The sequence below is a fragment of the Amorphus sp. 3PC139-8 genome (assembly GCF_040750475.1).
In the GTDB taxonomy this organism is placed as follows: Bacteria; Pseudomonadota; Alphaproteobacteria; order Rhizobiales; family Amorphaceae; genus Amorphus.
Map to the genome: position 1 here is coordinate 1 of NZ_JABJVY010000033.1, position 49,427 is coordinate 49,427.

Here is a 49,427-nt window from a genome sequence, read left to right on the forward strand (position 1 = left end):
CACATGGCGTCACGTCGGGCATCTCGTCCAGACCATCCCATCCGACGAATGCGCCAACTACTTCCAAAACGCAGGATACGCTTCCGTCACAAAATGACACGCTCTAGAGGCGGTTTTGCGCCGGGAGGACTATCGGGCTCGGGCCCAATCGCCTAAAAGCGGAAGCCAACGTCTCGGCTTGGAGGATCGGCAGCGATGACCATCTGGATCGTGCTCGGCGTGATCGTCCTGATCGCGATCTTCGCCATCCTGCTCTACAACCGACTGGTCGCCGCCCGGGCGCAAGTCGACGAGGCCTGGTCCGATATCCAGGTGCAGATGAAGCGCCGCTACGACCTGATCCCCAACCTGGTGGAGACGGTGAAGGGTTATGCGAGCCACGAGCGCGAGACCCTGGAAGCGGTAATCGAGGCACGCAACCGGGCCGCCACCAACACCGGCTCGCCCAACAGCCAGGCCCAAAGCGAAAACATGCTGTCGGGTGCGCTCAGCCGGCTGTTTGCGCTGGCAGAGGCCTATCCGAACCTGAAGGCCGACCAGAACTTCCGCCAGCTCCAGGACGAACTTGCGGCCACGGAGAACCAGATCGCGCGCTCGCGCCGCTTCTATAACGGCTCGGTCAAAGCCTTCAACGTGATGATCCAGTCGTTCCCGGCGAACCTCTTCTCCCGCTCGCTCGGCTTCTCCGAACGCGAGTTCCTGGAGTTCGAGGACCCGAAGATCGCCGAGCCGGTGAAGGTCGACTTCGGAAAATCCTGAAGCCGGGCCCTTGTCGGGCCGACCTTGAAACCGCAAACGAGACCCTGCGAGGCCCCTGGTGCCGTTTCGCCGCTTCGTGTTCCCGATCATCGCGATCGTTGTCATTCTGGCAGCGGCCGTTCCGAACGGGGACGCGCTGTTTTCCGGCCTCTGGAATGTGTTCGGCCAGGGCGAGACCACACCGGCCGCACAAGGGCGCAGCGGCGCCGACCAATCGGTCACCGTCAGCCAGGCGTCCGAACCGACGCTGCCGACGCCTCCGGCCGCCGGCTCCATCAGCGGCTCGGAACGCATCCGCTTCTTCCAGAGCGAGATCACGGTCCAGAAGACCGGCGCGATCGACGTCGTCGAAACGATCCAGGTCGTGGCTCGTGGCAACCAGATCCGCCGCGGCATCTACCGTGTAATCCCGCTGACCCGAGTGATGGGACTTGGCCGCGTCCGCGCCGATTTCCATCTCAATTCCGTCTCACGCGGAGGGCACGACGCGCCCTACCGGCTCACGATCGAGAACGGACAGGCCGAGATCCGGATCGGACAGGCGGACGTCATCCTGCAGCCGGGCGTCTACACCTACCGCATCGCCTACACCATGAGCAGGCAGGTCGGCTTCTTCTCCGATTATGACGAGATCTACTGGAACGTCACCGGCACCGAATGGGCATTTCCCATCGAACGTGCGCAAGCGTCGATCGTGCTGCCCGCCGGCGCGCAGGTTCTCGATGCTTCGGTCTACACCGGCCGTTTCGGCCAAAGCGGCCACGACGCCACGATCACGAGGGGTCTGAATTGGGCCACTTTCGTCGCCCCCAGCCCGCTGCAACCGCACGAAGGCCTAACGGTCGACGTGGCGTTTCAGAAAGGCGTGATCCCCGAGCCGTCGCTGCTGACCCGCGTGCTCGGCAATCCGCTCGAGGCGGGACTGACCGTGCTCGGCGCGGTTCTCACGCTGGTCTATTTCGTCATCGTCTGGCGCCGGGTCGGGCGCGATCCGTCCCTCGGCCCGATCATCCCGGTCTATCGGCCCGAATTGCCGCCGCACGCCATGCGCTATCTCGATCGCATGGCCTACGACACCAAATGCCTGGTGGCCGCGATCCTAGATCTGGCCGTGAAAGGCCATGTGCAAATCGACGAAGCCGACAACAAGACGCTGACGCTCACCCGGGTCGGACCGCCGAAACGCGAACCCAGCCCGGGCGAAGCGAAGGTGCTCGCCAAACTCTTCTATGACGAAGGCGATCAGGTCCGGCTCTCCAAGGCCGATTCCGTCATTCTGGCGAAGGCCAACACGAGCCTGAAGACATTTCTGTCGGGCCGCTTCCTGCGCAAACACATCGAGAAGAATTTCGGCTGGTGGTTGGCTGGCTTCGCCATCGCCGCCGTGACCTGGATCCTGGGCGATCTCTTCAGCGCGGCTCCGCTTTCCGGCGCGGGCTATCGCATCGCCGCTTTCGCGGCCATCGTCGCCTTTTTTGTGGCGGGAACCTTGGCGCTGAAGAGTTGGTGGCTGGTGTTTCGCCGCAACTGGACCAGCCTGCCTACAGCACTCGTGTTCACGCTCTTCACCGTGGTGGCCGCGGCATTCGCACTCGGCACTTCGGTCCTACTCATCGGGGAAGCGGGCCTGGTCTCCGGCCTGGCGTTGATCGCTGCAGCCGGCATTCCTCCGATCTTCTTCAAGCCGATGGCACGGCCGACCAGCGCAGGCCTTGAGGCCATCCGCGAAATCGAAGGTACGCGGCTCTATCTCACCGTCGCCGAGGCCGACCGGCTAAAGTTCGCCAATCCGCCGGACCGCACGTTCGAGCACTTCGAAGAGCTGTTGCCCTACGCGGTCGCGCTCGGGGTGGAGACCGCCTGGACCAACCAATTCGCCCATCTGGTCGCCGCCGGCGCGATGGTCGCGCCTGTCTGGTATCACGGCCACCACGGCGGAATGTGGACGCCGGCCGCGCTCAACTCGGTATCAGACGGCATCGGCTCCGGCATCTCCCAGACGGTCAACCAGGGCCTCGCCTCCATCAAAGCCGCAAGCGGCGGCTCGTCCGGTTCGTTCGGGGGCGGTTTCTCCGGCGGTGGTGGCGGCGGCGGCGGCGGTGGCGGCTGGTAGTCTTCTCCACCCCTCCGCTCGGCGCATCGCCAAGGCGACAGCAAAAACGACCGTGCTCCGTCCCCACTCCACTAATGCTCACTTTGAGAATAACCCTTTGCGCCGGCAGGCCAGCCGCGCTACGACGGATACCGGAGCAGCATGAGGCCAAGCGGGATGCACGAGCTGAGCTTCCACAATCTCTATCGGCACGGCTTCGTTCGCGTCGCCGCCGCAACGCCGCGCGTGGCGCTCGCCAACCCGGAAGAAAACGCCGCGCGCATCATCGAAATGGCCAAGGAGGCCGACGCCGAACGAGTCGCGCTCGTTCTGTTTCCCGAGCTCTGCATCTCCGGCTACGCGATCGACGACCTCCTGCAGCAGGACGCGCTCCTGGGTGCGGTTCGAACCGCGATTGCGCGCATCGTGGACGCCTCGGCGTCACTTCGCCCTTTGCTCCTCGTCGGCGCCCCGTTGATGCTGAACGACCGGCTCTACAATGCCGCGCTCGCAATCCAGGGCGGCCGCATTCTCGGCATCGTTCCCAAGAGCTACCTGCCGAACTACCGAGAGTTCTATGAGGGTCGGCACTTCACGCCTGCAAGCGGCGCTTCGGCCGACTGCGTGCGCCTGCTCGGCGATGACATCCCCTTCGGCTCCGACCTAATCTTCGAGGCACCGAAGCTGCCTGGCTTCGCCGTCCATGCGGAGATCTGCGAGGATGTCTGGGTGCCGGTTCCGCCGAGCACGGCGGCCGCCTTTGCCGGCGCGACGATCCTGGCCAACCTGTCGGCCAGCAATGTCACGATCGGCAAATCGGACTATCGCCATGCGCTCTGCCGGGTCCATTCCGGGCGCTGCTTTGCCGCCTATCTCTATTCCGCCGCAGGGATCGGCGAATCCACGACCGATCTCGCCTGGGACGGTCACGCGATGATCTACGAGAACGGCACGCTGCTTGCCGAGGCCGAGCGCTTCGCCCGGACGCCCCAGCTCACGATCGCCGACGTCGATGTCGGACTGTTGCAGCAGGAGCGGCTGCGCCACGGCACCTTCGGCGACTGCGCCACCGCGCACTCCCGCGACATGCGGCGCATTTCGTTCGACTTCGCGCCCCCCGACGATGCGGTTCTTCCGCTCAACCGCACCGTCCCGCGCTTTCCTTACGTGCCTGCGGACACGGCCCGGCTCGACGAGCTTTGCTTCGAGGCCTACAACATTCAGGTCAGCGGGCTTGCCCAGCGTCTGGAGGCGGCGCACATCCAGCGCATTGTGATCGGGGTTTCCGGCGGCCTCGATTCCACCCAAGCACTGCTGGTCGCCTGCCAAGCCTTCGACGAGTTGCGGCTACCGCGCGAGAACATCCTCGCCTATACCCTGCCCGCCTTCGCCACCAGCGCCTCGACCCGCTCGAACGCCTGGGACCTGATGCGCGCGCTCGGCGTCACCGCCCACGAGATCGACATGTCGCCGGTTTGCCGGCAGACGCTGGAAGACATCGGCCACCCGTTTGCCCGCGGCGAACCGGTCTACGACATCACGTTCGAGAACGTTCAGGCCGGCGCGCGTACGGCGACGCTTTTCCGGCTCGCCAATTTCCACGACGCCATCGTGCTTGGCACCGGCGACCTGAGCGAGCTCGCGCTCGGCTGGTGCACCTATGGCGTCGGCGATCACATGTCCCACTACAACGTCAACGCCTCGGTGCCGAAAACGCTGATCCAGCACCTGATCCGCTGGGTCGCGCAGACCCATCGCTTCGACGAGGCGGCCAGCGAAGTCGCCTTGCGGGTGCTCGATACGGAAATTTCGCCGGAGCTCGTACCGGGCGAGGCCGATGGCGATGCACCGGCCCAGCGCACCGAGGACTTCGTCGGCCCTTACGAGCTGCAGGACTTCAACCTCTACTACACAACCCGCCACGGTTTCGCGCCGAGCAAGGTCGCCTTCCTCTCGCTCCATGCCTGGCGCGATGTCGCGGCCGGCGCCTGGCCGCCGAATTTTCCCGACACCAAGCGCAACGCCTATGAGCTTGCCGACATCCGCAAATGGCTCGGCGTGTTCCTGAAGCGCTTTTTCCAGACCAGCCAGTTCAAACGGTCGGCGGTGCCGAACGGACCGAAGGTCGGCTCCGGCGGCTCGCTGTCGCCGCGCGGCGACTGGCGCGCGCCCAGCGATGCCTCGGCCCAAGTCTGGATCAAAGAGCTTGAGCGTTCGGTTCCCCTGCGATAGGTCCTCAATCGCTTTTAAGAGTTCGAATTTAACATGTGCGGTCCGTCTGCCGCGCGTCCCGACCCAAATGTGGAATTCAAAAGATCCCCACCTCGGCACTGCTGAAAATGACAGCACGTAGAGAAGAAAGTCGGGCACATCCGCGGATGAAAGATGCGAAAATATTGGAGCCCGAAAGTAAGATTTACGATCGCCTATTCTATGTTTCGCTCTCCCTAATAATTCTTATATACTTTCTCATCCCCCGACAAGCTGTAAGCGGCGACGAGCCGCGCTATTTACTCTACGCCACGTCTTTATGGCGATTTGGTACCTTTTCCATGCCTCTCACCGACTGGCAGGCGATTTCGCCGGACCTCCTCGGCTTTCGTATGGAAACGCTGCCCTATCTCGGCACCAATCCTCCGACCGTTCTCGGTCATCCGGTCTATGTGTCGTTCCTCTTGGCGCCGCTTTCCGTATTCTCATTGTTCGGCTTGCGAGCGGCCGCTCTCCTGATCGGCGTATTGGGCCTCGTCCTGCTGCATCGCCTCCTGCGCCGCGCCTATGGCCCGCTTCCAGCACTATTGGCGATGCTATCCGCCGTGCTTTACTATCCGCTGAACGCTTATTTTCATACATTCTACAGCGAGGTGTTCATTTTCGCGGCGCTATCAGCCGGTCTTCTGCGGTTGACGTCCGCTGGCAAGAGCGTCCGCTCCGATGCGATTTCCTCGGTGATCATTCTGATCATCCCCTTTATACATCTCCGTGCCTCCGTTGTCGGTGCGACCGTCTTTTGCCTCTTCCTGCTGCGCATCTTTCAAGCCACGAACTTCAACTGGAAACGACTGGTCCTCCCGGTCGTTCTGGCCGGCACGGCACTTCTCCTGCTGATCAGCCTTAACTTCCTGATTTATGGTACGATCACAGGATCGGTGAACACTGCCCGCCCGCCCGCGCCTTGGGACACCTTGAGCGTGCTCGCCATGCAGACGCTGAGCATCAAGGGCTTCCTGCCCTATGCGCCCATCTGGCTGCTCGGCTACGCGGGGCTGCTTGCGGGCGCCATAAGGAAAAACCGTCTGGCGCTCGAATGTGCGGTACTCATCCTGGTCGCCTTTTTCACCTCGATCGGCATCAATCCCGGCGAGGGCTGGCCTGGACGCTTCTTCGTCACGTCCGTTCCGATGTTGGCCGTGGGCTTTGCCTGGTGGCTGGCAAACGCGACGTCGCTGGTTCAGCGGGTGCTCACCGTCGCACTCGCCCTACCGTCGATCGCCTGCGCCGCCGTCTTTTTCGCCGATCCGAATTTCGTGATGGAGGGACGCCAGGCGGACGTCATCTACCAGCGTCTCTATGACATTTTCGGCGGCTTCAATCCCGGCTTGTTCCTGCCCGTGGAAGGCATAAGCCCCGGGCTCGCCGACCTGCTGGGGATCGTGGCCCTCATCTTCGTCGTGCTCGCCGCCGCTTCGGCGCTGGTCCGCCACGCCAACCTCGTCGCCGCCGTTCCCTTACTCGCCGTCATCGCATTCGGCACAATGACGGCGGTCAGACCGGTCAACGCGCACGTCACCCCGACGGACAACGGCGCAACGGCCACGCTAGACCGACCGGCGCGCGTCCTCCTCGTCGAATACGGGCCGTACTGGAAAGTCGCCTATGCGCCTCCGACCTATGCAAGGATTGATGCCGGTTTCGGTCCGGAGGCCGCACCGTTCGGATCCTACAGCGTCCCCGCTTCGCCGGTTTTCCATCTACAGTGCGCCGACGCTTTCGAAATCGTCCGGTTGGCATCGGACGACCTGGACCTGGCTCAAGCGATCAAGGAGCGCTTGGTCTTCTACGAGCCGACCTCGCCCCTGCTAACGCAGCTGATCCGCCCGGTTACTTGCACCGGCTCACAATGATCACTAAAGCCGATTGCAGGTTCGCGATCGTTCCACGATTCCTCTCCGGGAAGGTCAGGTTGACCGTCTCGACCATTCTGAAGCGCACATAAGCTCCTCATGGCCAAGATCTGCATTGTCATTCCCGCCTACAACGAAGAGCACGCGATCGCGGACACGATCGACGACTATGCGGCGCATTTTCCCGATGCGACTCTCGTCGTCGTCGACAACAACTCCAAGGATCGCACCTCGGAGATCGCGGCCGAGCGGTTTCGCGGAACCCACCATCTGCTTTTGCAGGAGACCGCCCAGGGCAAGGGGCGCGCTGTGAAGAAAGGCCTCTCGCGCCTTGAGGCCGACGTCTACATCATGGTCGATGCCGACCACACCTACCCGGCCGATGACGCCCGCCGGCTGTGCGACATGCTGCTTGCCGAGCGGGTCGATATGGTGGTTGGCGACCGCGTCAGCGAAGGCGCCTACGACCGGCAGAACACCCGAAGCCTGCATGGCTTCGGCAATCGGGTGCTGACCCAGCTCATCTCATTCCTGTCCAATAAGCGCTACAGCGACGTGCTGTCGGGCATGCGCATCATGTCCGGTCCGTTCGTGGACCTGTTGGACGTCCAGAGCCACGGCTTCCAGCTCGAAACCGAACTCAACGTGATCGCGGCCTATGTGAAAGCGGACGTGCGCGAGGTGCCGATCCACTACCGCGCCCGCAAGGAAGATTCCGAATCGAAGCTCGACACCTTCCGCGACGGCGCACGCATCGTGGCGTTCGCCGTCCTGAATGCGATCGTGTTCTATCCGTTCGTGATCTTCGGCCTGATTGGCGCCCTCTGCCTACTGATCTCGCTCGCCTGGGGCGCTTTCGTGATCTCCACCTTCCTACAGCTCGGAACGGTGCCGTATGTGGCAAGCACGATCGGGGCGGCGACCTTCGGCCTCGTCGGCCTACAGTCGGTGGTAACCGGATTGATTCTCGGCATCATTGGCGGCGATCGCCGCCGCGCGACCATCGCCTCGTTCCTGAAGTCGCGCCGCATCTGGAACGCCAGGCTAGATCGGCTGATCCCAGAAAAGCGGTAGGCCGTTCCCGCCTGCCCTTCGCTTTGACGCGCTTCCGAACGGAAAACCGGTCTCCACTTTTCCTGGAAGCATCGCGTTTCTCCAGACGCACTTCCGGACGGAAAACCGGTCTCCACTTTTCCTGGAAGCATCGCGTTTCTCCAGACGCGCTTCCGAACGGAAAACCGGTCTCCACTTTTCCTGGAAGCATCGCGTTTCTCCAGACGCGCTTCCGAACGGAAAACCGGTCTCCACTTTTCCTGGAAGCATCGCGTTTCTCCAGACGCGCTTCCGAACGGAAAACCGGTCTCCACTTTTCCTGGAAGCATCGCGTTTCTCCAGACGCGCTTCCGAACGGAAAACCGGTCTCCACTTTTCCTGGAAGCGCTTTATCGGCTCTGGCCGTAGAGCCGTGCGTTCATCAGCACGAACGTCACGAAGGCCGAGGTGCCCGAGCCCAGGAACAGTGCCGCGAGCGGCGGCAAGGTAAGGCCGATCCAACCCGCGATGAGCACAACATAGATTCCCGAGTTCACCAGAAAACCAATCACCTGAATGCCGACATAGCCAGCCAACTCCGCGCCGAAGCGGGGGCGCTGGCGGTCTCCGAACGACCACGACCGGTTCATCAGCCAGGTGACCAGCAGCGCGACCGGAAACGACACACACCGCGCCCAGATCGGGCCGACGGATGTCAGCCACATGACCAGGCTCAAGACGCCGGCATCCACGACAAAGCCGGTGCCGCCCGTCACCAGAAATCGAAAGATCCGGCGCAGTCCCCCGAAGGCAGACCCGACAGTCTGCGACGCATGCTCGGCCGATGGTGTGGGCATTCAATGGGGCTCCAAATCGCGATCAAATGCTGTCGTTTAGAGCGCTTTCGGGCAAAGCGGAACGGCTTTAGAGCCTGCCCATCTCAACGAGCTCACGAATAGTCTTTTCGAGACAGAAGCCCAAATGGTGGCAACTCTACGCCGAGATCGCGGGCGATCGCATAGACCCGGCAGCGGCTGGCCGGTTCATCCGCGACAAAGACAACAGGACGGTTGTCTGCACGTTCGGTGGCCTCTGTGATCAGGCGCGTCCAGGCCTCGGTTTTCCCGATCTGCCCGTCTCCTTCCAGGCGATGGGCGGATGACAGCGCTTCCGCTGGCGGTTCCGGTTGCCAATCGACATCTCGGAAGACCGGCATCGTGCTCGGCTCCAGAAGCCGCCGGGCCAGATAGTCGCCCCAGCGTGCGGCGAATTTTTTCTGGTTGGCTTGCACCGTTTGGGTCAGTGCCGCCGCATCCCATTGCTCGTTAGAGCTCCGGCTTTCCAGATGAACGATGGCGCTGTCACCACAGTAATAGGTAAAGTGGCCTGCCGATCTCAGCCTCAGACAGAGATCGGCATCCTCGAAATAGGCCGGATCATAGAGTGGATCGAAACCGGCGGCCTTCAAAAAAGCACCCCGCTCGATCAACAGACACGCAGCCGAGCAATAGTCGACGATGTAGAGGCCCGGACCGGTGATCAGTCCGTTGGCCTGCTCGCGCTTGCCATGCTGAATGCTCCAGCTTTCCGGCGTCAGGTAGGCGCCGGCCTCCTGGAGCGTTCCGTCCTCGTAGAGCAGGCGCGCGCCCACGGCCTTCGCCCTCGGCGCCGTGTCCAGTGCGACGACCATAGGCTCCAGGAACCCCGGCTCGACCAGTGTGTCGTTGTTCAAAAGCAGGAGATAGCGCCCACGCGCCACCTCCGCCCCGATATTGTTGGCTTCGCCGAAATAGAGGTTGGTCGGAAGCTCAATCAGCCGAACCGGGCGCGTGGCAAGGGCTGCGCGCAGCTCGTCGCGCTCACCTGCCTCGCTGCCATTGTCGACGACGATGACTTCGCAGCCGATGGCGCCGACATGCTCCAACAGCCGATCGACGCAAGCGACAGTCAGCGCCGCCTTGTTCCAATTGGCGATGACGACCGAAACGGTGATCGTTCCGTCCGAAGACGTCGTCGTTGCGGACTCGCGAACCATACTCACCCTTCGCGACGCTCGAGGCCGAACATGAGGCGAAAGCCCCGCTTCAAAAGCCGGGATCGCGAGTTCCACAAGCGCGCATACTCGGCCTGAAGACGGGCGCGTTCGGCCGCCAATTCGCCTTCGAGAGCCTCACAGCGCCTTTGCAGATGGAGAATTTCCCGGTCTTTCACCGCCACATCGCTTCGGAGATTGGTCCAAAGCGCCGTCGCGAGATTGGCCCGCGCCTCAAGCTCGAGCTCCCGATCCAGGTGATCGGCCTCGGTATCGCGTTCGCTGGAGGGGTGATCCATCGACGAGGTCCGCACGGCGTGAAGAGGAAATCGGACGCTATCCATCAAACGACCTTGGCGATCCCACGAAGGTACTTGCCGTAATCTCCCTTTCCGACCTTCTCGGCCTGCTCAATCAGCTCGTCCCGGCTGATCCAGCCGGCGTGATACGAGATTTCTTCCAGGCAGGCGATCTTCAGAGCCTGGCGGTGTTCAAGCGCGCGCACGAACTCCGCCGCCTCCATCAACGATTCCGGAGTGCCCGTATCGAGCCAAGCAAAGCCGCGCCCCAACGTTTCCACGTTGAGCGACCCCATCTCCAGATAGGCCCTGTTGACGTCGGTGATCTCGTATTCGCCGCGGGCCGAGGGTTCGAGCTTGGAGGCGATTTCGACGGCCTGGGCATCGTAGAAATAGAGCCCCGTCATCGCCCAATTCGAGCGCGGTTTGGCCGGCTTTTCCTCCAGCGAAAGCGCCACATTGTTTTCGTCGAGTTCCACGACGCCGTAACGCTCCGGATCGCGCACGTAGTAGGCGAACACGGTCGCACCGCTGGTCCGCGCGGCCGCATTCTGCAGAAGCTCCGACAGGCCATGTCCATAGAAGATGTTGTCGCCGAGGATCAGGCAGCAGCCTTCCCCATCCAGGAACGCTTCGCCGATCGTCAGGGCACAAGCGAGCCCATCGGGGCTTGCCTGCTCTGCATAGGACAGGGACACGCCCCATTGCGCACCGGTGCCCAAAAGATCACGGAACCGAGGCAGATCGCGCGGCGTGGAGATGATCAGAATATCCCGGATCCCCGCCAGCATAAGGGTGGAGAGCGGATAGTAGATCATCGGCTTGTCGTAGACGGGAAGCAGCTGCTTCGATGTGACATAGGTCATCGGATAAAGTCGCGTGCCGCTCCCGCCAGCCAGAATGATCCCCTTCACGACGACTTTCCTTTCTCTGCGAGAAGCCGCTCCAGACAATCGGCCAGCGCCTCGCGCCAGGGTTGGAGCTGGACATGGTGAACGCGCGCGATCTTGCCTGTATCAAGACGGGAATTGGCCGGGCGGCGCGCCGGCGTTGGATAGGCGTCCGTTGTAATGCGTTCAACACGCGCCGACGGGCCGCCAAGCCGATCGGAAATATCGAAGGTCGCCTCGGCGACGTCCGCCCAGGACGCTTCGCCCAGCGCCGCCAGATGGAAGACTCCGCGCAGACTGCGATCGTCCGGGTTTGCGCACAGATTTTCGCAGACCCTCAGCACACCGTCCGCGAGATCGAGCGCCGAGCTTGGCGAACCGACCTGATCGGCGACCACACGCACCACATCGCGATCGGCCGCGAGCCGCAGCATGGTGCGCACAAAATTCGAACCGAACGGGCTATAGACCCAGGCCGTGCGCAAAATCGCATGATTGGGAACACGCGCGACCAAATGCTCGCCGGCGAGCTTGCTCCGGCCGTAGGCGCTCATGGGTGCCGGCGCATCTGATTCCGTGTAGGGGACCTTCCCCGTTCCGTCGAAGACATAGTCGGTGGAGATCTGGATGACGGGAACACCGATTTGACCGGCAGCCTCCGCAACCCGCCCCGCCCCGGTGGCGTTAACGGCATGGGCCGCGGCGTCTTCGCTCTCCGCCTTGTCGACCGCCGTGTACGCCGCCGCATTCACAATCGCATCGGGGCGAAGGACGCGAAACTGGTCGACCATCGATACGTCGGTCGAAAGATCGATCTCCGGCCGACCAACCGGCACAATCTCGATTCCCCGCACGGGCCCGCGTTCGGCCATCGACCGCGCAAGCTGTCCCGCTCGCCCTGTCACGACAACGCGCATTACTAGATCCCTATTCGAAGATGGTCCCGAGATCGGCGAGGTGGGGATGCGTCCGATCGCGCCCGGACAGCGTGTCCGGATCGCAAACGCCCGGCCAATCGATCCCGATCGTCGGATCGTCCCAGGCAATCCCGAAGTCGTGATCGGGCGCGTAGAAGTCCGTCACCTTGTACAGCACCTCGGTGTCGGGCTCGAGCGTGCAGAACCCGTGCGCAAACCCTTTCGGCACGAAGAACTGGCACCAGTTTTCGGCCGAGATCTCCTCGGCGACATACTGGCCATAGGTATCGGAGGAACGACGCAGATCTACGGCCACATCGAAGATCCGACCGCGCACCACACGCACGAGTTTGTCCTGTGCGAACGGAGGGGTCTGGTAGTGCAGGCCGCGGACCGTGCCGACCTGGCGCGACAGGGAATGATTGTCTTGCACCCAGCCGGTCGGAAGGCCGGCTTGTTCGATCAGCCGGGCATTGAACGTCTCGGAAAAGAACCCTCGTTCATCGCCGTGGCGTTTTGGGCGGAGCACCTTCACATCGGAAATCGCGAGCTCGGTAATCTCCAAGTGTCCGTTCCTTCCTCAAAACCGCCGGGCTGCAACGGCTTTCGTTTGGGATGTGCGGGCAGAACCACCCGGTCGGAATTCGTCGCGAGGTCGTATTTCCGGACTGCGGGACGGTGCCACCTCGCCCGGAAACGCTTTAGCTCGCAAGTCCCAGGCGTTCGCCGCGGTACACGCCGCTGCGGACTCGCTGCCACCAATCGCGATTGTCCAAATACCAGCGCACCGTCTTTTCAAGACCGCTGTCGAACGTCTCGGCAGGCTCCCATCCCAGCTCCGCCTTGATCTTCGAGGCATCGATCGCATAGCGCAGATCATGGCCGGGACGATCGGCAACGAACTCGATCAGCCGATCGCGTGCACCGATCGCCGGGTCGGGAACGATCTCGTCCAAAATCGCGCAGATGCGCCGCACGACATCGATATTCGTGCGCTCGCTGTTGCCGCCGATATTGTAGCTTTCTCCAATGACGCCTTGCTCGGCCGCCAGGATCAACGCCGCAGCATGATCGTCGACGAACAGCCAGTCCCGGACGTTCTCGCCCTTGCCGTAGACAGGAAGCGGCTTCCCTTCCAGCGCATTCAGGATGATCAGAGGAATGAGCTTTTCGGGGAAATGATAGGGGCCATAGTTGTTGGAGCAGTTCGTCACGATGGATGGCAGGCCATAGGTCTCCGCCCAGGCGCGGACGAAATGGTCCGACGCCGCCTTGGAGGCCGAATAGGGCGAGCGCGGCGCATAGGGCGTTGCTTCGGTGAAATGCCCGTCCGCGCCCAACGAGCCGAACACCTCGTCGGTGGAAATGTGATGGAAGCGGAACGTCTCCTGACGGGCCGAGGGTAAGCTCCGCCAATATTTCAACGCCTCGTCGAGCATCACGAACGTGCCGACCACATTGGTCTGAACGAACTCGCCCGGCCCGTCGATCGAGCGATCGACATGGCTCTCCGCCGCCAAATTCATGACGATGTCGGGCTGAAACTCCGCCAGGATCGACCGCACCCGAGGCGCATCCGCGATATCGGCCTGAACGAAGGAAAAGCGCGGATTGTCGGCGACGGGCGTAAGCGACTCCAGGTTGCCTGCATAGGTGAGCTTGTCCAGCACCAACACCTGATGCCCCGTCGCCTGAACCAGGCGCCGCACCACAGCCGATCCGATAAAGCCGGCCCCGCCGGTAACCAGGAAGCGTTTCGTCATCCCAGATGATCCCGCTCTGCGTACCCCAAGCCTGTCCCCGAAAGGACAGCGTCAATCGCCCGGTCGGGCCTGCCCGACAATGATTTTTCGCCGGAACGCAGCTCAAGCGCTCACCGATTGCCGTAAGCCGCGTTTGCGATATCAGAGGCCGAAGACCCAGGCAATTCGCACAGGCCGCCTCTTCGGCGTTGGCTACACGCGCAGCACTCGGCCTTCCAGCGAAATTTAAACGCCGACGAACTCGTGAGCGTCAGAGCAAATCGACCGATGGTGCGAATGCCATTACACGTGAGCAGCAAGCACAGGGCGGCGATTGGGCCGGCCCCACGGCCATTGACATCGCCCTGGTAAGGCAAGACTAAGGGGCGCTAATTTGGGCCCTGAAGAGGTTTTGAGGAATGGTGGTTCCAGTCATCCTGTGCGGCGGTTCCGGCACGCGGCTTTGGCCGCTTTCCCGCGCCGATCTGCCGAAGCAGCTTGCGCCGTTGTTCGGCGAGGAATCGCTGTTTCAGCACACCGTCCGCCGGGTCCAGGGACAGCCACTGTTCGAAGCGCCGCTGGTGCTTGCCTCGGCCGAAGGCCGCTTCATCATCCGCGAACAACTTCAGGATATCAGGAGCGAAGCCGCCATTGTCCTGGAGCCGGAACGCCGGGACACCCTCGCCGCCATCACGGCTTCTGCCGTAATCGCCCATCGGCAAAATCCCGACGCGGTGTTGCTGGTGATGCCGTCCGATCATCTGATCCCCGATCGCGCCGCCTTCGCCGAGGCTGCGCAGACTGCCGCGAACGCCGCCGCAAGCGGCGGAATCGTGACGCTCGGCATCAAGCCGACCTACCCCGCCTCCGCCTATGGCTATATCGCCCCGGACGGGGCCGGTCCGGAAGGGGCCCTGAAGATCGACCGCTTCCTGGAGAAGCCGACCGAAGAGGCCGCCGCCACGCTGATCGACGAAGGCTGTCTCTGGAATGCCGGCATGTTCTGCTTCGCCGCCAGCTATCTCCTGGACGAAGTCAAGCGCCTGGAGCCGGAGACCTTCGAGGCGGTGGTGGATGCCGTGGAAGGCGCCGAGGCCGACCTCGGCTTCACCATCCTGGGCAAGGACTTCGCGCGCGCCCGTGCCATCTCCTTCGACTATGCCGTCATGGAGCGGACCAAGACCGCCTATGTGGTGCCGGTCTCCTTCGACTGGTCCGATGTCGGCGACTGGAAAGCATTCTGGGAGGCCACCGACCAGGGCGAGCACGGCGTGACCACCGAGGGCGACGTGTTCGTCATGGATGCGAAGAACTCGATCGTTCGCGCGTCCGGCCGCTTGGTGTGCGCCGTCGGCGTGGAAAATCTCGCCATCATCGACACGCCGGACGCGGTGTTGGTGGCCGACCTGGAGCAGGCTCAGAAGGTCAAGCAGGTGGTCGGCACCCTGACCGCGCAGGGGCGCAGGGAAGCTTCCGAGCATGCCCGCGTCTACCGCCCCTGGGGCTGGTACCAGACCATGGACATCGGCGACCGCTTTCGGGTGAAGCGCATTGCCGTGAAGCCGGGCGCGAAGCTCTCGTTGCAAAAGCACTTCCACCGCGCCGAGCACTGGGTGGTCGTGCGCGGCACGGCGGAGGTTACCGTCGGCGAGGCGACCTCGATCCTGCGCGAAAACGAAAGCGTCTTCATCCCGATGGGCGAGGTCCACCGGCTGGCCAACCCAGGCAAGATCCCGGTGGAGATCATCGAGGTCCAGACCGGCGCGTACCTGGAAGAGGACGACATCGTCCGCATCCAGGACGATTTCGGACGGCAATGAAGCCGCTCTTTGTCGACGTTACCGAAGTCTGCCTGCTCAACCGCAAATCGGAAGAGCTGACCGGGGTTCAGCGGACCAGCCTGGAGCTCGCCTTTGAGCTTGTCACGGCCGGACGGGCGACCGTCGTCGTCCTGAACCCGTTGAACGGTCGCTTCCGCACGGTTGCTCCCTGGGCGTTCGAGCTCGCCCATCTCTACGCCACCGAAACCGCCAAGGAACGCCTGGGCGAGCTGCCGAAGCTGCGCACGCTCGGCAAATATACCGGACTGAAGCGAACGCTCTACAGCGTCGAACAAGCCATCTTGGAGACGATCCACGGACTCTCGCCGAACTTTGGTTCGGCGGTGGGCGATCCGATGGATCTTAGCGGCGGAGCCCTCCTGACCGCCGCCAATTTCGAGACCGCCCGCCGGGTGGGGCTTAGGGCCAAGGCGCTACATCCGAGCGTGACGGTCACCGCCGTGCTCCACGATGTCATTCCGCTGGTCGGCCTGGCGGGCGAGGCGACCGGCTTCACCCGCGCTTTTCAGGAGGCCTATCGCGCCCTCGGACAGGCCGGCATCCGCTTCGTGGCAAACTCAGAGCACACCCGCCAGGACGCGCTTGCTCAGATCGAAGCCGGCCGGCTCGACCCGAGCGCACGCCCGGAGCAAGCCGTCCTGCTCGCCCACGAGTTCCGGACCGCGAGCTCCACCGCCATCCCCGAAGCCCAAGCCGAGGCCCCCTACTTTCTGCTGGTGGGCACGCCCGCCGGCCGCAAGAACGCCAAGCTGGTATTGGAAGCCTACGCGCGCTTGATCGAGCGCGGCCTCGCTGACCGGCTGCCCGCCCTCCTCTTTGCCGGCCGGGTCGGCTCGGACCCCGATCGCCTCGTCGCAAATCTGGGCGGGGCGGCCACGGTCGCGCCGTTCGTCCGCCTGGTCGATCAGCCGCGCCACGGTGCGCTCGAAATGCTCTACCGAAACGCCGAGGCGCTGCTGTTTCCCAGCCTCTACGAAGGCTTCGGGCTGCCGGTCGGCGAAGCCCTCTGGCTCGGCACGCCGGTGCTCGCCTCCAACGCCACCTCGATCCCCGAGGTTGGCGGCGATCTGGCGCTCTATTTCGACCCCAAAGATGCCGAAACGCTCGCCGACTTGATCGAGGCGATGGTGAGCGATCCCGGCCGCCTTGCCGAGCGGCGTGCCGCAATCGCCACAGGCCACGACCGGCTGCGAAGCTGGCGGCAAGTGGCTGACGAGCTCGCCGACGTCGCCCTGGCTTGACCTCCCGACAGCCGCTCTGCTTTTCACGGTTAGAGCCATTTTCGCTCGCAAACGAAAAGAGGCGCGAGACGGCTTCTGCCGGCTCACGCCTCCAACAGAGTTCGCGGCAATGAAGGGAAAGCCCGCTCCCTCCCTCGCGGAGACGCCCTATTCGGCCGCCTCGCCCATCTCGAACTGCAGCGTCACGATGCGCTTGTAGTAGTCGTTGCGGGCGACGAGCTCCTCGTGTCGGCCAAGATCGGTGACGTGGCCGCCGTCGACCAGCGCGATCCGATCGGCCTCCTTCACGGTGGAGAGCCGATGCGCGATCACGATGATCGTTTTCTTGCTCGCCTGCGACCGGACATAGTCCTTGATGAGCTGCTCGTTGTCGGCGTCGAGCGCCGAAGTCACCTCGTCCAGCAGCAAAATCGGCGCGTCGCGAATGATCGCGCGGGCCATGTTGAGGCGCTGAGCCTGGCCGCCTGAGATCAGCGTGCCGAGCTCGCCGACATCGGTGTCATAGCCATCCTGCAGACCGGAGATGAAGTCGTGAAGGCCGACCAGACGGCAGGCTTCCTCGATCCGCTCCTGGGGAATGCCCGGCGTTTTGAGTGCGAGGTTGTCGCGCACCGTGCCGGAGAAAATGAAGTTCGACTGACCGACGAAGGCGATCGCGTCGCGCAGTTCGCCGGTATTGATCTCGTTGATGTCCTGACCGAACACGCGAACCGTGCCCGACTCCGGCGGGTAGAACTTCAACAACAGCTTGAAGAGTGTGGACTTGCCGGCACCCGAGGGACCGACCAGCGCCAGCATCTCACCGCGCTTGATATCCAGATTGAGGCCATCGAGCACCAAGCCACCGTCGCCGTAGCGGAATCGGACGTCGTCGAACGAGATCGCCGGGGCCGGTGCGGGAAGGCCTTCCACCTGCTCCTCCGTTTCGGGCGACGGAGGCGGCAGCATCTTCTGGCTGCCGGTATTTTCGAACTCGTGGTCGTTCAGGAGGTTGTAGACCATCTCGACAGCCATCAGGGCCGTACGGATCTGCACCCGAAGCTGGCTCAGCCGCCGCGCCGGATCGGCCGCGAGCAGAAGCGCCGTCAGGAACGACATGAAGGTGCCGGGGTCGTAGGCGCCGATCGACAGGCGATAACCGGCATAGAGGATCGCAACACCGACGGCGATACCGCCCACCGTATCGAGCAGCGGCAAAGGCGCGGCATTGAGCGCGGCGATCTTGTCTTTGCGGAAGCGGAGCCCCTCGATGATATCGGCCGTCTCCTCCTGGAGCGGCTTTTCGAGCCGGAACGCCTTGATGACGGTGATGCCCTGAACCGTCTCGCGGATCTGCCGGTTGAGGAACTGGTAGCCCGCCAGCTCCTGCCCGACGAGCGTGCGGATTTGCTTGAGCAGATGGCTTACGCCATAGAACACGATCGGCGCGACGATGAAGGAGCTGATCGTCAGGTACGGATCCTGAAACAGCATCACGCCAAGCAGAGCGATCAGCGTGGCGACGTCGCGAAGGCCGTTCACCAGCACCCGGTTCAGGATCGAGTTGAAGCCGTCGGCGCCCTGGTTGAAGCGCATGATCAGATCGTCGGTGCCATAGCGCGAGAAGAAGGAAACTTTCTGGCGCATGATGTGGTCGAACATCCGGTTCTGAATGTCCGCCACCATGGCGTTCGAGATCTGATTGGAGAGCACGTTCTGTCCGTAGAGCGCCGCGCCGCGCGCCAGGAAGATGATCACGATCGCAAAAAACAGCGGCAGGATCAGCGGCGTGCTCTGCTTCACGAACACCGCCTGCACCACGTCCTTCACCATCCAGGCGATGCCGGCCGTCGTGCCGGACACCATGCCGATCAGAACGAAAATGATGACGTATTTCTTCCAGAAAAAGCGAAAATACTGGCGGAAGATGTCCAGAAACATGCTCGAGTCGCCCGTCGTGGGCAGCTTGAGAGCCCGCGAAAGCCACTTGGGGACGCGACTGGAACGCGTGCTGTCGGATGCCATGTCTGAACCTTCAACCTGTACAAGTAGAGAGCGGCCAGCCGACCTGTCGCTCTGTTGGGCAGCCCGCTGGGGACTGTTGCCCGATCCACGCTGTGCGGCGCCGGCGCTCGGCGGCAGAGCGCGGCCATTTTCGTCGCAGGGCGCACCTTTTGTCGGATAGGCGCCGGCGCCCGACTAGAACCTGGAACGCCCGCCGTCAAGCCAGATCGCGTCCGGGTCCATCCTTCGAAGCTCGTGACGGCGAAGCACCGACAGCTTTGCCGGTGGACTCGGCCTCAAATATGCTCCACCTAGATCCGCTCCGATTCCCGACCGGGCGCAGGTTTCGCATCCTCGGCGATTTTCCCTTCAAGAGCGCCAAGTAACGCTGGAACCAACCTAGATAATTCACCCGATGGCACGCTTGATCCCGTTCAAAGATATCCGCGACCGCCTCAAAAGTCTCGACAAGCGCAAACGGAAATATCTTTCCACGAAAGCCATCTTGTCGGTCCGCGGCATCTTGCCTTCCAAATTCCGGCGAAAGATGGAGCGACGCCTCGAAAAGTACGGGCCGAACACGGGCTCCGCCGACGGCGGCGATCGTGTGATCCGAAATGCCCGGATTTCGTCGCTCGTCCAAGACATGCGCCGCCTGGCCGCCGAAGGAACCGATTGATGCATATCGTCATCGATCTCCAGGGCGCACAATGCGAAAGCCGGTATCGCGGCATTGGACGCTACGCGCTGTCGCTCGCCGTCGCCATCGCGAAGAACCGCGGCGACCACAGGGTTACGATCGCCCTCAACTCGATTTTTCCCGCCTCGATCGATGCCATCAAGGCCGAGTTCGACGGCATTCTGCCGCCCTCCGACATCCGCGTCTGGCGCGGTATCGCGCACGTCCATAGCCGCGATCCGAACAATCGGTGGCGGCGCGAAGCGGCCGAGCAGGTGTTCGAGACCTTCCTTACCGATCTCGCGCCGGACGTGGTTCTGGTTCTCAGCCTGTTCGAGGGCTTCGCCGACGATGTGGTGACCACCGTCCCGCAAACGTCCGCGTTTTCGACGGCCGTCCTCCTGCACGATCTGATTCCGCTGATTTACAAGGAGAGCTACCTCACCGATCCGCTGCGATCGGAATGGTACTATCGCAAGCTCGCTCAGCTTCGCCGCGCCGACTTCCTGTTGTCCAACTCCGCCTCCAGCGCCCAAGAGGCGGTGGACCATCTCGGTTACCGGGAGGCACGGATCGTCAATGTCTCCGGTGCCGTCGATACACGCTTTCATCCGCGCGAAATTTCTCCGGCGGAGCGCCAACGCATCGGCCAAGCCTATGGGATCACCCGATCCTTCGTATTCTCCGCGCCCGGCGGCTTCGATCAGCACAAAAATGTCGGCGGTCTGATCGAAGCCTGGTCCAAGCTGCCGAACGCGGTGCGGTCCGCGCATCAGCTCGTGCTCGGCAGCCGGATCATGCCGACGACCGAACGGCGCTTTTCCAAACGCTGCCGCAAGCTTGGCCTGCGCGCCGGCGAGATCGTGTTCACCGGTTACCTGCCCGATAACGATCTGGTCGCGCTTTATGCCATGGCCAAGCTGTGCGTGTTCCCTTCCCAGCATGAAGGCTTCGGCCTGCCCGCCCTCGAGGCGATGGCGTGTGGCACGCCGACAATCGGCGGCAACCGATCCGCTGTGCCGGAAGTGCTCGGACACCCCGACGCCCTGTTCGACCCGATGTCGAGCGCCTCGATCGCAGCCAAGATCGGCGACCTGCTGCAAGATAGCAGCCGCCTCGACACACTGCGCCAGCATGCGCTCAAACAGGCGGCCCGCTTCTCATGGGACCACTCGGCGACGACGGCGATTGCCGCGATGGAACGCCTCGGCGGTCCCCGGCCAACCACCCTGCCCGTCGTCCGCCCGCAGCGGCTCGCAGTTGTCTTGCCCGACGCCAGCCTGCGCAGCGGCGCCGGCCATCGCCTGCGGGCATTCCTGCCTGCGCTTTCCAGGCGCTACCTGATCGACCTTGTGGACGCGAGCGGCGAGATCGACCCGAACACGCTCCAAGACGACATCTCGCGCTGCGATCTCCGAACGTTCCGCGCCCGCGCCGACGACTACGACCAGATCCTCTATTGTCTCGGTGGTGGTCTAGGCTCCGCCACGGTCGCCGATCTTGCCCGGAAAATCCCAGGAGCGGTGCTTCTGACCGACCTGGACCCGTCCGATCGCTTGGAGCGGACGCCCGCTTTGGAAGAGCGTGTTGAGCTGATCCGCTATTGCCGCGGCTATGTGGATTTTGCCAGCACTGGTTCAGATCCGGCCACGGTTCAGCCCGGCGGCCCCCTGGTGCAGGACGCGCTGGCCGAAGCCGTCGCGGTGTTTGCCGGCAGCGAGGCCCTGAAAGCAGCTGCCGCCGAAGCCGGGCTTGCCGGGGCAGAAGGCTGGCCGGTCATTGCGTTCCGCCACCAGCCTGCGCTGGGGCCGTCGATGCCTCGGGAGACAGCGCGTGAGCAGCTCGGCCTGAGCGACGATGAGCGGGCGATTGCGGTCTGCTGCGATCCGCTCTCCAGCCAAGCCGCCATCGACGGACTCATCCGGCTCGAAGACGACGCGCAGGCGGAAGGGCTTGCGCCGCACTATCTCGTGCTGGCATCGGGATCGTCCGCGGACCGTAGCCGCCTCGCCCGCACGATTGCGAACGCCGGTGGCCTCGCCGCCGATCGAGTCACTGTGCTTTCGCCGGCCCATGCGCAAAGTTTCGCAGCCGTTTGCGCAGCAGCCGATTGCGCCGTCGCCAGCGGCGGCGCGGTCGAAGCCGGCGAATCCGGTCTGGTCTTGGATCTCGCGGACGCGGGACTTGCCGTTGTCCTTCTTTCGGACCACGCACCCGCCGGCTCGATTTCCGCGGCGCTCGCTGGCACTGCACAGCCTTCCAGCCGCTTGGAACCATCTCCGACGCTGGATGCCCCGTCCGACGATCGCAGCCTGCCGCCAGCGCTCGCCGACGCGCTGGATCGTGCCTATGGTACCAGGCAACACCATCGTCTTCGCCGCGACGCCGTGGCCAAGATCGCCGCGCTCGGACCTCCTCCCGTTCACGATCCGAAACATCTGGAAGCTGTGAAGGACGACTGGTTCAAGGCGGCCCAATCGGTCGCTCTCAGCCTGCCGCCACGCAACGCGCCACGCCAGCTCTTGGTCGACGTCTCCGAACTGCTCCAGCGCGACGCCCGCACCGGCGTGCAACGGGTCACGCGTAGCGTTCTGAGGGAGTGGCTGGAGCATCCCCCTGCGGGCTTCCAAGTGCAGCCCGTCTACGCCACTCCGGACCAGAACTACCGGTACGCCACGCGCTTTACCCTCAATTTCCTCGGTTACGGCATCGTCGACGTCCCCGATTCGGAGGTCGATTTCAGCCCAGGTGACATCTTCTGCTTCCTGGATCTGCAGCACCACGTCGCGCTCAGCCATCGAGACTATTTCCAACTGCTGCGCAGCCATGGGGTGCGCGTGCACTATGTCGTGCACGATCTGCTGCCGATCCTGCTGGAGGGTATCTTCCCGCAGTCGATGAAAGCCCTCCACGAGGATTGGCTTGCCGCTGTCGCTGAATCCGACGGCGCATTCTGCGTTTCGCGCGCGGTCGCGAACGAGCTGGCCGATTGGATCCGCGACGCCGGCCTCGTCGACCGGCACCCATTCCATATCGGCTGGTTCCACCACGGCGCGGATTTCTCCGGGCTTCAGGCCTGGACCGGGCTTCCCGCCGACGCCAATGCCGTGCTCGGCGCCCTGGCGGAGCGCCCCACGTTCCTGATGGTCGGCACCATCGAACCGCGAAAAGGTCACGCCCAGACCCTCGATGCCTTCGAAGCTCTGTGGGCACGCGGGATTGACGTCAATCTCGCCATTGTCGGCAAGAAAGGCTGGCTGGTCGACGATCTGGTCAAGCGGATGGAACGACACCCGGAGCGTGGGAAACGGCTGTTCTGGCTGAGCGGCGTCAGCGACGAATATCTGGAGCGGATCTACGACACCAGCGTCTGCCTGCTTGCCGCCTCGCGGGGCGAAGGCTTCGGACTGCCGCTGATTGAATCGGCCCACTACAAGCTGCCGATTCTGGCGCGCGATCTGCCCGTGTTCCGGGAGGTCGCAGGCGATCACGCGAGTTTCTTCACCGCCTCCGACGGCAAGGAGTTGGCGGTCGCTGTGGAGAACTGGCTGCAGCTCTACCGCAAAGGCGAGCATCCGCGTTCCGATGCCATGCCCTATCTCACCTGGTCGGAAACGGCAGCCAGGCTCGCCCGGGCCGTCATCAACGACGAATACCTGATCGAGCTCAAAATCTAGCGAGCGGGACGCAGGCGGTCGGAAAGCCGATTCCCGGTTGCCCTGAAAACGCTCTGAGGCAAGAGAAAGCCTTTTCCGGCGCTCACGCCAGAGGCTCGGTCGGCCACTCGTAAAATTCCGAGTAGCCGTCGGCGAACAGCGCCTCCAGCAGATAGCGGGCAACGCGCCAGTTCGGCGTGCGTTCGCGCGCCAGCCGCCAACCGATTTCGGCCCGCCTGCGGCGCTCCGCATCGTCGCGCCAAAGTCGCGCCATCGCCTCGGCCAGATCTTCCCGCCCTTGGAACGTGATCGCACCGTCTTCCAGCAGATCCTCGAACTGCGCCGGGGCATGGGTGAAGGTCGCCGACCCAATCCCTAGGAGCTGGCCGATCCGATCGGAGGCATAGTAGCGCAGCGACGGCACACGGTCGTCGATCGGCAGGCAGGGCGACATCGCCCCCTTTGCCAGCGTCTCGTAAAATTCCAGGCTGCGGAGCTGAACGCCCGTCGCCGCCCGCCCGCCGATCTCGAAGCGAAAGCCTTCGGGCAAATGGCTCTTCAGATAGTCGAGCTGGGCCGCCCGACCGAGCCGACCCGTGCCGAGAAACACGCCATCCCAGGCGAGATCTGCCGCTCGCACCTCAAACACGCGCCCCGTCTCGACGGCCGGATCGACCATCGTTGCGGGAAGATAGGAGATCGAGCCCGGCCGTTCGACGATTTCCGCAAGCGCGTCGCTGCCGGCGGAGGTGATGAACCCCATGTCCGCGAGTGCCGCCTGCCTCGCGAAGGAAGCAACGGCGGCTTTGTTGACCTGAGGATCGTCGACGCAAAAACGCGCAATCCGCACCCCGGGTGCGCGCTCGCGGATCGCCGCAAAGACCTCCGGCCCGGTCAAATCGGCGTGGCCCATCAAGACGACGTGCGGCCGAAAATGCGTCACCGTTTCCAGAAAGCGCTTGTGCATGCGCCCGACGCCCCAGCGCTTGCCGGGAAGCGGCGCCAGTTCGCGGGCGGTGTCGCGGTCGGAGAAGCCGAGCACGAGATGGCCGAGCCGGATCAGCCCGCGATAAAGCTTTTGCTCGACATTGTAGTAGAAGGTCTGCCGCCGGCGCCGATCGAAATTGGCGAACACCAGGATGCGCAACGGCTCGTCGGTCGCAATCACCATGCCGGCTGCGCCCTCTTCCCCACCCGCCGAGCGGCCGCGTTCCGCGCCGATCTCATTCCCGGCGCAGGATCTTGTCGGTCAGCACATCCGCCCAGTAGTTGGAGCGGAACTCGTGCAGCAGCGCCTCGCGATCGTAGCGGGTGTCGATCCATTCCAGGAATGACAGCCCCTGCGCCTCGCCCTCCCTCTTGAAACGCTTCAGGAAGGCATCCAGCACGCCGGTCTTGGCAAAGCTGAAATGGCCGAAGCGCCAGTTGAGCTGACGGATGGCGGCGTCGGCGTTGCCCCCCTTGCGCAGAAGCACATAGAGCGCTGAGCCCATGCCGGCCCGGTCCGCGCCGGATTTGCAATGCATCAGCGCCGGATATTCGATCTGCTCGAATAGGTCCTTGGCGAAGTGCACCGCCTCCCGCGACGGCGGCTCGCGCGAAAACAGCGGCAGGTTGACCAGGTTCAGGCCCTTACTTTCGCAGGTCTCGCGCATCAGCGGCCAGGCGCCGAAATTGGACGAGTGGCGCAGCGAGATGATCGTACGCACCCCCCGCCGGCGCGCCCAGCGAATGTCTGAGGGGATCGGCTGAGACGAACGCCACAGCTCCTCGCTCACCCGATGGCGATTGCGATAAATGAGCCGGAAGACGCCATGGTCCTTGATGAGCGTGCTGCCCCAAGCGGCAAAGCGGTCGCTGGACGTGCCGAGGGGACGCTCCCACCGTCCGAGGTCTTGATCGTCGTTGGCCATGAATCCTGTCATCTTCCGCGTCGCCTGCCGAACCGGCGGCTGCGCCGTGGCGGTCTCATTATCCCAGCCGACCCCGCACTGCAATTTTCTTGAGGCCTCGATATGGTGCGCCGAGCGCGCAACCCCAAATCATTGACTGCGGCCGCAATTTCTCCCGCTCGGCCTTCTAACGGGTCTTTTTGCGATGACCTCCCCCCTCTCCGACCCCGCTGCACCGATCACCCCGCCAAGCGTCACGATCCGAAGGGCCGGCATCGCGGATCTGCCCGCTCTGGAAACGCTTGAGCAGGCAAGCTTCGCCAGCGACCGGTTGTCGCGACGCAGCCTGCGCACGCTGATCGCGCGCCCGAGCGCGAGCGTTTTGGTCGCGGAGACCGCACAAGGACTCGCCGGCTCGGTCTTGGTTCTTTTCCGCCGCAACACCCGCGCCGGACGGGTCTATTCCCTCGCCGTGCGTCCCGAAGCGCGCGGCGCCGGCATCGCGGCGATGCTGATGGCGGCCGCCGAACGCGAAGCCGCCAGCCGGGGCGCGGAGGTCATCCGACTGGAAGTACGCGCCGACAATCCGCCCGCGATCGCGCTTTATCGCAAACTCGGCTATCGCCAGATCGGCCATCGTAAGGCCTACTATCAAGATGGCGAGGATGCCCTGCGATTCGGCAAGTCGCTCGTCTGCGAACGTCCGGTTCGGCCGGGCGTTTTCCGTCACAAACGCCGACCGCACCGGCCGGGAGAGGCTTCTTGAGCGACTGGGTCATCCTCATCGACCAGTATCGCGACTTCGATCAGGCCGAGACCATCCATAAGGTGCTCGCGGTCCGCGACTACATTGCGCGTCCCCAGATTTTCGAGGGCCGCCGGCCGATTCTGGTCAACCTGTCGCGCAGCTACGCCTATCAGAGCGCGGGCTACTACGCCTCGCTTCTGGCCGAGGCGCGCGGGCATCGGGTGCTGCCGACCGTGCACACCATGATCGAGCTGTCGCGCAAGGCGCTCTATCGCGCCAGCCTACCGGAACTCGAAGACGCCTTGAACCGCGAACTCAACCGGATGCGCGAACCGCCGGAGCGCCCGTTTCGCCTGCTGGTCGGGTTCGGCCTGCCGGATCGTCCGGGATTCGAGCGCTTTGCTGCACTTCTGTTCGACTGGTACCGGGCGCCCCTGATCGAAGTCAGCGTCGGCGCCGGTCCCTGGGCTCAGATCACGCGCCTGCGCACGCCGCCTATCCACAGCCTGAACGCAGCAGACCGGCCATTTTTGACGAGCTGCCTTGAACGGCACACGCGTCGACGCTGGCGCAATCCGAAGGCGCGCCGGCCCGCACGCTACACGCTTGCCGTCCTCCAAAACCCGCGCGAGGCTCTGCCCCCCTCCAGCCGGCGCTCGCTGGAACAGCTCGCCAGCGTCGCGGAGCGCATGGCGATCGCGGTCGAACCCATCCAGAAGTCGGACCTCCACCGTCTCGCCGAATACGACGCGCTCTTCATCCGCGAAACGACCTCGATCGACAACCACACCTACCGGTTCGCCCGCCGGGCGGAGCAGGAAGGCATGCCGGTGATCGACGATCCGACGTCGATGATCCGCTGCACCAACAAGATCTACCTCAAGGAGCTCCTGGAAGCCCACAAGGTGCCGATCCCGGACAGCCGCGTCATCGCCAGCGTGGCGGACGCCACCCGGGTCTCCGAACTCCTGGGATTGCCGCTCGTGCTGAAGGTGCCGGACGGATCGTTCAGCCGCGGTGTACACAAGGTGCACACGCAGGCGGAGCTACGCACGCTGGCGACGGCGCTCCTGGAGGAGACCGATCTGCTACTCGCCCAGGAGTTCATGCCCACCGCGTTCGACTGGCGGGTGGGGATCCTGGGCGGCCAGGCGTTGTTTGCCTGCCAGTATCTGATGGCCAAGAACCATTGGCAGATCATCAAGCACGAGGACGGCAAGGCCGCTCGCGAAGGCGGGTTCAAGACCTTCGCCGTGGAAGATGCGCCGCCCGAGGTGATCGACATTGCGCTGCGCGCCGCAGCCCCGATAGGCGATGGGCTCTACGGGGTCGACATCAAGGTCGGACCGAAAGGGCCGGTGGTCATCGAGATCAACGACAATCCCAACCTCGACACCGACGTGGAAGGCCAGGTTTTGCGCGATCGCTTGTGGCGCTCGGTGCTGGAATGGTTCCTCGCCCGCCTGGATGCCCAGCGCGGCCCCAGATAAGCCTCCGCGCAAAAACTGGGTCCGGTTGACGCGAGAACCGGAGCGACAGGAACAGAGGCCGAAAGTGCCGGAATGCGCGCACTTGCGTGCTGTCCGTCGCGCTCACGCGGTGGCGGCGAATCGCTCTAAAGCGTTTTCCAGGCCGAGTGGAAACCGCTTGGCCGTTCGGAAACATGTCGAAACAATAACTTAGGCTCGCTCCGTGAGTCCGAGAAAAGCGGAACGGGTCTAGCTTCCTGAATTCGACGCATGGTTGGACGGCGGCGGATCTAAAAAACCATTTTTTTTTTGGAACCCAATCGCCGACGAACCATTCCCCCTTACATGCGGAGTTGTATCCAACGCACCGACCGTCCCTAAGGGCCGTTCGGACCAACCCGTTGGATGCGGAGCGAAGGGGGGACGAAAAACACTTCAGAAGGCTGGGAATTCTGCAGGCTGACGGGCCCATCGGGCAGCCGGGAGCACCTGGATAGCCGACCTGTATACCACAAGAATAATTGAATTGGTAGGTTCAGAATTCAGCAGATATCCCTATTTTAACCGCGACGCTTGCTCAGTTCCGCCAACGTGGAATTCGGGGCGCGGAATGTTCTCAGCGCGCTGTGGCACAGCTACGGCCAACACCCGCCGGGCAAGTGGAAACCTTATAAGGCACAATCGTGCCGCGGTAACTGGGGGCCTGTGCGAGCAGCGGCGCTCTATTACGCCCAAGCGACACCAGACATCACGATGGTGACTGGTGGCGCCGTCTATTTTGCCTGACACAATCCGCCTCACCGCGGCCGACAGACCAAAGGAAAAGGACGACTGATGTCACGCAATTTCATTTTCACCTCGGAGTCGGTCGGCGCCGGGCACCCGGACAAGGTCGCAGACAACGTCTCCGATGCGGTGCTCGACGCCTGCCTGGCGCAGGATCCGAACTCGCGCGTCGCATGCGAAACGCTGGTGAACACGGGTCTGGTTGTCCTGTCGGGTGAGATCACCACCAAGGCGCAGATCGACTACACCGACATCGCCCGCGATACGATCCGCGACATCGGCTACGACGACCCGCGTTACGGCTTCGACGGCAACTCCTGCGCCGTGCTCGTGGCCATGGACAAGCAGTCCCCCGACATCGCTCAGGGCGTCGACGAGGGTGCCGGTCTCGACCTCGAGCAGGGCGCGGGCGACCAGGGCCTGATGTTCGGCTTTGCCTGCCGCGAGACCGAGCAGCTCATGCCGCTCCCGATTCAGCTCGCCCATCGCCTCACCGCCAAGCAGGCCGAGGTGCGCAAGGCCGGCAAGCTGCCGTGGCTGCGTCCGGACGTGAAGAGCCAGGTCTCGGTGGCGTACGAGAACGACAAGCCGACCCATGTCGACACCATCGTGCTGTCGACCCAGCACGACGAAGAGATCTCCTACGAGGATCTCAAGGCAGCGGTCATCGAAGAGATCGTGATGCCCGAGGTGAAGAGCTTCGGCGTCAACCAGGACATCAAGTTCCACATCAACCCGACCGGTCGCTTCGTGATCGGTGGTCCCGTGGGCGACTGCGGCCTGACCGGCCGTAAGATCATCGTCGACACCTATGGCGGCATGGGCCGTCACGGCGGCGGCGCGTTCTCCGGTAAGGACCCGACGAAGGTCGACCGCTCGGCCGCCTACGCGGCCCGCTACGTGGCGAAGAACATCGTCGCCGCCGGCCTGGCCGACACCTGTGAAGTCCAGATCGCGTACGCCATCGGCGTCGCGCGTCCGGTCTCGGTGAACATCAACACCTTCGGCACCGGCAAGACCGGTGAGGACCGGATCGCCGCGCTCGTGCGCGAGCACTTCGATCTGCGTCCGAAGGGCATCGTCCAGATGCTGGACCTGCTGCGTCCGATCTATCGCCCGACGGCCGCCAACGGCCACTTCGGTCGCCCGGAGGACAGCTTCTCCTGGGAGAAGACCGACAAAGCCGAGGCGCTGGCCGCCGACGCCGGCGTCAAGATCGCTTCCTAGGGAGTTTGCGGCCCCGGATGGAACCCTCCTTCCGGGGCCGCCCATTTCCGGCAGCCTGCCGGATCGTCTGCGCCAGGCGTCTCGGCCGGCCCAGACATTTGCCAGTGCCGCGCCGATTGTCGGCGCACCCGCGCTGCCGGAGCGAAACAAGAACAATCGCCAACGTGCTGCGCAGCCCCCTGCGCAGCACATTCTAAAACGTCCGCCCGTCAGCGATTTGGCGTCGTGCGCTTCAGCGCACGCGGCGCCCTGCAATCGCCGAAGAGGCCGGACAGCGAAGGACCGTACCGATGCAACAGAAAGCCGAACAGAACACCGAGCTCGTCGCCACTGAACAGCAGTATGGCGAGGACCCGACCGCGGTTCGCGAAACCGATCAGTACCGGGCCGAATATATTCAGTCGTTCGTGGAGAAGTGGGACGAGCTGATCGACTGGGAGGGCCGCGCCGAGAGCGAGGGCCGCTTCTTCATCGACGTTTTGCGTTCCCGCGGGGCCCACACCGTGCTCGACGTGGCGGCCGGAACGGGCTTCCACTCCGTGCGCCTGCTGGAGGCGGGCTTCGACGTCACCACCTGTGACGGCAGCGCCGCGATGCTGGCCCGCGCTTTCGAAAACGGCAAGCAGCGCCAGCTCATCCTGAAGACGGTGCAGTCGGACTGGCGCTGGCTTTCCAAGGACGTCAACGGAAAGTTCGACGCCATCATCTGCCTTGGCAACTCGTTTACGCATCTGTTCGACGAGAACGACCGTCGCCGGGCGCTTGCGGAGTTCTACGCCTGCCTGAAGCACGATGGCGTGCTGATCCTCGATCAGCGCAACTATGACGCCATTCTCGACAAGGGCTTCAGCACCCAGCACAAATACTACTATTGCGGCGACCAGGTCGTGGCCGAGCCGGAATATGTGGACGACGGTCTGACCCGGTTCCGCTATTCCTTCCCGGACGGATCCCAGTACAACCTGAATATGTGCCCGATCCGGAAGAACTATATGCGCAAGCTGCTGCGCGAGGCCGGGTTCCAGACCATCCGCACCTATGGCGACTTCCAGGAGAGCCATGAGGAGTACGATCCGGACTTCTTCGTCCACGTCGCGGAGAAGACGTTCATCGAGGACGCCGGTCAGCCGGAAGACGAGACCCTCGCCGACACCGCCCAGGCGGCGGCCGATACGGCGGAGGCGTATTACGACGACAAGGCGGCCGACCAGTTCTACTTCAACATCTGGGGCGGCGAGGACATCCACGTCGGTCTCTACGAGACCACGAAGGACATCAAGGAAGCCAGCCACCTCACCGTTCGCAAGATGTGCGAGAAGTCTGGCAAGGTCGACGCCGACACCAAGGTGTTGGACATCGGCGCCGGCTATGGCGGTTCGGCCCGGGTGATCGCCCGCGAGTACGGCGCCCCGGTCGTCGCGCTCAACATCTCCGAGATCCAGAACGAGCGCGACAGGCAGCTCAACCGGGAGCAGAAGCTCGACCATCTGGTGACGGTGAAGCACGGTTCCTACGAGGACATCCCGGAGGCCGACGAGAGCTTCGACCTGGTGTGGTCGCAGGACGCGATCCTGCACTCCGGCAACAAGCGGAAGGTGTTTGAGGAAGTGTTCCGGGTGCTGAAGCCCGGCGGCCGCTTCATCTTCACCGATCCGATGCAGGCTGACGTGGTGTCCGATCCGGCGCTGTTGCAGCCGGTGCTGGATCGCCTGCACCTCGACAACATGGGCTCGTTTGCGCTCTACCGTAAACTGGCGCGGGAAGCGGGCTTTACCGAGGGTGAGCATCTGGAGCTGACCCACAATCTGCGCACTCACTATGCCCGGGTCGCCGAAGAGGTGAAGGCCGACTACGACAACCTGGTCAAGCTGTCGGCCGAGGACTACCTGCAGCGCATGCTGAAGGGCCTCGACGCCTGGGTGACGGCGGCCGATGCCGGCAATCTGGCCTGGGGCATCCTGCTCTTCCAGAAGCCGGAAGCAATCTAAGCCGGGGTCAGGAAAGACGGGAGGCGGGTTTTCGTTTCCCGCTCTCCCTTCTCGAACCGAATGCGAAAGGGCGCGCTTGCCGGCGCGCCCTTTTTTTGAGAGCGCCGCGATTGCACTCTACACATTCGTTTGAACGGGGGCGAAAGCCGGCTTTCGGAGCAATCCGAGACTGGACCTGGCGCCCTCAATTCATACTCTTGAGACTTGGAATCGGCTTTAGGTCGTCGTCACGTGCTGCGGCTAACGGCCTGGAGCGATCCGGCCGGACAGCCCCAGACAGAGGGAGGACTTTGGATGCGCATGCGCACCCTACGTCGCGTCGCGTTCGCGGCAGTCGCGATCGTCGCCAGCGTTTCGGCGCCGGTGCCGGGGCGAGCGGCAGACATCGTGATCGGGGTGGCCAACTGGCCGTCAGCGATTGCCACCGCCCATCTTTTGAAGGCGCTGGTCGAGACCAAACTGGGCAAGACCGCCACGCTTGAGGAGGCCTCCCTGCCCGAGCTGTTCGCCGCGGCCGATGCCGGCACCGTCGACATCCTTCCGGAGGTCTGGCTGCCGAACTACCGGGCCCAGGTGCGCAGCTATGTCGACAAGGAACACTCCGTGGTGCTGGCGCCGCGCGGCATTCCCGCGCGCCAGGGCCTTTGCACCACAAAGGTGGCTGCGGAAGAATACGATCTCCATTCCGTCGAGGATCTGACCAAGCCCGAAACGGCCGGCCTTCTCGACACCGACCAGGACGGGCGCGGCGAGATCTGGATCGGCGCCGACGGATGGAACTCCACCAACGTGGAGCGCATCCGGGCCAAGAGCTACGGCTACGACAAGACCATGACGCTGATCTCCGCCGACGAGCCGGTGGCCATGGCCGGCCTCGACGTGGCCGTCGCGCTGGGCGAACCGATCGTGTTCTACTGCTACGAACCCCACCACATGTTCGCGCTGCACGATCTGGTCATGCTGGAGGAGCCTCCGCATGATCCGACCAAGTGGGTGATCCGTACGCCCGAAGACACTCCGGATTGGCTGGAGCAGTCCACCGCGGCGACCGCGTGGCCGGTCTCCTTCATTCACACCGCCTATCGCAGCGGTTTCGACGACGATGCACCGGAAGTGGTCGCCCTCCTCTCCAATCTCGACCTGGAGGCCGACGCCATCTCGGATATGACCTACGCCCTGATCGTGGAACGCCGCGATCCGGATGCCTACGCCGCCGAATGGATCGAAGCCAACCCGGATCGGGTGGCGCGCTGGCTCGCAGAATAAGCCGAGGAAAGACACGCCATGACCGCACGACACCTTCTTGTCGCCTTCGCCGCCATGCTCCTCACGGCCAGCTTTGCCGCTTCCGCACTGGCGCAACAGACCTCCCGGATCTACGATCCCTCCAGCAACCAGTGGATCGTCTACGATCCGGCAAAGGTGGACCGCGACGCCACCGCTCGCGGCGTCACGCCGGAGCGCTTCAAGCGCAAGCTGGTTCCCTTCCGCACGTCGGAGCCTCCCGGAACCATCATCATCGACACCGACCGGAAATTCCTGTTCTACGTGCTGCCGAATTTCCAGGCGATCCGCTACGGCGTGGGCGTGGGCAAAGAAGGCTTCGGCTGGTCCGGCGAGGTCTATGTGGGCCGCAAGGCGGAATGGCCGAGCTGGACTCCGACCCCGGACATGATCGAACGTGATCCCTCGCTCACCGAATATGTCACCGGCATGCCCGGCGGGATCGAAAATCCGCTCGGGGCCCGCGCCCTCTATCTCTACCAAAGCGGGCGCGACTCGCTCTATCGCATCCACGGCACCAACGAGCCCTGGTCGATCGGCCTCAACGTTTCGTCCGGCTGCATCCGCATGAACAATGCCGACGTGGAAGATCTGTTCTCCCGGGCACCGGTCGGCACCAAGGTGATCGTTCTGAAGCAAGGCGCAGCGCTGTTCCAGCCGAGCTGATCGAAGGAGCATCGCGCAACCCGCAGATGTCGCGCGCCAGCCTTTGCGACGCGGAGACGTGAGGCACGCGGTTCGCTCACCGGATCGTGTTCGTCCAGTCTCCGTTCTCGCGCGCAAACGAGGCTGTCACCCGTATTTTTTGCGGCCCGTTGTGCTACTCGCATCCAACGAGTCCGATGATGGTATCGGGTCGCACCTGATCAAGTGCGCCCCGGATGTGGATGTAGAGGCTGGCCGATGATCTCTTCCGTAACGACACGCCGCGCCGCGCGCCCCGCCGCCACACTGGCAATCGCCGCGGCCGTGTCCGGCGGGCTGTTGCTTGCCCCGGCGGCAGCCCAGGAGCAGATCTTCGATCCGGCGAGCAGCTCGTGGATCAGCTACAACCCATCCCAGCTCGATCGCGGCACCGTCGGGCGCAAGGGCGTTCCCCAGAAATATAAGCGCACCGAAGTGCGGTTCCGCACCGGCGAAGCGCCCGGCACGATCATCGTCGATACCGACAAGCACTATCTCTACTACGTGCTTCCCGGCGGCAAAGCTGTCCGCTACGGGGTTGGCGTCGGACGCGAGGGCTTCGCCTGGTCCGGCGAAACCAAGGTCGGCCGCAAAGCGCAATGGCCGAGCTGGACGCCGCCTGCAGAGATGATCGCGCGCGACCCCAAGCTGAAGAAATATGCCGGCGGCATGCCCGGCGGCGTCGACAACCCGCTCGGCGCCCGTGCGCTCTATCTCTACGAAGGCAACCGCGACTCGCTCTACCGCATCCACGGCACCAACGAGCCGTGGTCGATCGGTCAGAACGTCTCGTCGGGATGCATCCGTATGCTCAACGACGATGTCGAGGATCTCTACAGCCGCGCCTCCGTGGGCTCGAAAGTCGTCGTGATCCAAAATGGCGGACTGCTGTCGGGATTTTAGCGCCCGCCCCTAGGTCATGGACTAGGCATAGAGGCTGCGTCGAAGAAAGGGCCGGTGCAGCCCGAGTCGAAGTTCACAACAGCCTCTAGAGCATGTCCAGGCCAAGTGGAAACCGGTTGGCCGTCCGGACATGCGTCAAAACAAAGGGTTAGAGCCGATCGGCGTTTCCGTGAAACGCTGACAGGCTCTAACTTCGGAGCACATCTCAGGCGCCACAGGTGCTGACGCGTTGTTACAAACACTCGGTAGAGTGACACGGGGAAATTGGCGAAGATCACAGCCTAAATATTGGGAACGCCTCAACCCATAAGGGGGTCGACCATGCGTCGTCACCATGTTCGTGTTGCCCGCCTCGCTGCCGCCGCCGTCCTGCTTACCGCGTCAGCTTCAACCGCCCTCGCGCTCGATCCCGGACCCGGTGTGGGACGGCCGGGTCCCGGTGTGCGCCCGGCCCTTACACCTGGCGTCGGCGTTGGAGCGCCGGGCGTGGGTGTCGCGCCGGGCACGCCGGCGACCCGCACGATCGCGCGTCTGCCGGCGGGGTGTACGAGTGTGCGCTATCACGGCTACGCCGCCTATCACTGCGGCGGCGTCTACTATCGCCCTGTGGTCCAGAACAACACCACGGTCTACGTCGTCATCGACTGACCCAGACAACAGCCACGCCGATCAATGCGGTCCGTCCGCTTCGTCCTGGGCGGCCCGCATGGTCTCTATTACCGTCGTCATCATCGCGACGAACTGAGCGCGTTCGGCCGGATCCAGCCGGGCGAGCGCGAGATTATTCTGCGCCTTCGCGGCCTCGATCGCGGGCGCTTCGAGCGCCTTAGCCTTCGCCGTCAGCCAGATCTGCTGGGAGCGCCCGTCTGCCGGATGCGGCGTGCGACGGATTAGGCCGTCACGCTCCATGCGGGCGAGCGTGTTCGCCATCGTCGCCTGCTCGATCGACAGCCGCTCGGTCAGTTCCTTTTGCGTCAAACCATCGTTGACCCAAAGCTCCAGCAGCGCCGGGAAATTTCCCGGCGATAGCCCGAGCGGCCGAATGCGTGCGTGTATCCCCTGAGCGAACAGGCGCGCCATGTGGTTGGCCAGATAGCCGGCAGAGGTCCATTTGTCAAAATCCATGCGCCCTTTGTGCACTTGTATAGCTCGCTATTCAATTATATATAGCTTGCTATCTATATAGCCGAAGGAGACATCCATGACCCGCCGCTCTCCCTTGTCCACAGCCGCTGCGGCAGCCGCGACGCTCGCCACCGCCGTACCGGCCGCCGCCGACGTCACCCTCATCAACGTGTTCGAGATCCCTCCGGGTCAGGAAGAGCGCGTGATCACCGCCTGGGAAAAGGCCCGAGACTTTCTGAAGGAGGAGCCCGGCTACGTGACCACAGCACTCCATCGCGCCGTGTCTCCGAATGCCCGGTTCGCGCTCGTCAACGTGGCGACCTGGGAAAGCCCTGAAGCATTTATGGTCGCGACCAAGCGCATGCAGGACGCGAACATTTTCCCCGATATCGAAGGGCTAGGCGTCAATCCGGCGCTTTACCGGATCGTGCGCCGGGATGACGGCGCGTCCTCGCCCTCGGAGAACTGATCATGCGCATCAAAAGCTCCCCGGAGCGCTACGGGGTGGTGGCGATCGCCCTGCATTGGACGATCGCCGTCCTCCTCCTCGTCGCTTTGGCGTCCGGGTTCGCCGCCGACAGCCTGGGACCCGGAGGTGCAGGCCCCCTCGCCCTCCATGCCGCCAGCGGTATCCTGGCCGCGATCTTGATGGTGGTCCGGCTCTTGTGGTGGTGGTCCGCCGATACGCGGCCGGCCGCGCTTGCCGGACCGGCCAAGCCGGTCGCGACCGCGACCCATGTCCTGTTGCAGCTCATTCCGCTTGCGCTCGCATTCAGCGGGGCGGCCATGCTGGTCCTGTCCGGCACCCTACCCGCCTTGATTGACGGCGGGCCGCTGCTCGACTTTTCGGGCCTTGCGGCGCGGGGGCCACACGGGATCGCCGCCCGCCTGCTGATTGCGCTGATCGTGCTGCACGTGGCCGGCGCGCTCTACCACCATGTCCGGCTCAAGGACTCCACCTTGGCACGGATGGGGATCGGAACCGCACGCTTCTAGCGCCGATACAGGAAGCGGCCGTCAGGCCGCTTCCTTGGATTCGCTTCCGAGCGCGTCCTCCAGAATGGTCCCGAACGCCTGCCCAGCGATCCGGGCGACCTTAGGATCCTTGGTGATCATCGCGGTGACAATCGCTCCGTCGATCAGCATCGCCGCCTGATGGGTCAGGCGTTTCGGATCCGCCGCTCCTGCCTCCAGCGACAAGCGCTCGATCTCCTCCAGCACGACCGTCTTGTGCGCAATCGCCAGTTCGCGCATGCGGTCGTCCGCCTTCGAGCCCTCGCCGACGGCATTGATGAACGGACACCCGTAGAAGCGCTTCGCGGCGAACCAGCTCTCCAGCACCTTGAAGATGCGCTCCAGCTTCTTGCGCGGGCCGCCGCGGGCGCGATGAACCTCGCTCAAAAACCAGGTGCGCCAGGCGCGGCCTTCCGCGTCCAACACCGCCTCGACCAGCCCCTCCTTGGAGCCGAAGCACTTGTAGAGGGTCGTCTTGGCGGTCCCGGCAAGCGCTACGACCTTGTCGACGCCGGTGGCGCTGATGCCGTCGCGGCAGAACAAGACCGACGCCGCCTCCACCAACTTATCGCGCGGCGTGTCGCCGAAGACCGGTTCGAACCCGTGCTTCTCGGTCATGCGTGTTCCCTCTCAACGTCAACCGCTTGCGATCCCCACCCCCGACACGCGGGCTGCGGCAATCGCGACAGAAGACCGATCGGCCGCGCGTCGCTCCCACGCGCGCAAACGCGGCGGAAACACGGGCAACACGAGTCGGCAGATACGGACCGATCTGTATCCAATACGCCTCGATCGCGATTTGGGCAACGTTCCAATCGGCTGATTTTCCTAATCAATTGGAAAAGGCACCTTCTCCCACTGCTCATACCGCGGCGCACAATTAAGCGGAAGCCTATTGTTTAAGCAGAGAAAAGGAACCGGTTTCTCTCGGAGCCTTTGAATGTAGAACGTATTTTCTTGTTTATCTACAGATGCTTACATAATCCATGAGCAGTTGGCACAATTTTTGACTATTGACCGGATGGAAACAGACCGGTTTGTTTTTACCGTCGAGATATCGAGGAATTCAGGCATGGCCTTTCGCGGAGCACACATTCAGGTCGACCACGTCAGCCATGCCTATCGGCGCGGTGGTCCGCTCGCGATCCGCGACATGAGCTTCGATGTCACGCCCGGCGAAGCCCTGGTTCTCGTCGGCCGCTCCGGCTGCGGAAAGTCGACGCTGCTGCAGATCCTCTGCGGCCTGCTGCATCCCGCAGATGGCCGGGTCCTGATCGAGGGCGAGCCGGTCGAGGCGCCTTCGCCGGATTGGGTGATGATGTTCCAGGCGCCGAGCCTCTACCCCTGGATGACGGTGGAGCAGAACGTCGCGCTCGGGCTGCGTTTTTCCGGCCGCTCGCGCGAGATCAAGTCCCGGGTGCCGGAGATGCTGGAGTTGGTGGAACTCTCCGCCTTCGCCAAACGCAACGTCCAGGACCTGTCCGGCGGCCAGCAGCAGCGCGTGGCACTGGCACGCTCGCTGGCCCCCAACCCTCACGTCCTCCTGCTGGACGAACCGTTGTCCGCCCTCGACGCCTTCACCCGGCACGCCCTTCAGCGCGACATCCGCCGGATCGCCGCGGAAATGGGCATCACCCTGGTGCTCGTCACCCACGACATCCAGGAGGCCGTCATGATGGCCGATCGCGCGCTGGTGCTGAGCGCCAACCCCGGCGAGATCTCCGCGGAAATCGGGATCCCGATTGCCGGCGAGCGCCTTCCCAACACTCCGGAGTTCGCCGCCGCCCGCCATGAACTCGTGCGCGCCTACGAGGCCGCCGCGGGCCTCGCCATGGCCGATGTCGACCGTCTCGAAACCGAAGCCGCCGAACCGCTGCCGGCCGCGCGCCAGGGCCGCGCGTAAGCGCCCGCCAGATCGCAAAAGAGGGGAATTTCATGGCTGATCACGTCCACCACCACGCGCTCTGCGGATGCGAACATACGGATGCAACCGAAGGGGTGACCCGACGTCAGACCTTGGACATGCTCGCCGCAGGTGGTCTCGCTTCGCTGATGGGCTCGTTCGCCGCCGGCCTGCCCCGTCCGGCCTACGCCCAGGACGACGATGTGGTGCGGATCGGCTATTTGCCGATCACCGACGCAACCGCCCTCCTGGTCGCGCACGGCAAAGGCTTCTTCGAGGACGAGGGCCTGGAAGCGGAACGTCCAACCCTGATCCGGGGTTGGTCGCCGCTGGTGGAATCGTTCGCGGCCAACAAGTTCAACCTGGTCCACCTGTTGAAGCCCATCCCGGTGTGGATGCGCTACAACAACAACTTCCCCGTCAAGCTGATGGCCTGGGCCCACACCAACGGTTCCGCGCTGGTGGTCGGCGGTCACACGGGCATTGAGGATTTCTCCCAGCTCGGCGGCAAGCAGGTGGCGGTGCCGTTCTGGTACTCCATGCACAACATCGTGCTGCAGTACGCGCTTCGAAAGTCCGGCGTTACCCCGGTCATCAAGAGCCAGGGCGAGCCGCTCGCCGACAACGAGTGCAACCTGCAAATCCTGGCGCCGCCGGAGATGCCGGCCGCCCTCGCCTCGCGCAAGATCGACGCCTACATCGTCGCCGAGCCGTTCAACGCCATGGGCGAGATGAAGGCCGGTGGTCGGGTGCTGCGCTTCACCGGCGACATCTGGAAGAACCATCCCTGCTGCGTGATCTGCATGCACGAGCAGACCACGACCCATAAGCCGGAGTGGACTCAGAAGGTCATGAACGCGCTCGTCAGGGCGCAGATCTACGCCTCCGAAAACCCGACCGACACCGCGATGCTGCTGTCGCGCGATGGCCAAGGCTATCTGCCGATGCCGGCATCCGTGATCGAGCGGGCGATGACCGACTATGCCCAGGACGAGACCTATCTCGCCGACGGCGCGATCAAGCATCCCGACTGGGGCAACCATCGCATCGACTTCCAGGGCTGGCCCTACCCGACGGCGACCAAGCTGATCGTGGAGGAGATGAACAAGACCCTGGTCGCCGGCGACACCACCTTCCTGCAGGGCCTGGATCCGGAGTTCGTGGCCGACGACCTGGTCAATTACGACTTCGTGAAAGCCGCGCTGCAGAAGTATCCGGACTGGCAGAACGACCCCTCCGTCAATCCGGATGATCCGTTCAACCGGGAAGAGGTGCTGGCGCTGTGACGGCTTCCGGCGACATCGCAGAGCGCGAGACCGGCGGGTCGGTCTCGCTCACCATGCGCCCGCCGCCCGGGTCGGCGGAGCGCATGGGCAAGGCGCTCGAAGGGCTGTTCTATGCCGTCCTCGGCATCGCCCTTCTCCTGGCGCTATGGTGGCTCGGCGCCTGGGCCGTGCGCAACAACCCGCGCCTGTTCGCCTTCGCCGACTTCGCCCCGGCGCCGGCGCTCGCCAGTCTGTGGCGGATGATCACCACCGGCGAGGCCGTCGACATGAGCGCGCCGAGCCTCTACCGGGTCGGCGGCGGCCTGCTATGGGCGGTCTGCCTGGGCGTCCCGATGGGGCTGGTGATCGGCTGGTTCGAGACGGCGCGCAAGATCACCAACGTACCGTTCCAGTTCCTGCGCATGATCAGTCCGCTGTCGTGGATGCCGATCGCGGTCATGGTCTACGCCACCTGGGATGCGGCGATCATCTTTCTGATCGCGGTCGCCGCCATCTGGCCGGTACTGTTTTCCACCGCCGCCGGGCTCAAGCGGATCGACCCGGCCTGGTTCAAGGTTGCCCGCAACCTTGGCGCCCGGCCCTGGCACATGCTGTTCGTGATCATCCTGCCCGCGATTTCGCAGGACATCCTGACCGGCATGCGTCTGGCCCTCGGCGTCGCCTGGATCGTGCTGGTGCCGGCCGAATATCTCGGCGTCACCTCCGGCCTCGGCTACGCCATCAACGATGCCCGCGACACGCTGGAATACGACCGGCTCGCGGCCACCGTCCTCATCATTGGTTTCATCGGCTTCACGCTCGACAGCCTGCTTCAGCTCGCCATCCGACGGCTGAACTGGGTGCGCGCGCGCTGAACGGACGCTTCGTCCAATCTGAAAGAAGGAGACGACTATGTCAGAACCCGCAACGGCCCTGACCGGCTGCCTGGCCCCGATCGACAAAGCGGGTCTGGAGGACCTCATCGCCAAGGGCAAGGCAGACCCCAAGGCGGTCAAAACGCTCAAGTGCAAGACCGTGGCCGAAGGCCGCTTCCGGCACGCCAACTATATCCGCGACCTGCAGCCCTACATCGTGGACGAGCCGCCCGGCCTGCTCGGCGACGACACCGCGCCGAACCCGTCGGAGGCCTCGCTTGCCGCCCTCGGCTCCTGCATCGCCGTCGGGCTGCATGCCAACGCCATCCATCGTGGCATCACGATTGAATCCCTCGAGCTGGAGCTCGAAGGCGATCTCAACATCACCGCGGTCTGGGGCACCGGCGACGTCACCGAGAAGCCGGTCGGTTTCACCGACGTGCGCGTCAAGGTGAACATGAAAGCCGACTGCCCGCAGGACGAGATCGACGCGCTGATCGAGCACGTGTGCCAGTGGTCGCCGGTGTTCAACACCTTCAAGCGGCCCGTGAACATGGTCGCCACCGCCGTCTGAGCGCGGAAAGACCGCATCCGTGCCGGCCAGTGGTCGGCACGGATGCCGAGACAGGCCTTACCAGATGGACACCGCCATGACTCCTGAGCTCACCATCGCCGACGCGGCCCAAGGCCCCGCCGTGCTCGCCGGCCCCGCCGGCATCCTCTCCTCCGTCAAAGAGATCGCCCGCAAGGAGCTCGCCCCGCAGGTGCTGGCGATCGACCGCGACGGCGTTTATCCGGAAGACACCATTCGCGCCTTCGGCGAAGCCGGTGCCTATCGCAGCCACCTGCCTGGCCTCGACGACGCGGCGCCGGACCTCGTCACCTCCATCGAAGCGATGGCGATCGCCGGCGAGCACTGCCTGTCGACATCGTTCTGCATGTGGTGCCAGGACGCGCTCGGCTGGTACATCTACAATTCCGACAACACCGCCATCCGGGACGAGCTCGGCCCGCGCGTGGCCGCCGGCGAGGCGCTCGGCGGCACCGGCCTGTCGAACCCGATGAAGAGCTTCTACGGGATCGAGAAGCTGAAGCTGAAGGCCGAGCGCGTGGAAGGTGGCTACGCGGTGACCGGGCTCCTGCCCTGGGTCTCCAATCTCGGCGACGACCACTATCTCGGCATCGTGTTTGCCGTACCCGGCGATGGCGACAAGAAGGTCATGGCGGTCGCCGATTGCGCGGCCGAAGGCGTGCGCATCGTCCAGAACGAGCATTTCGTCGCGTTGGAGGGTACCCGCACCTTCGCGGTCCAGTTCCGCAAGGCTTTCATTCCGGACGCCCGCGTGCTCGCCGACCCGATCGACGACTATCTGCCCAAGATCCGCGCGGGCTTCATCCTGCTCCAGGCCGGCATGACCTCCGGAATGATCCGGGGCTGCATAGACTTGATGATGCAGATGCGCCAACCGCTCGGCCACGTGAACTGCTATCTGCCCGATCAGCCCGAATCCTTCTCCGACACGCTGGCAGCGATGGAAGAGACCGTCGCGAAGCTTGCCGCGACACCCTACGAGACCAGCCAAGATTATCTCGTGGAGGTGGTCCGCGCCCGGCTTGCCGCCGGCGAGGCCGCCGTCCAAGCCGCCCACAATGCCATGCTCCATTGCGGCGCGCGCGGCTACGTCGCCGAGGGGGCCGCCCAGCGGCGTCTGCGCGAGGCCTATTTCTGCGCCATCGTCACACCCGCCACCAAGCAGCTTCGCAAAATGCTGGCCGATCTCGGCGCGGCCTGACCGGAGACAAAAGTCCCGGATCAATTTCGGGCTCCGCGACATACCGGAGCTCCAACCAGGGCGAATGCCCCGTTTCCTCCCAGAGAAACCACGCACCTGACAGGGGAACTTGAATGACCAAGACGCTTGTTTCTCCGAAAGACCTTGAAGCCATGATGGCTGCCGGCGACGTCGTCGTGATCGACACGCGCAGCCCGGAGGCCTACGGCGCCGGCCACACTCCCGGCGCCGTGAACCTCCACGACATCTTCACCTATCTGGCCACCTCCACGCCGGACGGCATGAAGGAGCTCACGGACAAATTCGCGGCCGAGTTTGGCGGCACCGGCCTCTCCGGCAAGGAGACCGCCGTGCTGTGCGAACAGTCGATGGCAACCGGTTTCGGCCAGTCCTGTCGCGGCTACTTCCTGCTCAAATATCTGGGCTATCCGAACGCGGCCATCCTGCATGGCGGCGTCTCGGCCTGGGAGGCCGAGGGCCTGCCGATGTCGACGGAAACCCCGACCCCGACGCCCGCGACCTTCCCTATCGATCCGGCCAGCGCCTCGCTGATTGCCGACATGGCCGACGTAAAGGCTGCCCTCGACGATCCGGCCGTCACCCTTCTCGACGTCCGCGACGTGGACGAATGGATCGGCGAATCCTCCTCGCCCTACGGCAAGGACTTCTGCCCGCGAAAGGGCCGGCTTCCGGGGGCCGTCTGGATCGAGTGGTACCGGGTGATGAAGCCCTCGCCTGCGGGTCAGGTGTTCAAGACGCCCGACGAACTGAAGGCGGAGTTCGCGACCGTCGGCATCACGCCGGGCGACAAGGTGATCGTCTATTGTTTCAAGGGCGCACGCGCCTCTAACACCTTCGTCGCACTCGCCGAAGCCGGCATCACCGACGTCTCGATCTATTTCGGCTCCTGGAACGAGTGGTCGCGCGATCCCGCCCTTCCGATCGAAGAGGGCCTGCCGTTCGAAAAAGCGCTCGAGCCAGCGGAATGACGCTGCAGCGATGACCAGCGTAATCCGTTACTTCTATACGCCGATCTCTGGATTCGCCTATCTGGGCGAACCACGGCTGATGGAGATCGCTCGGAATGCGGGGGCAACCGTCCGCTTCCGACCGATGGATATCGCAGCGGTCTTCAAAGCAAGCGGGACTGTTCCCCCGGCGGCCCAGCCGCCGGCCCGCCTCGCCTACCGGCTCGTAGACCTTGCGCGCGAAGCAAAGCGCGCAGGGCTGCCGATCCACCCGAAGCCGAAGCACTGGCCGGTGCCTTCCGCACCGGCCGGGCAACTCATCCTGGCCGCAGAAGCGGACGGGATCGACCCGCATCGCGTTTCCTTCGCGCTCCTTAAGGCGATCTACGCCGAAGAGCTCAACATCTCCGACTGGACGACGCTCCATGCGATCGTGACCGACCTCGACCTCGACGCCGATCGTCTACTCGCCCTCGCCGAGACGCCCGAGATCGAAGCCGCGTTTTCCGAGAGCACGGAGGAGGCGATCGCCGCGGGCATATTCGGGTCGCCAACCTATGTCGTCGGCGATGAACTGTTCTTCGGACAGGACCGACTCGACGCGCTGGCCTGGCACCTCACCCAATTGACCAAGGCAGACCGACACGCATGACTGACGCTCCTATCCTGGTGGTCGGTGCCGGCCAGTGCGGCCTGAAGGCCGTGGAGACGCTGCGCACTGGCGGCTACGACGGCGACCTCGTTTTCATCGGCGCCGAACCGCACGCGCCCTACCAGCGCCCGCCACTCTCCAAAGCCTTTCTTAAAGGCGAGATGAGCCGGGATCGCCTAATGCTGAAGCCGGACCGCTTCTTTCAGGAGAAAGCGATTCAAACCCGCTTCGGAGAGGCGGTGGCTGCCATTGCGCCCGAGCGCCGCGAGGTGACGCTCGCCGGTGGCGAGCACCTCGCCTATTCCAAGCTGCTTCTGACCACCGGGACACGTGCCCGCCGGGTTCCCCTCGAGGGGACGGACCTCGCCGGCGTCTTCCATCTGCGCGAACTTGCCGACGTGGAATGGATCGCGGCCAATCTCGATCCGTCGATGCGACTTGCGATCGTGGGCGCGGGCTATATCGGCCTGGAAGTCGCCGCCGCGCTCCGCGTCGCCGGTTATAACGTGACCGTGCTGGAAGGGGCGGAGCGAATTCTGCGTCGGGTGGTCTGCCCCGAGGTCTCCGCCTTCTTCGATGGTCTGCACCGCGATCACGGCGTCGATATCCGCACCTCCACGCTGCCCAGCCGGATCGTCGGCGCGGAGCGGGTGGAAGCGATCGAGTTCTCCGACGGAAACCGGCTGGCCTGCGACGCCGTGCTTCTCGCGGTCGGCGCGGAACCAGTCACGGATCTTGCGGCCGCGGCCGGGATCGGGTGCGAAAACGGCATCCTGGTGGACACCAGCTGCCGCACGTCGGCACCGGATGTCTTCGCCGCCGGCGATTGCGCAGCCTTCCCCTCCGCCCGCTATGGCCGGACCATCCGCCTGGAATGCGTTCAGAACGCGATCGATCAGGGCAAGGCAGCGGCCCAGGCCATGCTCGGCACACCTGTCGCCTACGACCCGCTGCCCTGGTTCTGGTCGGACCAGTACCATGTGAAGCTTCAGATCGCGGGGCTCTCCGACGGCCACACCGAAATCGCCATTGAAGGCGCGCCGAGCGATGCCGGCTTTGCCGTCACCTACCTGAAGGAGGGCGTTCCCGTCGCCGTCGACGCGGTCAACCAGCCGCGCGCCCACATGCTGGCGCGCCGCTCGCTCGCCACGCCCACAGCCGCCGAACCCGCCGCCGCCGCCGCGGGAACGGCCTGATCCTTCCCCCTCACCTCCCAGCCAAGCGAAAAGGAATGCGCAAATGAAACGTTCCGAGCTGACCGAGAAGATTCTCGACCACAAACGCGACAACGACCTCTCCTGGAAAGAGATCGCCGACGAGATCGGTGGCTACACCCAGCTTTTCATCATGGCGGCCCTGCTCGGCAACATGAAGCTGCCGAAACCCCAAGCGGCAAAGGCGGCCAAGCTGTTCGGGCTGTCGAAGTCGGAGGAAAAGCTTCTCAACGAAGTGCCGATGCGCTGCGAAGGTGCCCAGACTCCGCCGACCGACCCGACCCTCTATCGCTTCTATGAGGCGATGCTGGTGTTCGGCCCCACCATGAAGGAATATATCCACGAGGAGTTCGGCGACGGTATCATGTCGGCGATCGATTTCGACCTGGAGGTCGAGCGCCAACCCGATCCCAAGGGCGACCGTGTCCGGATTGTCATGTCGGGCAAGTTCCTGCCCTACAAATATCACGGCGCCGAAGAGGGCGCGATGGCGATCGGCCTGAAGGAAGAGTAGTCCTCTCCCGCTTTCGATCGCCCGCTTTCCGAACGGCGGGCCAATTTGTCATGCCGGCTCGTTCCGAGCCCGCCAGAGCATGTCCCGTTCAAACGGAAGCGGTTTGAACGGGACATGCTGAAGGTATTAATCCTGGAGCCATTTCTTATCGCTCAGACGATTTCGTCTGAGCAGGCCCTAGCCGGAACGGGCCTACGACAGCGTTTTGGCCTGGGAGCGGAGTTCGAATTTCTGGATCTTGCCCGTCGAGGTTTTCGGGAGCGGCGCGAACACCACCGTTCGCGGACATTTATAGTGCGCCAGATGCTCCCGGCAGAAGGCGATGATATCGTCCTCGCTCGCCTCCTTGCCGGCCCTCAGCTCCACGAACGCACACGGCGTCTCGCCCCATTTGGCGTCCGGCCTGGCCACCACGGCAACCGCCGCCACCGCCGGATGGCGGTAGATCACGTCCTCCACCTCCACCGACGAAATATTCTCGCCCCCGGAAATGATGATGTCCTTGGAGCGGTCGCGGATCTGCAGATAGCCGTCGGGATGGACCACGGCGAGATCGCCGGAATGGAACCAGCCCTCGCCGAAGGCCGTGTCGGTGGCCGTCGGGTTCTTCAGATATCCCTTGGCGACCACATTGCCGCGGAACATGATTTCACCGATGGTTTCGCCGTCGTGCGGCACTTCCTCCAGCGTTTCCGGATCGAGCACTTTCAGCTCCGCCAGCACGTGGTAGCGCACCCCCTGGCGCGACTTCAGCCGCGCCCGCTCCTCCACCGGAAGCGCGTCCCACGCCTCGTGCCAGGAGCAGACCACCGCCGGGCCGTATACCTCCGTCAGACCGTAGACATGGGTCACATCGAAGCCGGCGCGCTCCATCGCCTCCAGCGTGGAGGCCGGAGGCGGCGCGGCAGCGGTCATGACCTTCACGATATGCGGCAAGGTCGCGCCCTTGCTGGTGACCGCATCGACCACCATCGACAGCACGATCGGCGCGCCGCAGAAATGCGTCACCCCCTCGTCGTGGACCGCGTTCAGGATGGCCTCCCCGCTCACCTGACGCAGGCAGATATTGGTGCCGGCAAGGGCTGCGACCGTCCAGGGAAAGCACCAGCCATTGCAGTGGAACATCGGCAACGTCCACAGGTAGATTGGATGGTGCGCGAGATCCCAGGCCATCACGTTACCCATCGCCGTCAGATAGGCGCCGCGATGATGATAGACGACACCCTTCGGATCGCCCGTGGTGCCGGAGGTGTAGTTAAGCGCGATCGCGTCCCACTCGTCGGCCGGCGGTGCCCAAGCGAACGCCGGGTCCCCGGCTGCGATGAACGTCTCGTAGTCCAGCTCGCCAATCCGGGGCTGCGGTTTGGCACAAAGCGCATCGTCCACGTCGACAACCGGGATCGACCGTCCGAGCTGGTCGAGCGCCTCCCTCATCACACCGGCGAATTCCGTATCGCAGATGACGAGCTTCGCCTCGCCATGATCCAGCATGAAGGCGATCGCCGCCGCGTCGAGGCGGATGTTCAAGGCGTTGAGGACCGCGCCCGTCATCGGCACACCGAAATGGCACTCGATCATTTCCGGCGTGTTGGCGAGCATGACGGCCACGGTGTCGTTCTTGCCGATACCGCGATCGGCAAGCACCGAAGCGAGTTGGCGAGCGCGATCGTAGACCTCCGCCCAGGCGTAGCGCCGCTCGCCGTGCACGACGGCGAGCCGATTCGGGTAGACGCTGGCGGAGCGCTCCAGAAAGCCGAGCGGCGACAGCGCCGCGAAATTCGCCATGCGGCGATCGAGACCCTGATCGAAGGCGGCCATGGGCATGCAAGCTCTCCCTCACGCATTTTTGGACGGCGTCGATCGGACCGATGTCGGATCGACGCCATCACCATTTTGGTGCGCGCAACGGTCCCAGAAATCCAGCGTGATCAAAAGAGCCTATTTCGGATGGCGGAGAGGATGTCACCCATGTCTTAGGTGCGTTCCGTTCCCATGCCTCCGGGTCGGACACACATACTAAATGGCGACCCCGGCAGGATTCGAACCTGCGACCATCGGCTTAGAAGGCCGGTGCTCTATCCACTGAGCTACGGGGCCCCGCAAAGAAGGCGGCATATCGACGGATCGCGTCTGGACGTTGCCGACCGCCGCTTGTTGGGGTCGGCACCGTCCTAACCGATCCACCGCGCGAAGGGTAGCGCTTCCATACGATCGAGTGGACTTCCCGTCACGGAGCCTGAACCCAATCGACCTCCTAGAACCATTTCTTGTCGCTCGGACGGCTCCGTCTGAACGCAAGAAATAGCTTAAGATTCAATAGGTTGAGGAAGTCCATTTCGTTCAGATCGATTCAATTTGAACGGGACATACTCTAGGTCATGGCCTCATAAATACGAATGTTCCGGGCGGATTTATGAGTTCATGACCTAGCGCTTACCCCGCCGACTGTCTGCAGGATGCGCGAGCGACCGGGCATGCTAGCGACGACCGCCCAAATTCCGGTTAGGCTCGCTCCCGAACGAGCGGGCACCAAGATCGCCATCGGCTTCGCCCGCGCCGGATTCGGCATTTTAAAATATAGGGGAGATTTCCCATGCAACTGCGCCCCCTCGGGTCCACAGGCTTTCAGATCGCGCCGCTGGTGTTTGGCGGCAACGTCTTCGGTTGGACCGCCGACGAGATCACGAGCTTTGCCATTCTGGACCAATTCGTGGACCGCGGCTTCAACGCCATCGACACCGCCGACGGCTATTCTCGCTGGGTGCCCGGCCATTCCGGCGGCGAATCGGAGACCGTGATCGGCAAGTGGCTCGCCGCCAACCCCGACAAGCGCGACAAGATCGTCCTCTTCACCAAGGTCGGCTCCGATATGGGGCTCGGGAAGAAATGCCTGAAGGCGGACTGGATTTTGAAGGAGGTCGACGAATCGCTGCGCCGGCTGCAGACCGACCATATCGACCTCTATTTCTCCCATTGGCCAGACCCGGAAACGCCGCACGAGGAGACGCTTGGCGCCTATGCCAAGCTTCTCGACGCCGGCAAGATCCGCTCGATCGGCGCGTCCAACTACGACGCCGACCTGCTCTCAGCCGCGTTGTCGGTGAGCGAGGAGAAGGGTCTGCCCCGCTATCAGGTGATCCAGCCGGAATATAGCCTCTCCGTGCGCTCCGTCCTGGAAGGTCCGCTGCTGGAACTCACCAAACGCGAGGGAATCGGCGTCGTGACCTATTTCAGCCTCGCGGCCGGCTTTCTGACAGGCAAATACCGCTCCGCAGCCGATTTGGAGGACAAGCCGCGCGGGCGAATGGTCGAGAAATATATGGACGCGCGCGGCCAGAAAATCCTCGCCGCCCTGGACGAGGTGTCGGGCGCCCACAACACCAAGCCCGCGGAAGTGGCTCTTGCCTGGATCATCGCCAAGGACGGCGTGACCGCGCCGATCGCCAGTGCAACCAACATCGACCAGCTTCAGAGCCTGTTCCGGGCGGCCGAGCTTTCGCTCTCCGCCGACGAGATGGCCCTGTTGGACGCCGCAAGCGCCTGAGAAATGGGCGAGCCAGCCTCATCCGGCCCTATACTCTGCAGGTGCTAACGCAAAACCGAAGCGGCGGCGCCTTCACTCCGCCCAATCTCGCGAAAGCGGGAGTCCATAGGGAGTCGGCTGTATTTTTGGCCGGCACTTATCACTCAGGCTCCAGCCACCGGCGCGTCCGATCTCTCTGTCTCAGATGCCTTATGGATTCCCGCTTTCGCGGGAACGAGCAACCGTGTCTGCTATGTGGTCGGTGCGCAGGCCGTCTCGGCGTCGCGGATGATGGCGTTGAGATGGGTGATGA

The 49,427-nt window shown here is 63.8% G+C and carries 41 protein-coding genes and 1 tRNA gene; 28 read left to right on the forward strand and 14 right to left on the reverse strand.

Annotation, left to right across the window (positions count from 1 at the left end):
- Positions 1 to 201: 201 nt before the first annotated feature.
- The 5 genes from HNS03_RS22505 (at position 202) to HNS03_RS22525 (ending at position 8,049) form a co-directional block, all read left to right on the forward strand.
- Positions 202 to 759 (forward strand): LemA family protein, encoded by a 558-nt coding sequence (locus HNS03_RS22505; protein ID WP_367198342.1) that lies wholly within the window; start codon positions 202 to 204, stop codon positions 757 to 759.
- A gap of 58 nt (positions 760 to 817) precedes the next feature.
- The gene (locus HNS03_RS22510; RefSeq protein WP_367198304.1) at positions 818 to 2,872 is read left to right on the forward strand and encodes a DUF2207 domain-containing protein; all 2,055 of its coding nucleotides are present in this window, start codon (positions 818 to 820) and stop codon (positions 2,870 to 2,872) included.
- A 141-nt stretch (positions 2,873 to 3,013) separates the two neighbouring features.
- The gene (locus HNS03_RS22515) at positions 3,014 to 5,083 is read left to right on the forward strand and encodes an NAD(+) synthase (RefSeq protein WP_367198305.1); all 2,070 of its coding nucleotides are present in this window, start codon (positions 3,014 to 3,016) and stop codon (positions 5,081 to 5,083) included.
- Positions 5,084 to 5,118: 35 nt separating this feature from the next.
- A complete protein-coding gene (locus tag HNS03_RS22520; protein WP_367198306.1) occupies positions 5,119 to 6,975 on the forward strand; it encodes a hypothetical protein in 1,857 nt (618 codons plus the stop codon).
- Between the two features lie 99 nt (positions 6,976 to 7,074).
- On the forward strand, positions 7,075 to 8,049 hold the full coding sequence (locus HNS03_RS22525; RefSeq protein WP_367198307.1) for a glycosyltransferase family 2 protein: 975 nt from the start codon (positions 7,075 to 7,077) through the stop codon (positions 8,047 to 8,049).
- A 368-nt stretch (positions 8,050 to 8,417) separates the two neighbouring features.
- Here HNS03_RS22525 and HNS03_RS22530 read toward each other — a convergent pair whose 3' ends face one another.
- The 7 genes from HNS03_RS22530 to rfbB form a co-directional block, all read right to left on the reverse strand.
- Entirely contained in the window at positions 8,418 to 8,864 is a 447-nt protein-coding gene (locus HNS03_RS22530; RefSeq protein ID WP_367198308.1) for a GtrA family protein, read from the reverse strand.
- A gap of 92 nt (positions 8,865 to 8,956) precedes the next feature.
- Positions 8,957 to 10,042: a glycosyltransferase family 2 protein gene (locus HNS03_RS22535; protein WP_367198309.1), complete on the reverse strand. Its 1,086-nt coding sequence runs from the start codon at positions 10,040 to 10,042 to the stop codon at positions 8,957 to 8,959.
- Between the two features lie 2 nt (positions 10,043 to 10,044).
- Entirely contained in the window at positions 10,045 to 10,338 is a 294-nt protein-coding gene (locus HNS03_RS22540; RefSeq protein ID WP_367198310.1) for a hypothetical protein, read from the reverse strand.
- Positions 10,339 to 10,382: 44 nt separating this feature from the next.
- On the reverse strand, positions 10,383 to 11,252 hold the full coding sequence (gene rfbA, locus HNS03_RS22545) for a glucose-1-phosphate thymidylyltransferase RfbA (protein WP_367198311.1): 870 nt from the start codon (positions 11,250 to 11,252) through the stop codon (positions 10,383 to 10,385).
- Positions 11,249 to 12,145 carry a dTDP-4-dehydrorhamnose reductase gene (gene rfbD / locus HNS03_RS22550; RefSeq protein WP_367198312.1) on the reverse strand — a complete coding sequence of 299 codons (897 nt, stop codon included), beginning with the start codon at positions 12,143 to 12,145 and terminating at the stop codon, positions 11,249 to 11,251. Before rfbD ends, rfbA begins: the two co-directional genes overlap by 4 nt.
- Positions 12,146 to 12,155: 10 nt before the next feature.
- Positions 12,156 to 12,710: a dTDP-4-dehydrorhamnose 3,5-epimerase gene (gene rfbC / locus HNS03_RS22555; protein ID WP_367198313.1), complete on the reverse strand. Its 555-nt coding sequence runs from the start codon at positions 12,708 to 12,710 to the stop codon at positions 12,156 to 12,158.
- A 136-nt stretch (positions 12,711 to 12,846) separates the two neighbouring features.
- Positions 12,847 to 13,908 carry a dTDP-glucose 4,6-dehydratase gene (gene rfbB, locus HNS03_RS22560; RefSeq protein WP_367198314.1) on the reverse strand — a complete coding sequence of 354 codons (1,062 nt, stop codon included), beginning with the start codon at positions 13,906 to 13,908 and terminating at the stop codon, positions 12,847 to 12,849.
- 398 nt (positions 13,909 to 14,306) lie between these two features.
- On the opposite strand from rfbB, the gene HNS03_RS22565 reads away from it, so the two are divergent.
- Together HNS03_RS22565 and HNS03_RS22570 are read left to right on the forward strand one after the other, a co-directional pair.
- Complete coding sequence (locus tag HNS03_RS22565; RefSeq protein ID WP_367198315.1) at positions 14,307 to 15,707, forward strand: mannose-1-phosphate guanylyltransferase/mannose-6-phosphate isomerase; 1,401 nt, start codon at positions 14,307 to 14,309, stop codon at positions 15,705 to 15,707.
- Positions 15,704 to 16,969 (forward strand): glycosyltransferase family 4 protein, encoded by a 1,266-nt coding sequence (locus tag HNS03_RS22570; protein WP_367198316.1) that lies wholly within the window; start codon positions 15,704 to 15,706, stop codon positions 16,967 to 16,969. Before HNS03_RS22565 ends, HNS03_RS22570 begins: the two co-directional genes overlap by 4 nt.
- Positions 16,970 to 17,116: 147 nt before the next feature.
- Here HNS03_RS22570 and HNS03_RS22575 read toward each other — a convergent pair whose 3' ends face one another.
- A complete protein-coding gene (locus tag HNS03_RS22575; protein ID WP_367198317.1) occupies positions 17,117 to 18,889 on the reverse strand; it encodes an ABC transporter ATP-binding protein in 1,773 nt (590 codons plus the stop codon).
- Between the two features lie 741 nt (positions 18,890 to 19,630).
- On the opposite strand from HNS03_RS22575, the gene HNS03_RS22580 reads away from it, so the two are divergent.
- Positions 19,631 to 23,308, forward strand: a complete 3,678-nt coding sequence (locus tag HNS03_RS22580; RefSeq protein WP_367198318.1) for a glycosyltransferase — start codon at positions 19,631 to 19,633, stop codon at positions 23,306 to 23,308.
- Between the two features lie 82 nt (positions 23,309 to 23,390).
- Here HNS03_RS22580 and HNS03_RS22585 read toward each other — a convergent pair whose 3' ends face one another.
- Both HNS03_RS22585 and HNS03_RS22590 read right to left on the reverse strand, forming a co-directional pair.
- Positions 23,391 to 24,458 carry a glycosyltransferase gene (locus HNS03_RS22585; protein ID WP_367198319.1) on the reverse strand — a complete coding sequence of 356 codons (1,068 nt, stop codon included), beginning with the start codon at positions 24,456 to 24,458 and terminating at the stop codon, positions 23,391 to 23,393.
- Positions 24,459 to 24,510: 52 nt separating this feature from the next.
- Positions 24,511 to 25,212, reverse strand: a complete 702-nt coding sequence (locus HNS03_RS22590; RefSeq protein ID WP_367198320.1) for a sulfur transferase domain-containing protein — start codon at positions 25,210 to 25,212, stop codon at positions 24,511 to 24,513.
- A 172-nt stretch (positions 25,213 to 25,384) separates the two neighbouring features.
- Here HNS03_RS22590 and HNS03_RS22595 point away from each other — a divergent pair, with 172 nt between their 5' ends.
- The 8 genes from HNS03_RS22595 to HNS03_RS22630 all read left to right on the forward strand — a co-directional run bounded on the left by HNS03_RS22595 (position 25,385) and on the right by HNS03_RS22630 (position 34,916).
- Positions 25,385 to 25,945 carry a GNAT family N-acetyltransferase gene (locus HNS03_RS22595; RefSeq protein ID WP_367198321.1) on the forward strand — a complete coding sequence of 187 codons (561 nt, stop codon included), beginning with the start codon at positions 25,385 to 25,387 and terminating at the stop codon, positions 25,943 to 25,945.
- Positions 25,942 to 27,417 (forward strand): RimK family protein, encoded by a 1,476-nt coding sequence (locus tag HNS03_RS22600; RefSeq protein WP_367198322.1) that lies wholly within the window; start codon positions 25,942 to 25,944, stop codon positions 27,415 to 27,417. The genes HNS03_RS22595 and HNS03_RS22600 overlap by 4 nt, the downstream gene beginning before the upstream one ends.
- 813 nt (positions 27,418 to 28,230) lie before the next feature.
- The gene (gene metK, locus HNS03_RS22605) at positions 28,231 to 29,409 is read left to right on the forward strand and encodes a methionine adenosyltransferase (protein ID WP_367198323.1); all 1,179 of its coding nucleotides are present in this window, start codon (positions 28,231 to 28,233) and stop codon (positions 29,407 to 29,409) included.
- Between the two features lie 290 nt (positions 29,410 to 29,699).
- On the forward strand, positions 29,700 to 31,397 hold the full coding sequence (locus tag HNS03_RS22610) for a methyltransferase domain-containing protein (protein WP_367198324.1): 1,698 nt from the start codon (positions 29,700 to 29,702) through the stop codon (positions 31,395 to 31,397).
- Positions 31,398 to 31,691: 294 nt separating this feature from the next.
- Complete coding sequence (locus HNS03_RS22615; RefSeq protein ID WP_367198325.1) at positions 31,692 to 32,663, forward strand: glycine betaine ABC transporter substrate-binding protein; 972 nt, start codon at positions 31,692 to 31,694, stop codon at positions 32,661 to 32,663.
- Positions 32,664 to 32,717: 54 nt separating this feature from the next.
- The gene (locus tag HNS03_RS22620; RefSeq protein WP_367198343.1) at positions 32,718 to 33,347 is read left to right on the forward strand and encodes a L,D-transpeptidase; all 630 of its coding nucleotides are present in this window, start codon (positions 32,718 to 32,720) and stop codon (positions 33,345 to 33,347) included.
- A 237-nt stretch (positions 33,348 to 33,584) separates the two neighbouring features.
- The gene (locus HNS03_RS22625; protein WP_367198326.1) at positions 33,585 to 34,268 is read left to right on the forward strand and encodes a L,D-transpeptidase; all 684 of its coding nucleotides are present in this window, start codon (positions 33,585 to 33,587) and stop codon (positions 34,266 to 34,268) included.
- 321 nt (positions 34,269 to 34,589) lie between these two features.
- Positions 34,590 to 34,916 (forward strand): hypothetical protein, encoded by a 327-nt coding sequence (locus HNS03_RS22630; RefSeq protein ID WP_367198327.1) that lies wholly within the window; start codon positions 34,590 to 34,592, stop codon positions 34,914 to 34,916.
- 21 nt (positions 34,917 to 34,937) lie between these two features.
- Here the strand turns inward: HNS03_RS22630 and HNS03_RS22635 are convergent, their stop codons facing one another.
- Complete coding sequence (locus HNS03_RS22635; RefSeq protein ID WP_367198328.1) at positions 34,938 to 35,393, reverse strand: MarR family winged helix-turn-helix transcriptional regulator; 456 nt, start codon at positions 35,391 to 35,393, stop codon at positions 34,938 to 34,940.
- Positions 35,394 to 35,469: 76 nt separating this feature from the next.
- Between HNS03_RS22635 and HNS03_RS22640 the strand changes: the two genes are divergently transcribed.
- Positions 35,470 to 35,862, forward strand: a complete 393-nt coding sequence (locus HNS03_RS22640; protein ID WP_367198329.1) for an antibiotic biosynthesis monooxygenase — start codon at positions 35,470 to 35,472, stop codon at positions 35,860 to 35,862.
- A gap of 2 nt (positions 35,863 to 35,864) precedes the next feature.
- The gene (locus HNS03_RS22645) at positions 35,865 to 36,389 is read left to right on the forward strand and encodes a cytochrome b (protein ID WP_367198330.1); all 525 of its coding nucleotides are present in this window, start codon (positions 35,865 to 35,867) and stop codon (positions 36,387 to 36,389) included.
- Positions 36,390 to 36,410: 21 nt separating this feature from the next.
- Here HNS03_RS22645 and HNS03_RS22650 read toward each other — a convergent pair whose 3' ends face one another.
- Positions 36,411 to 37,025 carry a TetR/AcrR family transcriptional regulator gene (locus tag HNS03_RS22650; protein WP_367198331.1) on the reverse strand — a complete coding sequence of 205 codons (615 nt, stop codon included), beginning with the start codon at positions 37,023 to 37,025 and terminating at the stop codon, positions 36,411 to 36,413.
- Positions 37,026 to 37,479: 454 nt separating this feature from the next.
- On the opposite strand from HNS03_RS22650, the gene HNS03_RS22655 reads away from it, so the two are divergent.
- The 9 genes from HNS03_RS22655 (at position 37,480) to cynS (ending at position 45,591) form a co-directional block, all read left to right on the forward strand.
- The gene (locus HNS03_RS22655; RefSeq protein ID WP_367198332.1) at positions 37,480 to 38,310 is read left to right on the forward strand and encodes an ABC transporter ATP-binding protein; all 831 of its coding nucleotides are present in this window, start codon (positions 37,480 to 37,482) and stop codon (positions 38,308 to 38,310) included.
- Between the two features lie 32 nt (positions 38,311 to 38,342).
- Positions 38,343 to 39,596, forward strand: a complete 1,254-nt coding sequence (locus tag HNS03_RS22660) for an ABC transporter substrate-binding protein (protein ID WP_367198333.1) — start codon at positions 38,343 to 38,345, stop codon at positions 39,594 to 39,596.
- A complete protein-coding gene (locus HNS03_RS22665) occupies positions 39,593 to 40,450 on the forward strand; it encodes an ABC transporter permease (protein ID WP_367198334.1) in 858 nt (285 codons plus the stop codon). Before HNS03_RS22660 ends, HNS03_RS22665 begins: the two co-directional genes overlap by 4 nt.
- 37 nt (positions 40,451 to 40,487) lie before the next feature.
- The gene (locus HNS03_RS22670) at positions 40,488 to 41,024 is read left to right on the forward strand and encodes an OsmC family protein (protein WP_367198335.1); all 537 of its coding nucleotides are present in this window, start codon (positions 40,488 to 40,490) and stop codon (positions 41,022 to 41,024) included.
- A gap of 76 nt (positions 41,025 to 41,100) precedes the next feature.
- Complete coding sequence (locus HNS03_RS22675; RefSeq protein ID WP_367198336.1) at positions 41,101 to 42,243, forward strand: acyl-CoA dehydrogenase family protein; 1,143 nt, start codon at positions 41,101 to 41,103, stop codon at positions 42,241 to 42,243.
- A 113-nt stretch (positions 42,244 to 42,356) separates the two neighbouring features.
- Positions 42,357 to 43,232, forward strand: a complete 876-nt coding sequence (locus HNS03_RS22680; RefSeq protein ID WP_367198337.1) for a sulfurtransferase — start codon at positions 42,357 to 42,359, stop codon at positions 43,230 to 43,232.
- Between the two features lie 10 nt (positions 43,233 to 43,242).
- Entirely contained in the window at positions 43,243 to 43,863 is a 621-nt protein-coding gene (locus HNS03_RS22685) for a 2-hydroxychromene-2-carboxylate isomerase (protein WP_367198338.1), read from the forward strand.
- Positions 43,860 to 45,059 carry an NAD(P)/FAD-dependent oxidoreductase gene (locus HNS03_RS22690; RefSeq protein WP_367198339.1) on the forward strand — a complete coding sequence of 400 codons (1,200 nt, stop codon included), beginning with the start codon at positions 43,860 to 43,862 and terminating at the stop codon, positions 45,057 to 45,059. Before HNS03_RS22685 ends, HNS03_RS22690 begins: the two co-directional genes overlap by 4 nt.
- A gap of 43 nt (positions 45,060 to 45,102) precedes the next feature.
- Entirely contained in the window at positions 45,103 to 45,591 is a 489-nt protein-coding gene (gene cynS / locus HNS03_RS22695; protein WP_367198340.1) for a cyanase, read from the forward strand.
- A 192-nt stretch (positions 45,592 to 45,783) separates the two neighbouring features.
- On the opposite strand, the gene HNS03_RS22700 is transcribed toward cynS, so the two are convergent.
- Positions 45,784 to 47,409, reverse strand: a complete 1,626-nt coding sequence (locus HNS03_RS22700; RefSeq protein WP_367198344.1) for an acyl-CoA synthetase — start codon at positions 47,407 to 47,409, stop codon at positions 45,784 to 45,786.
- 203 nt (positions 47,410 to 47,612) lie between these two features.
- Positions 47,613 to 47,688: transfer RNA gene (locus tag HNS03_RS22705), tRNA-Arg, on the reverse strand.
- 496 nt (positions 47,689 to 48,184) lie between these two features.
- On the opposite strand from HNS03_RS22705, the gene HNS03_RS22710 reads away from it, so the two are divergent.
- Complete coding sequence (locus HNS03_RS22710; RefSeq protein WP_367198341.1) at positions 48,185 to 49,135, forward strand: aldo/keto reductase; 951 nt, start codon at positions 48,185 to 48,187, stop codon at positions 49,133 to 49,135.
- Positions 49,136 to 49,427 lie beyond the last annotated feature (292 nt).

What these genes read in the sequence shown, in the direction of transcription:
- rfbB (WP_367198314.1), bottom strand. Translation starts at nt 13,908, where the DNA reads ATGACGAAACGCTTCCTGGTTACCGGCGGGGCCGGCTTTATCGGATCG.
- HNS03_RS22565 (WP_367198315.1), top strand. Translation starts at nt 14,307, where the DNA reads ATGGTGGTTCCAGTCATCCTGTGCGGCGGTTCCGGCACGCGGCTTTGG.
- HNS03_RS22525 (WP_367198307.1), top strand. Translation starts at nt 7,075, where the DNA reads ATGGCCAAGATCTGCATTGTCATTCCCGCCTACAACGAAGAGCACGCG.
- HNS03_RS22655 (WP_367198332.1), top strand. Translation starts at nt 37,480, where the DNA reads ATGGCCTTTCGCGGAGCACACATTCAGGTCGACCACGTCAGCCATGCC.
- rfbD (WP_367198312.1), bottom strand. Translation starts at nt 12,145, where the DNA reads ATGCGCGTTGTCGTGACAGGGCGAGCGGGACAGCTTGCGCGGTCGATG.
- HNS03_RS22645 (WP_367198330.1), top strand. Translation starts at nt 35,865, where the DNA reads ATGCGCATCAAAAGCTCCCCGGAGCGCTACGGGGTGGTGGCGATCGCC.
- HNS03_RS22625 (WP_367198326.1), top strand. Translation starts at nt 33,585, where the DNA reads ATGATCTCTTCCGTAACGACACGCCGCGCCGCGCGCCCCGCCGCCACA.
- HNS03_RS22540 (WP_367198310.1), bottom strand. Translation starts at nt 10,338, where the DNA reads ATGGATCACCCCTCCAGCGAACGCGATACCGAGGCCGATCACCTGGAT.
- HNS03_RS22700 (WP_367198344.1), bottom strand. Translation starts at nt 47,409, where the DNA reads ATGGCCGCCTTCGATCAGGGTCTCGATCGCCGCATGGCGAATTTCGCG.
- HNS03_RS22585 (WP_367198319.1), bottom strand. Translation starts at nt 24,458, where the DNA reads ATGGTGATTGCGACCGACGAGCCGTTGCGCATCCTGGTGTTCGCCAAT.
- HNS03_RS22620 (WP_367198343.1), top strand. Translation starts at nt 32,718, where the DNA reads ATGCTCCTCACGGCCAGCTTTGCCGCTTCCGCACTGGCGCAACAGACC.
- HNS03_RS22610 (WP_367198324.1), top strand. Translation starts at nt 29,700, where the DNA reads ATGCAACAGAAAGCCGAACAGAACACCGAGCTCGTCGCCACTGAACAG.
- HNS03_RS22590 (WP_367198320.1), bottom strand. Translation starts at nt 25,212, where the DNA reads ATGACAGGATTCATGGCCAACGACGATCAAGACCTCGGACGGTGGGAG.
- HNS03_RS22635 (WP_367198328.1), bottom strand. Translation starts at nt 35,393, where the DNA reads ATGGATTTTGACAAATGGACCTCTGCCGGCTATCTGGCCAACCACATG.
- HNS03_RS22640 (WP_367198329.1), top strand. Translation starts at nt 35,470, where the DNA reads ATGACCCGCCGCTCTCCCTTGTCCACAGCCGCTGCGGCAGCCGCGACG.
- HNS03_RS22615 (WP_367198325.1), top strand. Translation starts at nt 31,692, where the DNA reads ATGCGCATGCGCACCCTACGTCGCGTCGCGTTCGCGGCAGTCGCGATC.
- HNS03_RS22575 (WP_367198317.1), bottom strand. Translation starts at nt 18,889, where the DNA reads ATGTTTCTGGACATCTTCCGCCAGTATTTTCGCTTTTTCTGGAAGAAA.
- HNS03_RS22515 (WP_367198305.1), top strand. Translation starts at nt 3,014, where the DNA reads ATGAGGCCAAGCGGGATGCACGAGCTGAGCTTCCACAATCTCTATCGG.
- HNS03_RS22680 (WP_367198337.1), top strand. Translation starts at nt 42,357, where the DNA reads ATGACCAAGACGCTTGTTTCTCCGAAAGACCTTGAAGCCATGATGGCT.
- HNS03_RS22690 (WP_367198339.1), top strand. Translation starts at nt 43,860, where the DNA reads ATGACTGACGCTCCTATCCTGGTGGTCGGTGCCGGCCAGTGCGGCCTG.
- HNS03_RS22630 (WP_367198327.1), top strand. Translation starts at nt 34,590, where the DNA reads ATGCGTCGTCACCATGTTCGTGTTGCCCGCCTCGCTGCCGCCGCCGTC.
- HNS03_RS22685 (WP_367198338.1), top strand. Translation starts at nt 43,243, where the DNA reads ATGACCAGCGTAATCCGTTACTTCTATACGCCGATCTCTGGATTCGCC.
- HNS03_RS22530 (WP_367198308.1), bottom strand. Translation starts at nt 8,864, where the DNA reads ATGCCCACACCATCGGCCGAGCATGCGTCGCAGACTGTCGGGTCTGCC.
- HNS03_RS22580 (WP_367198318.1), top strand. Translation starts at nt 19,631, where the DNA reads ATGCATATCGTCATCGATCTCCAGGGCGCACAATGCGAAAGCCGGTAT.
- metK (WP_367198323.1), top strand. Translation starts at nt 28,231, where the DNA reads ATGTCACGCAATTTCATTTTCACCTCGGAGTCGGTCGGCGCCGGGCAC.
- HNS03_RS22660 (WP_367198333.1), top strand. Translation starts at nt 38,343, where the DNA reads ATGGCTGATCACGTCCACCACCACGCGCTCTGCGGATGCGAACATACG.
- HNS03_RS22595 (WP_367198321.1), top strand. Translation starts at nt 25,385, where the DNA reads ATGACCTCCCCCCTCTCCGACCCCGCTGCACCGATCACCCCGCCAAGC.
- cynS (WP_367198340.1), top strand. Translation starts at nt 45,103, where the DNA reads ATGAAACGTTCCGAGCTGACCGAGAAGATTCTCGACCACAAACGCGAC.
- HNS03_RS22650 (WP_367198331.1), bottom strand. Translation starts at nt 37,025, where the DNA reads ATGACCGAGAAGCACGGGTTCGAACCGGTCTTCGGCGACACGCCGCGC.
- HNS03_RS22710 (WP_367198341.1), top strand. Translation starts at nt 48,185, where the DNA reads ATGCAACTGCGCCCCCTCGGGTCCACAGGCTTTCAGATCGCGCCGCTG.
- HNS03_RS22670 (WP_367198335.1), top strand. Translation starts at nt 40,488, where the DNA reads ATGTCAGAACCCGCAACGGCCCTGACCGGCTGCCTGGCCCCGATCGAC.
- HNS03_RS22675 (WP_367198336.1), top strand. Translation starts at nt 41,101, where the DNA reads ATGACTCCTGAGCTCACCATCGCCGACGCGGCCCAAGGCCCCGCCGTG.
- HNS03_RS22570 (WP_367198316.1), top strand. Translation starts at nt 15,704, where the DNA reads ATGAAGCCGCTCTTTGTCGACGTTACCGAAGTCTGCCTGCTCAACCGC.
- HNS03_RS22535 (WP_367198309.1), bottom strand. Translation starts at nt 10,042, where the DNA reads ATGGTTCGCGAGTCCGCAACGACGACGTCTTCGGACGGAACGATCACC.